This window comes from Enterococcus sp. 3H8_DIV0648, from assembly GCF_002140655.1.
Classification (GTDB): Bacteria; Bacillota; Bacilli; order Lactobacillales; family Enterococcaceae; genus Enterococcus_A; species Enterococcus_A hulanensis.
Genome location: NZ_NGLG01000001.1, coordinates 1,999,362 through 2,045,575 on the forward strand (window position 1 = coordinate 1,999,362; position 46,214 = coordinate 2,045,575).

Consider the following 46,214-nt stretch of genomic DNA (forward strand, 5'->3'; position numbering starts at 1 on the left):
TCTTAATAATTGGTTTTCCTGCTTTATCGCGAAAAACTCGCTGAGGAAACATTTCTTCTGGCGGTGCATAGTCATGCCCTGATTCCGTTTGCCAACAGGCAGAAACTGAAAGCATTTCTGCACCTGTATTAATCAAACGATGAGCCGCATTTCCAGGAATATAATGAACTGATCCAGGCACGACTTCTTCCAAAACGGTCTCGCCATTTTCTGTCATCATTAATAATCCTTGACCCTGCAAACCAAAATAATATTCGCCAGTATCTCGTTTTGCATGAAAATGTCCTTTTGTCAGATAATATTCTTCCCCGATAACGCCCGGATATAAGTGTGTAATCCCGAAATAAAGCCCCCCAGGTGTACCTTCTGCAAGTCCGTTATCTTGATACTCTACCTGATACATCACCGTTTCCGGATCTAGCATTTGATACGCAGATAAGTCTGAAAAGTAACCGGCTAAGTCTTTAGCTCTCGTTTCTTTTTTCTGAATACCGCTGCCTTCTAAATTGAAGGTCTTGCCATTATATGTGACATTACTTTGTTTAAACATTGCAGACTCCTTTCTTCATTTCGTATCACGGGACATAATTCAGCCATCTATCTTTATACAAATCTGGTCGAACAACAAAATCAAACTTAGTATGATCTTGTTCATACTGTTGATAAATTGGAAGTTTATCAACAATTTTAAACTCTGAATATTCACGAGGGAGCTTTTCGATCAGTTTCTCAGCTTGATAGCTTGAATTCCGTTCCCAAACTATCTTGTCTTGAGCATCAAATTTGGGATAAAAGGCTAAACCATTATGTTCTCTGACTTCCTCATAGTCAAAACCAAAATCTCGCACACACCACGCGCCAAAGAGCATTCGCTCAGTTTTTGACGCATTGATCGTACAATGTGCCCAGCCTGGCGGAACAATCACAACTTCTCCAGCCTTTGCTCGAACAGCGTAACACCGTCCTGGATTATCTGTTGCTCTTTCCTGCATATAAATGATTGCCTCGCCTGACCAAATCTCGTAGACCTCCGGTGTCGACATCTGACAGGTTTTCGATATTGCATGGATATGACCTTGGCTTTTGACAGGCTCTTTGCCGATTGAACCATCAGCATATGCGACGATCCCAAAAAGCAATTCACGCTCCAACAGATCGGCGCGATCCTTTTTTAGCCCAACATCCATTGCAATCGAGTAAACGATCTCAGGACCTTGCGCTTCATGATCCGCCATACTATGAAGAATATCCTTCAAATGGCGCTGCTCAGCATGCGTAGGACCAAAAACAGCAGACGGATAAATAAACTCGTGGGTGGGTTCATCGAAGCTTATACCTAACCCTGTTTCAATCATTTTCTTCCTCCTTAGATTACGATAAATCTCTAACAAAAGCCTGGATTACAGCAACTTCTTTATTCGGATCTCCTTGATTAACCAGTTTATATTCTTTGACAGCCTCTGGCACAATAAAGGTCTCGCCGTAATGGATCTCAAACGGCTCAAAGCTATTATCCAAGCTTTCCACCGTAATTTCTTCACCTTCTACCAAATTCAACATATTGACACTTTGTTGAACTTTCACCGTTACTTCCTTTTTGAACCAATGACGATGTGTCTCAATAAATTCTAGCTCATGCAGTCCGGTTTTTTCAACACGGCTTTCATTATCTTCATGAAGTGTTTCAAATGGATTGATCAAATTTTCTTGAACCCAAGTAGTGTCGTAATCAGTATTCACATTTTCTTCCCCATGTGCTAGATGAACCGGTCTGGGAACACCGTCTAAACCTAAACGTTCCCAATCCCACAACTTGAAGGTGAAGATATATGGCGTTTGACTAATCTCTAAGACTACGGTATCTGGACCTCCGCAATGAATCGTGCCAGCAGGAATTGAATAGTGATCATGTTTTTTCACAGGGAAACAATTGATATATTTCTCATCAGGAAAACGATAATCGCCTTTTTCTGCTTTGTGTAATTCGTTAAATAGTTCTGTTTTCTCGGTGCCTTCTTTTACGCCTAAATAAATGGTCGATTTTTCAGAAGCCTGCAAGATATAATAACTTTCATTTTGTGTATACGGCATCCCAAATTTCTCTTGGATATAATCAACCCGCGGATGAACCTGCAGGCTCAGATTACCACCGCCAACAGTATCCAGATAATCAAACCGAATCGGAAACTCGTTACCAAACCGTGCCTGAACCTTTTCCCCAAGCAGTGAAATTGGACGCTGATGTACCACATTGATAGCAGGTATTTCAATTTTTATTCCTGAGAAATCGAGACATAAACTGTTTTCTTCCGGTACACCATCAAAAGCCCAGCCATAGTTTTCTTGTTCGGAATTCAAATTGAACTCTTTTTTCATCCACTGACCGCCCCAAACACTGGCATCAAAATAAGGAACTAAACGAAATGGCTGGTTCACGATTTGATCCAATGCTGCTCGATAGCTCACCCCATCGACCATTTTTACTTGATTCGGGACATTCGTATCAATCAAATAATCAATACGATTCGTCAATTTCTGTTTTAGTCGATCAGCAACACGCCATTCAAAGAAGAATCCCCGCTTCACTTTCTTTAGATTGTCCTCATCTTCATTGGCCGCCTTCCAATTTGGCATGCCTGACCGATAGCGCTTTTGAATTTCCCAGCGTGTCAGATCGGCATAACATAAAACATCCGGGTCTGGCAGTAAGATTACCGCTCCCGTTCCATACACAACGACTTTCTTCGGTTCTTCTGCTAACTCTTTTTGGATTTGTTTCACTTCATATTCTGGATAAAACTCATCCAGAGTTGCATGAGACATGATTCCAAAGACCCGATCTTCTGTCAGGTTCGCAGCGATTTTATTGGTTAACGTTTCAGCGTCATAAGCATAATCATCGGCTTTCACTAATCGTACATCTGTTAATCTACTAAATAATTGTTGTTCCAACTCATGCAGATCCACACCTGGATAACATTCTAATGCAATAGTTTTCTTTCCGTCGTCAAATTGCTGGTTTAGTTCATCAGCAATTTGATCATAACTTGTCCATGTTTGTGCATCTTGTTTGATCTTGATTTCCGGTCGCAAATTATACGTCATTTCTACCCCTCTTTAATAATCATAATGATATGACATTAGAACTCCTCATTTTCATCTTCATCTGAAAAATCCATTCGATCAATACTTTCTTTGCCAGCCTTGATTCCATCGCTGATCAATTGTTGAAACTCCTTACCATCGCGCATCAAAATCATATCCAACAGCATAGCTAGATTCATCCCTGATAGCATTTCAACTTCAAGCTCCGTTTGTGCAAAGACATCATACGCATTCGTCCCGGGAGAACCCGCCGGAATGTCGCAAACTATCAGCATTTGTTTGATCTCTGTTAGCAGACTGCCGGCCAATTTTTCTAGTTCTGCTCGATAAGTCGCAACGCCTGCTTCTTCTAACCCAATTGAAAAGAGATGTTTCTGTTCACCAGCTACAAATTCTACCGCTGCTTTCATACCGTGAGCCAGTTTTGAATGACTCACTAATAAAACTCCGATCATAATCATTTCTCCTTGTCGATTTTTTTAGAACAACATTTGAATCAAATAAGCGATTCCAACACCGCCAAAGGCCGTCACAAAGTAAAGTCCGATCAATTTTAAAGCAGAGACGCCCTTTTTCGCCATCAAGTACCATGAAACAAGTACTAAGACTAGTGGTAATAGATTTGGAAATATCCCATCCAAAATTTGTTGAATATCGATTTTCGCACTGCTGAATTTCAAAACGATTGGCAAGCTCAAATTTACATAACTAGCTGCGACTCCACCGATAACGATCATTCCCAGAACAGAGAATGCCTGTGTGATCTGCTGCGCTTTTTCCCCAACAAATGTATCGACTGATTCCGCTCCAAGCTCATAGCCCTTAAAGAATAAGAAACGAGAGCCCAGCATAATAATCGTATTATAGGCAACGATATAGAAAATCGGCCCTAAAATACTTCCGTTTTCCGATAGACCCATCCCAATCGAAAGTAGGATTGGAATCAGCATTCCAGGTATCATGGAATCCCCAATCCCAGCTAAAGGACCCATCAAACCAACTTTCAATCCATTTACAAACTCGTCATCGATCTCTTCTTTGCCTAACGCTCGTTGTTCTTCCAATCCGACTACAACACCATTAATCAATGAGCCGATTTGCGGTTCGGTATTATAGAAGACCGAATGTCTCTTCAACATTGCTTTTTGCGCTTCAGGATCATCCTTATACAAACGTTTAGCAATTGGCTCCATTGACAAGGCAAAACCAAAGGCTTCCAAAAATTCAAAACTAGTTGCTACTAAGTTGTACATCATCCAACGAATATAGGATTTATTCAGTGTCTGTTTATCTAAGAGTTGGTAAGATTTCTTTTGTTCCATTAAAATTCCTCCTCATCATCGAAATCATCATACGTTCCATCCTCTGTCGCAACCTTTACCGCAGGTTTAGATTTTGCTTGGAAGTAAATATAAGCAATCACACCTGCCACCACCGCCAAAGCGATCATATTTAATTTCAAGAAGATGACACAGATAAAACCAAAAACAAAGAACAGCAACATGATGTCTTCCTTAACCACTGCCGTCAACAACATCACAATCCCGATTGCTGGAAGTGCCCCACCTAAAATTCCCATTACATCGATCAAATACTGCGGCATACTTTCCAGTAATTCTTTAGCAAAACTTGAACCAAAGTAAATCACTAAAAATGAAGGTATGAAGCGTAAAGCAAAACTCAACAGTTGCGGACCAACGATCGCATTAAAGTGAAAACCTTTTTCGTTCCCCTCTTCGATCGCCTTTTGTGCTCGGTGATTCCAGAAAGAATTGGCTACTTGGAAAAAGTTAAATACGATCGTACCGATAACTCCGATCGTCGTAGCTAAAGTCACTGCGACTTCTGTTGATGAATTTGATAAAATAGCTAAAGCAATTGCCGGATACGCTACAAAGTTCAAATCAGCGGGCATTTGTCCGCCTGGTGTCACCATTGCGATATACACTGCTTGAATAGCAACACCGATAATAATTCCCTGCGTTACATCGCCTAAAATAAGTCCAATCAAAAATCCTGATACTAGCGGGCGGCTGATCGTATACCAGCCACCAGTCAATCCCATCAGCCAAGGAGTGCCAAGGGCCCCCAGGTAACAAAGTAATGAGATTAATACAGCTTGGAAAAAGAGCATAATAAGTTCCTCCGTTCTTTATTTTTTGATATCTTTCCAAGTAAAGCCTTTTGAATCCGGTACTAATTTAAACTGAATATCCATTCCTAACGCATCCAATCGCTCGAAGGCAGCTCGTTCTCCCTCGGTGATCGCTACGTTTGGCCCGATTTTTTCCGCACCCTCTCTAGCACTCATTGGGCCAACATTTAAAATCGGATAGCAATCAATAAAATTTGCTCCAGCATCGTACAAGCGCACAAGTGTCTCAGGTGTCTTTGCAATTAGAAAATAATTTTTCTTGCTGCCAACGATCTCGTCCCACTTCAAAGCTGTTCGTTCCACTGTCATAACGAACCCCTTCAAAGGCTTTGGAACAGCCCCTTTAAGTACCTTCGATAGTGTGGGATTATTAGCGGAAGCATCATCTACTGCTACGACACCATCACAGTCTCTTTCACTCATCCAGCGTGTTACTACTTGTCCATGAATAATCCGATCGTCAATTCGAATAAAAGATATTGCCATTTTTAACACTCCTGTTCTCTTTTGTCATTTTGTTATAACAATAGCACAAATTGATTATATGTCATTTTAAATAAAAAGACAACGCTTTCTTTTTACTTTTTTAAAAAAAGTGCAAAATAAATTGGATTATCCTGCACTTTTGCTCGTATCTAAATTTCAACGTAATAGCGATATTGATCGCCAATATAGTAGCAATCACTAATCTCTTTATACTGTCCATCAGCTCTTGAGACCATCCGTACTCTTTTTAAAATCGGCGTATTTTCAGGAACGTCTAACACCGCTTGGATCTCTGGTGTTGCGATTAAGGCTTCCACATACTCTTTGCTCTCACTCATAACGATATCGAATTTTTTCAGATAATCGTATAATGAGCCATAATAGTCTTTGCTGTCTAATGAGAAATTTTCATTGTAAGGAATATGCGTGACAAAATAGGCAAACGCTTTGCCATCATCAACGCCTCTCGTTCTTCTAAGCTGAAGTACCTTTGAGCCTTTTTCAATGCCTAATTGCTGAGAAATGCGTTCAGACGCTTCAATCAAGCTAACTTGTGCATGCAATGTTCTGACAGTTTTTCCTAATTCTTCCATTTCTCGAGTAAAACTGCGAACCATTGTATAATGTTCCTTTTCATTCGAATGATCCATCGATAAAACGAACGTCCCTTTTGCTCGTTCACGATACAAGTGTCCTTCACGAACCAATTCATCGATCGCCTTTCTGATCGTAATTCGACTAACATTATAAATATCACAAAGATCTAGTTCCGGTGGAATTTTTTCACCATCTCCCCACTCTCCCGAAACAATTTTAAAGCGTAAATCATCTGCTATTTGACTATACAAAGGGCTGTCTCTTATACACATCTAGATGTGTATAAGAGACAGCTATTTGACTATACAAAGGGCTTGCGCCTTTTCCTTTAGCTAATTTTTCGTTCAAAATATCCCTCCTTAAAAGTTCTATTGTCATAACAATAATATATTTAGCTTAAAATTTCAAGTTTTGTTATGCGCTTTCTTTGCGCTATTGTTAATAGTTAAATTTTGTAAAGCGGTTTTCGACTTTTGTCCATTTCCCTTTTCTTCTGAATAATGCGTAGTATAATGAGAAGGAGAAAAACGACTACTTTTATTCAAGTAAAGGGGAACACTCATGAAGATCGCCATCATTCTTTCAACTATCTTGATTGCTTTAGCAAACTGCTATCTTTTTTGCGTTTATTTTAAAGAGAAAAAGATAGAGGATAATATGGAGAAGCTGGCGGTATTATTCGGTACCAATATGAGTGTGCTTTTCATCGACAGTCTGCTGCTCTTCTTCGCCGCTTTAGCTGAGGAAGGCTTATTCTTAATGACTATCTTTTCTGAGTTTTGATCCAATAAGCAAAAAAATCTGTGCCTTCAAAAAGGGCACAGATTTTTTTTAGTGTTCAACAAAACCATACTCAAGAATCTTTAGTTTGCGTTTCAAACGATCAATCACCGGCATTAAATCTTCGATTGATTTCCATTCAGGATGCTGGGACAGTTCTTGTTGAATTTTTGTTGTTTCACTATTTAAGATCGCGTAAATTGTTTCAAGGACATCGGTTTGCTGGACCCCATCACGCAAGGGCAGCTTACCAATTACCTCATCCGTCAAGGTCATGTTGCGATTAACATCAGTATTGAGTCGTTCCATCATTGCTTCTCGCAAAGGCTCAGGTAATAAAGGCATTTCAGCGTAGGCCTTCATCAAGAAATCAAATTCAACTGGATATTTTAATTGCAGCTCAATCTTATATTTGGTGGCATCCACCACCATTTCTAGTAAATCAGAAGCCTGCGTCCAGATCGAGTAATCGATTCGCTGGTAAAAAAATTCTGAAGTATAGACATAGGTCGCTTGGTATAAGCCGCTCTTATTACCATAATAATGAAACAATAACCCCTTAGACACGCCCGCTTCCTCCGCGATTTGATCCGTTTTCGTCTCACGATAGCCATGAACACCAAATAGTTTGGCACTAGTTTCTAAAATATTTTTCTCCTTCTGAGGATCTTTCACTACTTCCTTCATCCCAATCACTCCAAATCCCGCTTATTGTAGCCTACTATACCAAGTAGTGTCAAAACCAGAAAAGCCGAAACTAGGATAATCATTACCGTATTATCCACACTTTCAGTCGGTACTTTTCCGACCCAGCCTAAAGGTGAGATGTTGGCTACATCGTCAGAGAGGTTCAAGAGCGGACCAAACATTTTTACTAAAACACTGGCTGCTAAATAAATCCACAAAACATTCGTAAGCTTGGGAAATGCTCCTGTGAAAAAAATGCCGATCCCGACAAAGAACAAGGTCGCTGGTAAGAAACCAACCATTGCTTGCCAAAAGTACTTCATCGCAATTGGATCATCTAACATACTATTACCAATAAAGAAGGCCCCGGCTAACGTCCCCGCAAATACGAGCATGCTGACGATTGTCCCTACTCCAAAATAGCTGAGTGCTAACCGTGTTTTGGAAATACTTTTTGAATGCAGGATTTCTAAATACCCTTTTTTTTCATCCGACTTCAATCGAAAAATAATTAATATCCCGCTAATTGCCGCGATTGCTACGAAAAACAGAGCTAACATATTCAAATAATTCAAGATCAGCTCTCGATTAGCAGCATTGATTTGTGTCACACCGAGAATTTTCCGATAGGTCGGATTGCTTCCGATGATATCCCCGATCGTACTAAAGATCGAACCATAGGCTGCCCCTAGTATAATTCCGCCAAAAATCCATCCGATTATACTGTTGCGTTCTATCGATAAAACCAGACCCAGTGGTGATGACAATAATTTTCCCGCTTGGGCTTTTCCGTTTCGCGCCGCTAAAATACCGCTGCCGATATCACGGGTCGCTGCGATCTTAATTGCAATCAATAAACAGGTCATGCCTAATCCTAAAGTCATAATGACCGGCAGCCACTTATCATGAGTATAGATTGCGGTCTTTTGAATCCAGCCAACTGGTGATAACCAAGTCCATTCAGGATCAGTCACATCCGTCATCATTCGAACGATGTAAAAAAATCCATACAGTCCATAACTCATAAAATTCGCACTACGTGAATTATTAGCTAATTGCGCTATCAACAGACTGATAAATCCGAACATGATTCCAATGCTGGCGATGCTGACACCCATCAAGATGTCGCCTTGCATCGTGGCTCCCTTCAAGTCAGCAGCAAGCAGACTACCAACATACAATATCCCCATCAGCCCATTGACTAATAGTATTTCAATCACAGTCGCATAAGTCGGTGCCAAACGGCCGACTGTCCGTGAACGAACCATTTCCAATAGACCAGAATCCTCTTCTGCTCGCGTATTTGAGATTGCCAATGAGATATTCATAAAAACCATGAACATTCCCATAAATACCAGCATTTCAGAAGCGAAAACATTAGCTGTCGTATAAGGCTTCGTGGCCGAAAATTCACCAAAAAGCGAAACCATTGCCGGCGTTTTCAATGTTTCAACGATCGCATTGATATCTGTTTGAGTTCCGAACAGAACATTGAACTTCGTCGCAGCTGAAGCAAACAAACCGACTAGAATTGCGATCCAAACAAGGTGTTTGATGCGATTTTGCTTTAAATTCGCTCTTAACAGGTAGCCTGTTTTTGCTCCACTATGCTTCATGTGAATCAGCCCCTTGTTTTTCATAATAGCGCATGAACAAATCTTCTAAAGTTGGCGGTGTCGATATTAAGTTAATAATTTGTTTTTCTGCTAAAAAGTCCATGATTTGAGTCATTTGTTCACGATCCACAGAAAGCACGGCTCGCTGATGTGTATCGTCTGAAAAATCGACCTTATGCACTCCTGCTAATTGCTCTACATCGTCAAGTGAATTTCTGGTCTCAACCGTGAGCTCCATCCGAGTTAAATGGCGCATGGAAACTAAATCCCCGGTCTCAATGATTTCGCCTTCACGAATGATGGCGATTCGATCACACATTTTTTCAACCTCTGACAGAATATGGCTGGATAGTAAAATGCTTTTACCTGCTTCCTTTAATTTTAAAACTTCTTCTTGGAAAGATTTTTCGTTCAACGGATCTAATCCTGAAGTCGGCTCATCAAAAATATACAGCTCCGCTTCTTGTGATAACGCAGCTACTAATGCAATTTTTTGACGATTGCCTTTTGAATAGGTCCGAGCCTTTTTCTTTGGATCTAACTGAAACTTTTCTATCAACTCTTCAGTTCTATGGGTACGCTGCTGGCCATTCAATCGTAAAAGCAAGTCTATGATCTCGCCGCCAGTTAAATTCGGCCAAAGATACACATCTCCAGGAACGTATGAAATATTTTTATGAATCTCCGTGTCTTCCTTCCAGACATCTTTCCCAAAAATTGTCGCTTCGCCGCCGCTTTTTTTTAACATGCCTAGCAAAATGCGAATCGTTGTTGATTTTCCTGAACCGTTCGGTCCGATAAATCCTAAAACTTCACCTTTATTAACCGTGAAAGTAATGTCTTTCAGTGCTTGAAATTTACCAAATCGCTTCTCAACTTTATTTAATGATATGATTTGATTTTCCATCATTCCCGCTCCTTGCTTTTCGTGTCTCATTTCTTTCCTGACTATCTATACCGAGAGAGTACTCCTTTTTGACTAGCAAGTCAATGACTGACGAGTCAATTACAAATCATTTTTTTTCACCATAAAAAAGAACTTGAGAAAAGTTTGTCCTTCCTTTATTTCTCGAATTTTTACAGAAAATAAAGTATTATAAAGAAAACTTTCGTAAGGAGTTACTGATGTCCATTTTAAAGAAGCTCTCTCCGCTATTTCTGATTCTTGCAGTAGTCGGAGATTTTTCATTGCCTTATTATTTAGGTCGGTTCTATCCTGGTTTTGATCAAATGACCATGATCATCAGCCAGCTAGGCGAATCCACTAGTCCTGTGCAAACTTATTTCAATAATGGTTCCATAATTACCGGCTGCTTATTCGTCTTATCAAGCGTCGGCGTCTATACTTTTTTTCAATCAAAATCAAGACGTTTCGCTCAAATTTTAGCAGGTGCAATCGCGCTATATGGCTTTGGCGATTGTATTCTAACTGGAGTAGTAAAAATCAGCGATACCGCAAGCTTCTTTAGTCCCGCTTACTTTCTGCATGCGGCCTTCTCAGGAATCGCTATGGTAGCCATGATGTTTGTTCCATTACTATTAGCCTATCAAGCAAGTTTGAATCATCAAAAAGTTGTTTCGCTTTTTTATTCTATCTGCCTATTAGGTTCGATCACAGCATTGATTTTATTTGCGGCTTACTATTTACCAGTAGTCGGCAGCCTGCTTTCTTCTACTCGCGGCTTTTGGCAGCGACTCTCGCTATTTTTCTTATACTTGCCAGCATTTAGTATCGCTTTGAGACAGCTGATACGAAAATAAAAAAAGAATGCGGCTAACGTTGGCCGCATTCTTTTTGCTTAGCTTAATTTTTTTATCCCGATCTGTGCCGCCCCGATTGCTCCGGCGTATTGAGATAAATCATCTCTTTTGACTGGTGCTGCTACATATTGTTCTAAAACTTTGGCAAAGGTCGCACTTTTTGAAAGCCCGCCAGTAAATAGTACTTCCTCACCTCGAATTGGTCTTAATTTTGAATACTGGCTGCTGATCCGCTGTGCGATAGAATGAAGGACTCCTAGCGCAATATCTTCTCGATCTTCACCTTTTGAAATCAAACTGATTACTTCCGATTCCGCAAAGACCGTACACATACTGTTGATCGTAACTGGCTTCGCGTCCTGCACAAAATGATCCAAATCTGAAATATCTTCTCCTAAGGTTCGCATCATTACTTCCACGAAACGTCCAGTTCCGGCAGCACACCGATCGTTCATACTAAATTCTACGACATTGCCTTTTCCGTTCAGCTGAATCGTCTTACAATCTTGCCCACCGATATCGATGACTTGCTTCACTCCAGGACGTAAAAATTCAGCTCCTTTGCCATGACAAGTAATTTCAGTAACGGCCAAATCTGCTGGCAACAGCTTTCTTCCATAACCAGTGGTCACAAGCTTCAGCTCAGCCAACACATAACTTCGCTTAAAATAATCTACCACCTCCGACATTGCTCCTTTGGGATTTCCAGCAGTCGGAATCAAATATTTATCGATCAACTCCTCATTGGAAAAAAGCACGCCTTTTGTTGTGGTGGAACCAGAATCTAATCCTATTGTGTACATACAGCCTCTTCCTCTAACATTTCGATAAACGCCGTTACGCGTGTGTTGATTTGTTCAATATCTGACGTTGAATAATCCGTCTCCAAATACATATACGGCGTGTGTTTTTCTTCATTCAAGAAGCGTTTGATCTTCAACGATTCCACAGAGAATGGAATACAATTCTGCAAGACCATGTCGATCACACCATCTACTTGATAATCATCGATCATTTGACTCAATAATTCTTTCCGCGGCTGGTTATTAGACATACAAGCACAGCCGATATTAATATACTTATCCGTTAATGCTTGATACACATCCTCTTCTGTTTCATCGACTAACCGTTCCACAGCCTTCGCTACGGTACAATTTTCATAAGCAACTACCAAACCGCCGTTTTCTTCGATCGCGCGAATCACTTTTTCGGTAACGCCACCCATCGGTGAGCCGGTCACTAAAATTCGCGGTTTTTTATCCAAGCGCTTGCCAGCATCGTACTCTTCTTTAACTTTCGCCGTCGTTTCATCCAGCATTTGGATAACTTCTTCTTTATCAAATTTATACTGCGAGCCATACATTACTTGGAAAATCTCTTGTCCAGTGATTGCCGGCGGATTTAGTTGGCCTAAGCGATAGAAATTCTGTTTTGCTTGGCGTTCACGATTTTTCAACACGATCGCTTCTCTGATTTTTTCCTCTGTGATCTCAACATCCAAGAAATCTTCCAGTTTTTCTTTAAAGCGGACCAATTCGCTATACCATAATTTTTTACTTTCTTCGGTATCGCGCATATGCGGCAGCTGCATCAAATACGTATCTTTAAAATCTTCCATGTACTCATACATTTTTTTCTTGCCGTCACAGGTTGTTTCACCTACCACTAAATCAGAAAAATAGAAGTACGGACACTTATCTGTCTTCCCGAAACCATAACTTGATTTGATCAAGGGACACAAATTCCGCGGCAAATCCTCTTCCGCATCAGGAATCGTTTCATCAGAAGTCGAACACAAACTGATCTGGATCGCGCCTCCTGCCAGCACCAATTCTTCCGGCATGAAGGTACAATACACTCCCACAACCGGTTTGCCTTTTTCTTTGATCTCCTTAACCGTTAAAAAACCCTGTCTTCTCGCTTCGCCAAACTCATCAAAAATCTCTGGTAAACTTGTTCTTAATTCCACTTTATCCATTCCTTTCTTAATTGGGGTATGCATTTTTCCTCCAACAGAAAAAGAGCATGCCAAAAAAGGCTGCTCCTGGATAAAATTTTATTTTAGCTTATCCGAGGAGGAAAAATATTTAATTGACGCGCTTAGAACCTCTAAGTTTTGTGACGCTCAAAGTCATCGTTTAAACATTCTTTCCACCTCCAGTTGTGTTTCTCCAAATTTTCAATGGATGTTGTCTCACCGCATCCGTAAAGTTTGTGTAAACACTTACAATCACTCTCTCAGTATAACGAAGGGAATTTTCTCCCGCAAGGCTTCCAAAAGAGAATCGTTCTCACTCTAGCAAAAGCAATCCAAGAATTTTCCGTCCGTTTGTCGGCTGTTTCTTTGAAGCAAGACAGAAAAAGCCCAGCATCATGCGAATGCTGGACTTCATTATTTACGATCAGCTATTTTATTTTTACCGGCACCCAGATTTCCATATCTTCTCCTTGAGTATAAACCTCCAAATCTGGTCCGCCAGAACTCATCTCCCCTGTCATGTATCCTGAGTTTAATAATTCGTATTCTTCTGACTCTGGTCCCCATTTCGTAACGATCTCGATCTGGGTAGTCCCAGCTGTTTTTCCTGTACAAGGAAAGACTGCCCAAGTATTTGGAGGAACCTCTGCTTCCTCCATACCATCAGGTGTCGGCGCAGTCGTGGCTGCAGCGATATAGTAGTCAAATTTCTTACTGTCCTCTGAAACAACATTGTAAAAGCTCGCGCCGATCACGCCAAAGGGTTCCCGATTGATCAAAGGTGCCACTGCTTCATGTTTATTTCCCGAGATGAATTGATTCCAGAAGGCTTCACAATCCTTCATTCCCTGCTGATTGTCATTGGTTGAGCGCATCTTCATACCGGCTAACTTGAAACTTTCTAATTCTACAATTCGATATTCCATTTTTCATTCCTCCAATTATGTGTGTTGGTGTCTTGCTTTGCTACACTCATAATTTATCATCTTAGATGGGGAATTTTAGGAACCTGTCATGTTTGCTTAGGTTTTTCGTCATGTTTGTTCAAATAAATTAAAGGACACTTTAAAAGAATAATCATCAATCGCATAATTCAGACTGCCATGATAGGCTTCTACAATCTGGCGGATCGTTTTCATGCCAATGCCGTGACTGGTTTTATCCTGTTTCCGCGTGGTAAAAGACGTGACTTTGCCATCCGTACTATTTTCACAGGAAACGACTAATGAATGATTGAAATAGACTATTTTTAATTGAATATATTTCTGAGTATCGCAATGCTCGCAGGCTTCTCTGGCATTGTCTAAAATATTACCAATTAATGAAGAAAGATTCGCATCGGAAAAGCCCATTTTTTCTGGACATTTGATTTCAAACTCGCAGGTGATTCCCGCCTGTCTGATTTTCTGATAATGCAGCCGCAGTAAAGCATTTAAACCGCTGTGCGGGGTAAAGGAAGGAATTTCATTTGAATCCAGCTGCTGAATCAATTCATTGATTTGCTGATTTGCAGTTGCTTCTTTATTCATATCTAAATAGCCAACGATCGAATACAATTGATTCTTCATGTCATGCTTTATTTTCCGAACCTCTTTTTGGTGCTTCTCAATTTGCTGATAATATTCTTCCAGCAGCTCATGACGCTGTTCCTGCAATTGGTATTCCTGATTCTTTTTAGATAGATTATCAGACATTTCAAAGCTTAAATAAAACAGAAACAGCAGCACAATCAAGCTGCCCATTAACAGATAGTCTTTAATCACAAATTGGGTGGTGCTCATTACACTAATGACTAGAATCCCGATCGATAAACTACAAAGAGAGGCAATCAATAATTGAATGATGGAAAAATTCCGCTGAATCGAAATATCCCGTTTTTTTCTAGCGGACCAAAAAGAAAAAATCAGCAGAAAATTGATCAGCATCGCAATTCGATTTCCCACGCCGCCTCTGACAATAAACTCCAACAAATCATCACTAGATAAAATCAACCGAGTCAAAATAGCTAATATTCCTTCGCTGATCACAGTAAAAACAATAAACAAGATAGCGACTAATCCTTTTTGATACAGTCGGCCAACAAAGAAAAACTGAACACCTAGCAAAAAAAGCAGCGTGCCCAATAAATTATACAAAGGACGCAGTGGTCCGCCCGACTGATTGGAAAAAATATTGATGAAATAATAAGGAACCACTACTAAATAAATCATTAAAAAAATTCTGCGTTTCGGAATACTTGCCTTAACAGTAAAAAAGCTTAAAAACAATAAACCTGAACTGAGTGTCGTCAAAACTGTAACTGGGATAAAATTTTCTAAAAAGTCCATGCAGCCTCCTCCTTTACCGTGACAAAACAAATTGCTGGAATTGTTCATGGAAGGACGCGTGAAATTTTTTACTGATCGGCAATTTTTCATCCTCTTTCAAATAGACAAAATTACTCTCAACGGTACGCAGCTGTTCCAAATTGATAATGATGGAATTATGGATCTGAGCAAAGAATATTCCTTTTACTTGTTCTCGTGCATCCTTTAAGGTGCCATAATATTCATACGTTTCTCCTTCAGTAGTGTGAAGAAAAATTTTCCGGCCAGAGCTTTCAATAAAACTGATTTGCGACAAAAAGAAAGTATAGATTTTCTTCTGTGCCACAAATTGGAACACACCTTTACGCTTTTGCAAATAGCGAATCGCTGAAGACAAGATTCCTAACGCCTTTTCCTGATCAAAAGGCTTGACAATAAATTGAAAGGCCAAAACCTCAAAGGCCTCTGACATTAATTCTGCATGACTGGTCATAAAGATGATCACCGCATCTGAATCCGCTTTGCGAATCTGCGCGGCGGTTTCTAAACCATCTGTACCGGCCATTTCAATATCTAAAAGATAGATATGAAAGAAATTAGGCTGCTCTGTCAAAAAGGCCAACAACGCATCGCCTGAGAAGAAAACTTCCGTATTGTATTTGTTCGTTTCCCCATGGAAAACCTGATCAACTAATTTTTCAACTTGACCACTCATCAAGCGGTCATCATCACAGATTGCTATATTCATTTCCATCTCCTTATTGACAACGTTTTCTCTAGTATACCTGAGAAATCCATCTTGTAGTTTCTCAATTTAACAAAAAAACTACTGCAATTTATTTGCAGCAGTTCATCTACATATTAAGATTGTTTTCGATTAAAGAGGAAATACATTCCCACTAATAAAATACACGAAGCGATTGAAACGATATGCCCGTTACTCAATCCACGGATTAAATGGTGAATAAAATTATCTTCCACCAGCATTGATCCAGCAGTATAAGCAATCAACAAAGCACCGATCCAAATCAGCCAAGGGAAACGATCCATTAGCTTCAAAATGACTTGACTGCCGAAAATCACGATTGGAATACTGATAATCAGCCCTATAACAGCCAATAAAAAATGTCCGTCCGCAACACCTGCGATGGCCAATACATTATCCAGACTCATTACGAGATCGGCAATAATGATCGTCCGAACCGCAGATAAGAGGGTGGTTTCACTTTTAACCTCCGCCTCTTCTCCATTCGATTTCAATAAATCATAGGCAATGTAAAATAGTAAACCCGCTCCAATAATTTTTACGTATGGTACCGTTAATAGTTCAACCGCGATCAGCATCAAAAGAATTCTTAAGACGACTGCTCCCGCCGTCCCGATGACAATAGCTTTGTTCTGCGAATTTCTCGGCAATTTCCGAGTCGCCAACGCAATCACCACCGCGTTATCGCCGCTCAGAACTAAATTCAATACAATAATCGAAAGAACCTTCGATAGAATTTCAAGTCTCATGTAAAACGCCCCCTAAAAAATCATCTTGTCTAAAATACCACTTTTTGCTGAAAATTGCATGGAAAGGAACTAATGATTTTGTTGGGAGAAATAACTCAGCGCAGCAGCGGCAAACTGCCGGTCAGCTTATTGACCTGCTTCTTATTGCCAAAAAGCGTCAGTCCAAAATAATCGATGGCAGATTCAGGCACTTCCTTCATCTTTTCAATGTATTCACTATAGGTTTTACAGCCTTGGGCGATATCAAAAAAATCGACGACCGTTACTTTTTCATAATCTGGTTCATATAGCCGTGTCCGCATCATTCGCAGAAATTCACGATTGCCTTTTAAAATTGGAATCGGAAACTCAATGATCCCTTGATGAGAATAACCGCTTTGATCAGTGATACTTTGCCCCACGACTTCGGGAAAAAGCTTGCCGATCGTTACACCCATAACCGCCGTACTATTTGCAATAATTCCTAAGGGCATGGATTCATCCACTACCATCACACATTTTAACTCCTTAATTGACATCTTACTCCCCATTTCTTTTTTCAAAAATTGTTCGATATTGATTGGGCGTCAAACCGATGAAGCGGCTGAAATAATTCGTAAAATGACTCTGATCGTAAAAACCCGTCCGATCAGCAGTCTCAGTCAGACTATAGCCTTGCTCCAATAGTTCCTTCGCTTTAACGATTCGGAATGTTTCGAGATAACGATAAGGTGTGATGCCTTTTTCTCGCGTAAATTGGCGAACCAAAGAATGCTTGTTTAAATGAACCAGCGCGCAAAGCTGATCCAAGGTAATTTTTTGATCATAATGCGTTTCTAAATAGCTGCAAACTTTGGCGATCGTTTCTTGTTCGTTAATTATTGCCGTCTGTGTTGTTTGAGTATATTGCTGCAATAATTCTTCAATCAACAAAATAAACAACGTTTCTTTTTCTTCCGCTTCCCCTTCATTCATGATTATCTGATGCAGCGTGCGAAAATCTTCCGCATATTTCGTTTGTGACTGCATCGGCGCAAGGAATTTTGGCAGCTCAGCACCAGTGAATGGCTGAAAAATCTCTTTTTTTAGATTGATGCAAAGATAGGTTAGGCGATCCCCCTCAAGACCTTCGCAGCTATGATTGTCATAGGGATTAAACGTGATTAAATCACCCGGTTCCAGCATGTACTCTTGGTTATTGACTACCAAATTCCTTTTGCCCTCTTCAATCAACCCGACGACATAATAATCGTGAAAGTGATTGGGAAAATTTTGCGACACACCAGTGAAGGAGTAAGCCTCAATGCCCAAGTCTTCGTCGTAACAAATAATTTTCTGATTCAATGGCTCGCCTCCTTTCTTTTTTCCTATTGTACCAATCCTTTTGCTAAATCGCTTGGAAGATATTGACTGTTAAAAAATTCGTCTGTAATTATGGTATCATCGAAACAAAGAATATATTGGAGGCGGATACAGTTGAAACATAAAGACCACTATAATGATCCATACATTTTAGACCTAGCAAAAAAAATCACGGAAGTTCAACCTGACTTTGACAGTGAACATTTTTCTGCTGAGTTAGTCGGAAATCTGGAAGATAAAGAATTGTTTGCGCGCTTTGATTTTATCGTTGATGCGTTAGATAAAAACTTGAGCGGAGACTATATTGAAAATATCCACGCTTTCCATCAACTTCTCGGTCCTGAATTGGAGCAGTCAACAGGGATGTTTAGTTTCGGCTGGTGGCTATGGCCGATCGGCCGTTATGTTGAACGTCATGGCAATGAAGATTGGGAAGTATCACTAGCCTTTTTGAAGGAATTAACGAAGCGCTTCACTGGTGAATATGCGATTAGACCTTTATTGAAGGATCATCCGCAGGAAGTCATGGATGAATTGATTAAGTGGAGTAAAGATGAAAATGTTCATGTGCGCCGACTAGCTTGTGAAGGTGTACGAATTCGTTTGCCATGGTCGGAAAAAATTTATGCTGCTTTAGATGAATTCGATCGTTACGCAGAAATTTTAACGAATCTAAAGGACGATCCGGAAAAGTTCGTGCAAAAAAGTGTCGGTAATAATCTAAATGATCTCTACAAAGATGCGCCAGAAAAAGCCGATTATCTTATCAGCGAATGGCGCAAAACGCCTTCGTCCAAACCACAGGAATGGATCATCAAACACGGACGAAGAAATCAAAAATAGCCAAAAAAAGCTTCCCTCGACTTAATGAAGGAAGCTTTTAAACTTTAGTTTGCTTTTTTCATGCGTTTAAGAGCAAAAGCTAACAGAACCATGAATCCGCCAATTAATGTAACAAACAGGCTGGTTGATTCTTCACCTGTTTTCGGTAATTGCTTGCCGCTTTGAGTAGTTGCACGGGTAGGAACAGTCTGTTTATTTGCCGTATTAGTGGCTTTGTTTGTAGTGTCAGCTACCTTTTTTGTATCTTCATTTGGTTTCGTCGGCTCTCCATCTGCTCGGTTTTTTACGGTTAATGTAATTGTCTTAGTACTAGTTTCACCTTCTGGCGTAGATGCGTAGAACTCGATGCTGTGTTCGCCAGTCTCTACTAAAGTATTATCTACGACTTTTACTTTAATATCACCATTCGTCACTTTGAAGCCGTCAATCGTGTCTTCTGGGTTTTCTGTTTTCGCCCATGCCATGATCATGTCTTCATCTAACTTATCGCCAACATACATCACTTTGTTGTCTACTAAGATTTTTGGTGTACGCTTTTCAGCTTTTTCGGTTACTTTTACATCCATCGTTTTCGTAATCGTTGCACCGTTTGAAGCTAATGCAGTATAAGTTACTTTGTAATCGCCTGTTTTCGCAGTATTCACGTTAGATTCTGCCCAGATACCGACAGCACCAGCTGCACTTGCTTTTGCAAGCTTATCTTCTTTACCTGAAGCATTAATCACATAAGCTTGTGCAAAGCTGTATGGATCAAACGCTTGGCCAACTTCAAGGCTCATAGAAGATTGAACATCCATTCTGATTGTATCTTTTGTATCAAGAATAGTGATGTTTACAATTTCTTTCGTAATCGTTTTGTATTCAGAAAGAACCGCAACCTCAACAGCTAATGTACCTGGTTGGTCGGTTGAATGATTTCCAGCTACTATGATATCCGCCGCTGCAGTCGGAACAACCGTGCCATCTGGTTTTCTAATCACGATACGTTCACGAATTGCTTGAATATAGTCACTGCCTTTTGGCAAGCTGAAATCAGCAAGCACGATTTCATACATGCCAATGTCATCTTCAATAACACGAATGATCGCGCTTTGAGTTGCTAAGTTTCCTTGCGAGTTCGTTACTTTATAAGTTAGTAAATAATCGCCGGGCGTGTTGGTATCAACTGAACCAGTGTACGTCACTTTTGAAGTGATGTCCCCGTCTTTTTTATCCGTAGCACTAACGCCTTTCATCGGATCAAAGCTGCTGCCTTTGCGAATACTTTGAGTCGGCAAGATATTGATAGCCGGATGGGTATCCGTTGGTTTATTTGAAGGGAATTCCTCTACATCTAAAGGTTTCACTTCAACTTTATCTGTACTAGCCGCAGACGAAGAAGTTGTCTTTTCAGCCGTGCTGCTTGCAGGAACCTCTGTTTTTGGTTTGTCTGCAGGTTTTACTGTGCTGCTTTCTGTTGTTGGCTGAGTTGTCGTCTTATTACTTGATGTTTGTTGACTGCTTCCAGTCGTAGTGCTTGGCGCTTTAGGCGTTGTGCTTGGAACAGTTGTTTTATCTTTTGCTGGCGCCGGCACAGCAGGTTGAGCTTTTGCAGCTTCCTCAGTTTTTTTAACTGTTTCACTGGTTGCCGTTGCGGTCTGCGTTTCTGTTGCAAGTGCCGTCGGTGCAGCAAGCAATGCCGGTACCAACAAGCCCGCGAGTGCTGCACATGTTAAATGCTTTCTTTTCATCTTTTCTCCTTTTCTTTCTCTTTAATACGGAAAAAGTATATCTTTCCTAAAGCTGCTTTCTTTTTACGTTATATAATAATCGTTATTTAAAAAGCTGCCAAACTCCCTTTTTAAATTACTAATACGGTTCGACCCCACTATTTAAATAACTATAACTCAAAAAACAAAAGCAACTTATACTTTTGAAGATACCATAAAGAAAAGGCTTAATCAACGTAATTCTAAGCATTAAATAATACTATTAATTTTTTAGATACACATTTAAAACAACAAACACCAGACATCTTTTTAACGATTAGTTGTTTATTTTACGCAAGAATAAATAAAAATCTGAAATGGCACTTAATAATTGAGTTCCATTTATTTAAAAGTAAATCTCATTATAAATTATTTTGAAAAAAAGAAGACCACCTTATTCGGTCGTCTTCCGCTTTTTCAAAACGAACAGCAGCAATATCAAACAAATTCCTGAAAATATCAGGTACTGGCTTTGATAGTCGCCCGTCTTTGGATAACTTGCAGTCACCTGGACATTGGTAACTTGATTTTTAGTGCTCGTCAAATAATTAGAAGGGATTGTCGATTGTTCCTCTGCAAGCGAATCCGACGAACCTAAAATCCCTTCGATTTGAATCGTGCTCTTCACAGAATCGCCTCCTTAATTAAGGCGTTACAGGATTTCCATCTTTTCCTAAAGCTTCAAATGCCAAAGTCAGCGTATGCGCTGTTTGTTCAGCTTTTCCTTTGTAGTACTCATCTTTTGTCGTTCCAGAGTATTTATATGTCGTTGTATTCGCATGAGTACTTTGAGCATCAGTATCGACATTCATTTTTCCTTGGTTATTCGCAAGCGTTAAAAATTCCCCTTCAGCAAAAGTTTTCAAATCCACTGATTTTTCTGCTGCGCTATAATCCGCTCCGCTGATCTTTAACGCATCGACGTTATCGAGATTCCCAGAAGTCACGGTAAAGTCTTCTGCCGAAATTTTTACAGCACGACCACTGTTATTAGTAATGGTGTAATCAGGAGATGTGATCGTTTTGTGCTGAGAATCTTTTGTCGTGTAAAAGATATTGGCTGTATCTAGTGTTACATTGATCCAGTCATCTGATCCTTCATCGATATTCGGTGCATTTTCATCCTCATTGTCTTGTCCTAGTGAACCATTTACAGTGATCGAAGCTGAATTTGTTCCATTAACATTTTCCTCTGCCGCATGAATACTCGCAGCACCGCCGCCTAAAAATCCAATAATTAATAATCCGCTTAAAATTTTTTTCATTCTTGTTCTTCTCCTTTTATTAAATAGTATTGTTAGTTTTTGATATGAATCGTAATTTTTGCTGCGACCTCTCCTTTTTTCTCTTTTGTTTCATCATCATATAAAGAGAATTTCGCCGTTGCAGGATAATCCCCTTTTGATAATTTCTTTTCTAACTTGGCTTCTTTAATCTCTTCTCCTGGTTGTATCGCACCTGAGGTATAGATCAAGTCCCCATTGTCATTGCGAGTAATCTCGACATTGACGGGATAAGCGTTGTGAGCTGGATTTTGAATAGTCAGCTCACCAGCTTTATCGCTGGATTCAAAAGTCGCATCTGGGGCGATCACCATATTGAACTTGCTGCGATCGACTTTTTCTTGCGCCATTTTCTTTAAATCGGCATCACTGATTTTATTAGCATCTTTGCCTTCTGGTAAAAATTCTCCGCTGATCATCGAAACCGGTTTTGCCTCTTGTCTCGTGAAGAAATAAGCACCGATTCCACCTAAAGCCAATAATAATAGCAGTAAAATCAGCAGCCATTTCTTTTTATTCTTTTGTTTTTCTTCCATTAATGTTTAATCCTTTCTTTCCGCAGTCATGGTCAAACGGTATTGAATCTTTTGTGCTGTTTTTTCGTTACCGTAATAGATTCCGGAAAAGCCCAGCTTTGTAGAAGAATTGCCCGCTAAATCTTTAAAGCTCAAAGGAGCATCACTTAAATTTTTGCTCAACACACCGATTGGCTGACCTGCTTCAGTCAATTTCAGCAGTATATCCTTTTTATTGTTTTCATCTGCTGAAGGTAATAACTGGATTCCTCCAGGATTTGACAGCTCTTGAAAATCAGTCGCTTGAATAGCAACCGGAAAAGAGCTGTGATTGTCGATCGAATAATCTCCTGCCTCATGGACTTTTTGCTGATCATCCGATTTATCTGAATAGAAAGCGACCTCTACTGGAAAACTGACGTTAATCATTTCCTGCTCCGTCTTAAATGGTACTTCCAGCCACTCACTTGATTGGCTATCGGGATCACAGACGATACGGACATACAGAAAATATTCAGTTCTATCCTTCAGATTTGAAAATGTAACTTGTTGATCTAAATTGGACGTTTGCTGCTGTTCAATAAAACCATCACCCTCTGCTGAAGGATCATCGGTTTTCTTATCGTACAGCTTAAAATCTATACTTTTGATCAGATCATCGTTTCCATGCAGTTGATAGTCAGCCAATTGAAACGACGCATCATGGGTGTCTATTTCTTGATTAACCGCCAATAGCTCAACTGGTGGATTCAGACGATTTAGTGTAATGCTTTCTGCATTTTTCAGCGCCGTTTTCTCATCAGCTGTAAAATCAGGGGTATTTGGACCAGCAGAACGCGAAATCGTTGAGGTTGCAACACTCCATGTTCCAGCATCTAGCTGAGGTGTCAGTTTCAACGATGAAGCTGGTTCGTTGGTCACTACTTCATAGCCATTCGTATCTTCTCCAAAAGCAGAAAAGATAAACTTACTCGATGCATTCGTGAATCCGATCGGGTTATAAGCGGTTCCTGTTTTCGCTTTAAATCGAATGCGTTTTGCATTATCGATCTCAAAGGCAGAATTTGCACCAACAGCTCGATCAAAAACTGACTCATCTTGACTTACCTCAAAATCCCCAACAGAATCTGGCAGAAATTTAAGTGCGCTGCCTGCTGCTAATCGCATATAACGAGGATAATTGACTGAGAATTCCGCACCCTCTCCTACTGTAATAAAAGCTGGTTTATCGAAATAGTAAAAATACCCCTTCGCTGAGTTCGTTCCCATTACCGAAAATTTTGAATTCTTCGCTAAAGTAATCACACTATTGTTTGTTCCGTCAGCATAAATGAAATGATGATTTGAAGTGATATCGACCTCCGCGCCTTCACCAACAGTAATACTGCTAGAACTTCCCGGCATCCATAAACTTCCTAATGCATCATTCGTATTTTGGACGATGGTCGTGTGACTTCCTACTGCAAATTCATAGTTGTTGCATTCCGCAAACTCCTGTCCTGTCGCTGTCGAACCATCTCCATTTTGCTGCATGAATTGGTTGGTTCCATGAAAATAGATCTTGCTATTGATATTTCTAAGATAAAAGGGTTGTGCACTTTGATTCGAGTAATAATTCACGTTTTCAATATGTAATTGTGTTGCCGTTTCACTTTGCATAATTCCATAAAGGCCAACTGCCGGTACTGTATAATCCGCTGAGCCAAACGTCACATTTTGTAACTTAATCGTTAATCCCCCAGTTGTCGTATACAGCCCCTTATTTGAGTTTAAATTCCCACCATTATAAGAAATCTGGCGATTATTTCCATCAATGGTGACATTTCCTGTGATAGGAATGGCTGTATTTCCAAAGTCAAAGACTTCCGTAGAATCCGCTAGTTTTATGTACGGTTCTTTATTTTTTAACGCAGTCTGCAATTCACTAACAGAAGAAACGACCGCCCATGATTCCTCATACGACTGATTCTCAATAACCATCTCACTATTCTCAGTTGTACTTACTTGCTCTTCTGAACTTTGTTGTGTGTGTTCAGTCACTAAATCTTCAGTACTTAAGCTTTCAGCCTGAACAAGAGTTTTAGAAAGACAAATACTTAAAACAGTGAAGAACAAAATTAAAATAATGTTAGCCTTGTATTTATTCATTACTACCAACCCCAAAGGTTTATAAAATTCGCCAGTAATAGTAATATAAATAAAAAGTAACGACATAACAAATCCAAAAAAAGTAAAACTATACAATAACCAATGTTACTGAACTTTGTTACGTAATTCGTTAATTGTTTATAATAACTATCAATAAATAATAATAGAGATTAGATTCATTTCCCATCTCCTCCATTTTTTAAAGAAAACGGACTGATCATGCAGATTTTTTAGAAAATCCAACAGTTTTCCTCTATTTATTGCTATTGCTTTTTTATCATTTCGTTTTTTAAAAGAGCATTTTGAAGAATTTAGACCAAAATTTGATAGGTTAAAGTTTAAGTTTTCACAAAAAAACAGCCTAATTCATCATTAAGCTGTCTGACTTTATTGATTCAGTTAATAGCAGATAAGGGTAAAATCATTTTTTCTGTCGGATAGTTGACCTCAATAATTTCTTCACTAGGAACAAAGCCTAACTTCAACAAACGTTGCCGATGACCAATATCCAGTTTGTCTAACGACCGGAAAGTTGTCGTATAAAGAGCCGTCGGTCGTTTTTCGTAAACCAACTTCATGATTAATTTCTGCTCGACCTCGAGTTCCCAGCAAAAGGGGAGGACTGTGAGATTTTCGATTTTTTGTTTTCGAAAGTCATATAGGAGCAAGCCTATGATTCGCCCTTTTGCCCAAGCAAGATAGCAGTTTTTCTCTTTGATAAATTTTTTGAGTGAGTGCAGATACTCCTGCTTTTCCAAATAAGGCAAGGCTCCCCGCATCAATTGAGCAAAATACAGAATTTTCTCTTGATCTCTTAGTCTTCCCTGTTGAACAATTATATCTTCTTCTTCGGCCCATATTAAATAGTCCGAAATAGTATAGGGTTCTTCAATAAAGAATTCTTTGTTCTGTAATCGATAACGCTTAGGAGTGAGCTTGAAAAGTTCTTCGAAAGCCTTGGTGAACGCTTGTTGACTTTGATATCCCATCTGAAACGCTACCTCAATAATTCTTTGGTCCGAATAAAGCAGAGCTTTGGCCGCTTCGTTTAATCGCCTGCGCTTGACATAGTTATAAAGGGATTGTTGAGTGATAGCTTTGAATTCATGCAGTAAATAGAACTTTGAATAGTCAAGCTGCTTGGTTAAATCTTCAAGAGTCACTCGCTCTTGCAAATGTTCTTCAATGTATTCCGTAATCCCTGCGACCAACTGGGAATTATTCATGTTTCTCACTTCCTTTGAAGAAAATAGAGGGCATGCATGGCTCGTGTCGCTGCGATAAATAATTGCTGCTTTCCTAATAAACCAGGATAATTTTCCTCATCAGCGTCAACAATAATCACTGCATCAAACTCCAAACCCTTCGACTGAACCAGCGGGCAAATGGAAAGATGTTCCTGCAAGCTCGCTGATTCATCTGCAAGTATTCCGCAGTCAATTCCTCGCTCTTTCAGTAACTTCAGCCATTCATTTGCTCTTGATAAAGTTTTCGTTATCAACGCAATCGTGGTCAGCCCTTCGCCTCTTAACTGCTCTGTTATGTCTATTATACTTGAAACTTCTTCCGCTCGAGAATGAACGATTCGCTTTTGTGGTTCCCGACCATGGCGCAAGACTGGTTCAATTGTTTGATCATCGATGATTTTTTTAGCACAAGAAATAATTTCATAGGTTGATCGATAACTCTTCGTAAGAAAAATCGATTGCGCTTTAGGATAGCATGTCTGCAATTCACCTAAGTTCATTTCATTAATCGTTGTCAAAGATTGAGTAAAATCCCCAATCAATAAAACTGGACAGGAGAATAATTTCTTGAATACCTCATATTGGATCGGCGTATAATCCTGCATTTCATCAATAATCAAATAACGAATCTGCGAAAACTCGTCGATTCCTTCAATAAATAAACGAATATAAATGATGGGAAATAAATCAGAATAACTAACCAGCTTTTTAATTGAGAAATTCTGTTCTGCTAAAAAATAATGATACAGCTTCGTACTTGTCGTATAATTGAACATTTTCTTCAAACGGTTAAACAATTGCTTTTTCGTCGGCTTTCGCTTCGGCTGAAAAGGGCGGCTGCGCAGATTTTCTAATATATCTTCTGCAATAAGTCGGAAGCGTTCAAATATCGGTTTCTTCTGATATGCCTTATAGCGCTTCAGAATGTATTCCGCGTCATAATCATAATCGCCAATCGTAATCGTCTGCGGTGTAAACCTTTCAAGTTCTCTGAGATATTCTTTCAAATTTTCGACACATCGTTTAGTAGCAAGATAGCTGATTCGTTCACTTAATTGCAACTGGTCATCGAGGTATAAGGCTTCGATCTCTTGAAACCGCGAAGGCACCTTCATGATACCTGAAACTGTCTGACCAAATTCGTCGATGGTCCATTCAGTTACTGGGTCTTCTCCTAGTTCTGGCAATACTTGCGCAATAAACTGGCTAAACGTACGATTGGGTGAAAGGATCATCAACTGATCAGAAGTGATACGATCACGAAAATGATAGAGCAAAAAAGCGATGCGGTGTAAAGCAATCGAAGTTTTACCTGAACCAGCGACTCCTTGAATAATCATATCTTTTGAACGACTATCGCGAATTACTTGGTTTTGTTCCTTTTGGATCGTACTGATGATAGTAGACATTTGCCCGCCTTTTTGCTGCCGCAGTTCATTTTGCAAAACCTCGTCGAAAACAGTCGTGTCCGTTTCTACAACATAATCAAGTTCTCCATCTTTGAACTTGATCTGGCGCTTTCTTATTATCTCGCCTCCTACCGTGCCCACCGGTGTCTGGAAATGTGCTGCACCTAAGTCATAATCATAGAAAATACTTGCGACTGGAGCGCGCCAATCGTAGATCAACAAGCCTTGTTCATTCGTTGAAAAAGAAAAGGGTCCAACATAAATTTTTTCTGCTGCCTGCTCTCCCTCATAAACAAAATCAACGCGAGTAAAGTATGGATTCTGCTTTTGCTTTTCTAACCGAATCAGTTGTTTGCCACTGACCGATTCAGCTAATTGCTGCTGATCCAACAGCCGCGAATTGATAAACATTTCATGAGGATCGATCTCCCCCTTATAATCGACTAGGTACTGATGAAACTGCTGCGATTCCTTGGTAAAACGAATCACTTCTTGTTCAAGTCGACTTTCCTTTTTCTCGATTTCTTTGCGAATCATTCGCCACTCTTTTTGTTCTTCCGCTAAAATATTCATCATTGATCACCTCTCACAAACTTGCTCAAATAATCAGTATAAATGGGAAGTGAAAAAATTTTTTCATCAATGTTGCGGTTTTTTCAAAAAAACGCCAGAACATAGAGCCGTTTTAGCGTTTGATTCGTAGTTAAGCTTTTAACTGATAATGAAGCGCTGTAGCGCCAGCAATACTTAGAATGCCCAATGTAATCATCGCTTTGCTAGATAACAAGACGCCTCCAGCCACTAAACCTACACCCACTACGGTATTACTTTTTACACTTGCTTGAATACTTTTTTTTGATGGTCTAGGAATCTTTATCGATACGCCCATATCTTCTGATACTTTTTCAAAATACTTCGCTGAATGATCAAACATCTTTTTTCCTCCTTTTATTCTTCAGTAAATAATTGATCGCTGATTGTTTCCAACATAAAAGTAAATACTTCCATTTGGTCATAGACCGTATTCGTAAACGTTACTGTATAAAGCAAACTGCTGAGTACACCAAAAGCCTTTTTTTCAGAAATCGCTAATTTAAGATTCGTATAGGAAAGGATATCATCAAAAAATGACAAGGAGCTGCTGGTAAACTCTTCACGTTCATCCTCACTTAAACGATTCAGTAAAGCCAAAAAATCTGGATTTGAAAAATCATATAAAAACGGGGATGCTTGATATTCACGATACAGACCAATCATCGCTTTGATAAAACCTTCTTTATTTGGATATTTCTTCAGTATTTCCATCCAGTCACTTCTTAATCGCTCCTGTACCAAAATAAATGTAGAAATGAACAGCTCTTCCTTATTCTCAAATAAAAGATAGAAAGATCCCGTTGCAATACCTGTTTCTTTTGTAAGTTCACCTATCGTTGTTTTTCGATAACCTAATCTAGTCCAGCTTTTCTCACAAGCAGCACATAGTTTATTTCTTAAATTAATCTTATCTTCCTCGGAAAATCCTTTGCTTTTTTTCATTGTTTTCGCTCCTCAAAACATCATGAATATATATAATTATATATTCATGATACATTATGGTGATGTCAGATGCAACCTTGCACTAAAAAAACGTACAGAAAATGAAAATCTTTTCTGTACGTTTATCTTATTCTTCTACACGTTTATTGATGATCAATCAAGCGATATATATGATTCATCAAACAATTTTCTACATCATGCTTTGATACAAATTAATGACTTCTTCCAAGGTAGCTTGTCGAGGATTCCCTGGAGTACATACATCCTTCAATGCATCCTTTGCAATTTGTGGAATATCTTCCGCTTTTACTCCCAATTCTGAGATTGTTGTTGGAATCCCCACATCTGTACTCAACTTTTCAATAGCTTGACAGGCTGCATCACGTACTGCTTCAATACTAAGCGTATCTGCATCAGAAACCCCTAACGCTTTCGCAATGTCACGATATTTTTCTCCAGTAAAATCCTTATTGTATTTCATGATCGTAGGAAGTAGCGATGCACAAGCAACACCGTGGGGAATATTGTACCAAGCACTTAATGGATGGGCCATCCCATGCACTAGGCCTAAACCAACATTTGAAAATCCCATACCGGCAATATATTGGCCTAGTGCCATTTCTTCTCTGGCTTTTTGATTTTCATTCACAGAATCCCGTAAAGAACGTCCAATAATCTCAATTGCTTTTAGGTGCAGCATGTCAGTTAACTCCCAGGCGCCTTGTGTAATGTATCCTTCGATCGCATGGGTCATAGCATCCATCCCAGTGGCCGCTGCCAATGATTTTGGCATTCCCATCATCATATCACTGTCTACGAATGCAACCATTGGAATATCATGCGGGTCAACGCACACAAACTTACGATGAGTGCTCTCGTCAGTAATAACATAATTGATCGTTACTTCGGCAGCCGTTCCCGATGTCGTAGGTACTACTAAAATTGGCAGACATGGATTTTTAGTATTTGCATTACCTTCTAAACTGAGCACATCCGAAAACTCCGGATTCGTCGTGATAATGCCAATCGCCTTTGCCGTATCAATTGGTGAACCGCCGCCAATTGCAATGATGCAATCGGCCTTTGAAGCTTGAACCGCTGCTACGCCGTCCTTAACATTTTGAATCGTTGGATTCGGTACGATCCCATCATAGATAGTATAATCAATCTCTGCTTGCTCCAATAGCTCCGTTACTTTTTTTGCTACTTTGAATTGAAGCAGGTCTTTATCTGTGATTACAATTGCCTTTTTAAAGCCCCATCTCTTAAACTCCGTTGGAACTTCCGCAATCGCTCCTTTGCCAAAATACGATGTTTCATTTAATATCATTCGATTCATTACTGTTCTCCTTTAAACAAATTTTTCATTAAACTATCGTCGATTCGGTTTTTAGTCTGCTGATCTAATTCTTTAAACGGTTTTCTTGCAGCTCCAACTTTATTTCCCTGACAAGATAAAATATATTTTATAGAAGGAAACAATCCGCTTTCCCAAATAGTAGACATGATATTATTCGCTTTATTTTGTAATAATAGAGCGCTTTCGTTTTCTCCGGCTTCAAAAAGACGATCGATTTCTCGATAATGAGGCAGCATAAAATTAAATGTACTACCAATAAATGATTGGATTCCCATACCTTTGAACCCCAGCATATTTTGTTCCAGTCCACCATAAATTTGAATTGAACGATTTATTTCATGAATTCGTTCCGCAAGAAACAGGTTGTGCTCTGTGTGCTTAATTCCAGATAAAATCCCGGACTCTAAAAATGCTTGCCATTCCGGATTAGTCAAATCGATTTCGACGTGGGTATTCATCGGAATATTATAATAAATCACTGGGAGTTCGACTGCATTTGCAATTTCTTCAAAATATCCAAAAATTTCTGATGGACTATATCCGAAATAAATCGGTGGAACCGCAGAAATTTTCGTATATCCCAGCCTTTTTGCCTCCTGCGCATAAGCGATCGCAGCCTCTGTCCCTAAATCTCCAATATGCGCAATCAACTCAGTTCTCGGTGCATATTGTGAGGCAAGTTCGAGAGAAGCGATGCGTTCTTCAAATGATAATAGACTAAACTCCGCTGAACTCCCGCCAATAAAGAAGCCATCAGCTCCTTCTTGAATATTTCGTTCAAACAGTTTTTCTTGTTCAAGGGAATCTAATTGATTCCTTTCATTAAAAGCCGTTACTGAAGCTACATATATCTTTCCCAAGCTGGTCACTCCCAATTCGTTTTAAAGTATTTCTCTTTATAAGCATCTTCGAAAAGATGAAGTAAAAATCACTCTAGCTGATAAATCTTTTTGGCATTTTCGTAAAATATTTTCTGTTGGAGAGTTACATTTTTTCTGTCGAGAGAAGACTTGACTAGCTGAAGCCACTCACTGAGTCCTTGATTCAGCAAACATACTGGATAATTTCCGCCGAAAACAATTTTATCGTGAGAAAAATTATCCAGCAGTATATCTACCAGTTGATCGAGTGCAGCTGGATTCTCCACGTTTAAGCCAGATAATTTACATACTACATTCTCCAGTCGTCCTAGTTCTGACATCTGCTTCTGCCATTGCTTCACAAGCGCCTCTTCTTCAACAGTCACTTCATTATCCGCAAGCAAATTGCAATCAATATTTCCACAATGATTCAGCACGATCGTTGTCTCTGGACATTCTTTGGCTAAAACGACCAAATCAGCTAACTCATTCGTTCGCATACAAGCCTCAAATAGCAGATTATTTTCACCCAATTTATGCATATTTGCTTGAAACATCGGGTGCAGACACGTTCCTGGAGCTGAGTCGGATGTGTGCAATACATGCCGAACCCCCTTTGCCCCTTCTTTACTATACGCCTGAAGCTGGTCGTCAATATCAGCAGCTAGTAAGTCCATTTTTAAGATACTTCCAGTTACAATATTAGGTTCCGAAAGTAGAGTGTGAACCCATTTATTTTCCTTTTTTGTATCCTCTGGAGCGGCATCTACTTCGATGTACACTGCCTGTTCTATCTCAAATTCTTTCGAATCTATCTCAGCTAGATAGTCGGTCAAGTCAAAATTTCTTTTTAAAATAGCGAATTCTTCACTTAGCCAAGGTAATCTGCATTTTGACAAATCCCATAAGTGTAAATGGGTATCAATGATTTTCATGTTCTCTCTCCCTATTTCAAATAGTAAACTTGCTCCATTTCTGTCCATTTTCCTTTGTCATTAAAAGAGATTTGACATGGATCGGTTTCCTTCCACCACTTTTGAGTCATTTCATCTTCAGCCATCTTTTGCATGTCCGCTTCATATTCCTCACCTGTGTATTCAAAATAAGAAAACAGCAAATCGTTAAAAAGGAAGATCGAGTAATTTGAAATATTACAATCCTCAATCATTTGATTGACCTCTGGCCATGGATTAGCATGCAGCTGTTTATAATAGTCTATTTTTTCAGGAACCACTTTGGTGACACTGCCCATGATTTTTTTCATCGTTTTCCCTCCATTATTAATAGGCTACTGGAGTGACGCCAGATTCATTCGACTGGTAGCAAGCTTCCACGACACACATTGTTTCATAAGCGTCCTTTACATCGTTAACGTAGTTATACGCAGGATCATCAAGCTTTTTCATTAATCCGCCCATCGTTCCAATAAAGGATTCTGGAAACCAACTACCGGAAAGTTCTAATTCACGCCAGCCCAACCCGTCTTCCAATAAATTGTAGACGAATTTATCGGGTAGACCTGTTGGGTAGTCCAGATAGACACCCATCGTGATTTTAATTGCTCCTTTTGTCCCCTCTATTTTCAAGAAACACTCTTGTTCATCCAATCCAAACTCATGATTATGATTAGACAAAATTCCAGCGCGTTGATATTCGCCATAATCAAAGATGATATTAGATTTAACTTGAGCTAGTTCCTTTGCTTTCGGATGTTTCATCGTTTTACAATAAACTCCGCTGGGACTGCCTAAGAAATAACGAACGACATCGACAAAATGAATCGAGTGATAATTAATTTCCATTCGTTCCACCTTAAATAGAAAGTCCCATAAATTCCAAGGTGTATAGACCGTTTCACGAATTTCAAAATCACAAATTTCTCCCAGCTGTCCAGAATCAACCATTTGTTTGGCTGCAATAATATAGGGTGCTTGTCTCAACTGGAAATTGATCCCAGCGACAAACTTCTTTTCTTCACAGATTTCAACTATTTTTTTCGCCTGCTCGATACTTTCCCCCATAGGTTTTTGAATCAATACCGCCGCACCTTCAGGCAGCTTCTGTAAAACCTTAATAATCTCAGAAGCAGGAACCGCTAAATCGAAAATCGCCTGCTCCTTTTCTCCAATTTCAATTAACTCTGTCAATGAACGACAGACGGTAGGAACCTCATATGCTTCTGCTAACTGGCTAGCCTTCTCATAATCTAAGTCATAGACTGCTAATACTGGAAACCCAGCCAATTTGTAGGCGGGGTAATGACAATCCGATACAATGCCCCCTGCTCCAATTGAAACGATTGGCCGAGGTTTTTCAGGCATTTCTGGGACAAACTCTAATTCCTCAATTGTTTTAATCATTTTTTTATCTCCTTTTATAGACTTCCGTTGATGATTCCTAAAATGATCCACGAAGCAATCAAGATCCCATTAGCAATCAGCATAACCTTCTTAGGTTTAATATAGCCTTTCCATTCACCGTCCTTCAATCCCCAAACATTACTAATTACTAAAGCCAGTGCATTGAAGCCTATCCAGCCTACGACAGTGCCATATTCACCAAGTAAAAAGGTTGCTTTTCCGTATAGTCCTAATGCAGCAAACCACATCAATCCCGTGATCAGAACTTTAAAGTATCCAACAGAAGCCCCTTTGGCAGTATAGTTGGAAAAATTTCTATTTTTAATGAGTAAGATAAGCGCATAGCCGAAGTTCGCAATGAATCCTCCGCTGAATACAATCAACCAACCTAACAGGCTAGCACTTGTTCCGTTAACTCCATCCGCTACGGCTAACTGGCTGGTAAAACCTGCATAGGAAAAACCAATATTTTGAGCAGCAGAACCCAATCCAGAAATAAAGGCTAAAACCAACCCCACCATAAATTTATTATTCTTTTGACTATCCTGTAATTGGCTTTCCTTGTCTTTCATCATCCCAGCTTTGGTCAAGACAATGACACCTGCGATCATGATGGCCATACCAATAAACAAACCAATTAAAAAATTCGTTTCTGGCAATTCTTTTCCAGTAAATAATGGGAATAAGGAACCGACTGCCGCAGAAATTCCCATGGCAATTCCATAAGTCAGACTCATTCCGATCATATCAATCGCTTTACCAAATCCGATTGCTGTGACGCCCCAGAAAAATCCACAAATCGCTGCAGGAATAAAAATTGAACTAGGTGTAGCTGACAGATATGACCAAAAATTTGGAATTTCAATCGCTGTCCAAATAATTGGCGTTAAAATCATTGAAACAATCGAAAAAAGTGCCCAAAACGCTTCCCAAGAAAATGGCTTGTACTTCTTCATCCCGATACCGAAGCTACCTTGAAAGACACCAGCAAGTAATAGAACCAGTAACCCTTGAAACATAGAAAATTCCTCCGCTCTTTTTAGTTCTTATACAGGAACAAGTTTCTTTTGTGTGAACAACTTTAAAGTACACTATTCAGAAAGCGCTGTCAATAACTAGTTGACATTTTTTCTTCAGCAAGCTATTATACGTATGTGAACTAATTTCTTATACAGGAACAATAAAAGGAGATTAATGATGACCTCAGTTGTGATTAAAGAAATAGTTGTAGAAGATAAGCGTTTCCCTTTGGATTCCGGTGCAGGTTCAGATGCTGTTCATACGATTCCCCAGTATTCTTATGCCGTTTGCTATTTAAAAACAGATAGCCCTCTGACCGGAGTCGGCATTGCCTTTACTTTAGGTTCAGGCAATGATCTTGTTTGTAAAGCGATCGAATACCTATCAGAAAGTTTAGTCGGCAAAGAAATTAATGAGTTGATGGCAAATTTCGGCACGGTTTTCTCTCAATTGTCAGATTCTCCAACCTTCCGTTGGTTAGGCCCTCATAAAGGAATCATTCACCTAGCTCTTGCTAGCATCACGAATGCTTGCTTTGATTTGTGGGCGAAAACTAAGAAAGTTCCTTTATGGAAGCTTTTAGTCGATTTGTCTCCCGAAGAGGTCGTTAATTTATTAGATTTTAGATATGTAGAAGATTTGCTTACTAAAGAAGAAGCATTAGAAATTTTGCATCAAGGACAGGTAACTAAAAGCGAGCGTGAAAAAATCTTATCGACTGGCTATACAGGATATGATACCTCTGTAGGCTGGTTCAATTACCCTGATGATGTTGTCGTGGAAAATGCAAAACAAGCTGTAGCAAAAGGCTTTAAAGCGATGAAATTAAAAGTAGGATCCAAGGATTTTTCTAGAGATATTAATCGTGCGTTTCTTATTAGAGAAACGGTTGGCGATGATATCACGATCATGCTTGACGCTAACCAGCAATGGACGCTTAATCAATCGATTGAGATCATCCGCCAATTGAAGGATATGAATCCTTATTGGGTAGAGGAACCGACTGATCCAGACGATGTCTTAGCACATCAAACACTCGCACGAGCTGTTTCTCCAGTGAAAATTGCTTTAGGTGAACATGTGCCTAATAAGATCATGTTCAAGAATTTCTTACAAGCGAACGCGATGAGCTTCAACCAAGTCGATACCGTTCGTGTCGGTGGAATTTCTGAATTTATCTTGATTAGCTTGATGTCTAAAAAATGCAATGTCCCTGTTATTCCTCATGTGGGAGATATGGGACAAATCCATCAGCATCTGGTATTATTCAATCATATTAGTATTGGACTGCCAGACTTGTTCCTAGAGTATATTCCTCATTTAAGAAAATACTTCAAATTCCCTGTCACGATTTCAGACGGGCGCTATAAAGTACCAGAAAATTACGGAAGCAGTTGTGATTTCGTAGAATAGAAGGAGTAATTGTATGACCAACAAAGCAAAAGTAAAGTCCGCTCAAAGAACCTTACGTTTATTAGAATTATTAGCCAATAACCGTCGAGGATTAAGCTTCACCGAAATTCAAGAGCACCTTGAAATTCCTAAAAGTTCGACTCATAGTTTAATCCAAGAATTGATTGATAATAATTACCTGATTTTTAATAACCAAAGAAAAATCTATTACGCTGGTTTGGATTTGATCAAGCTTAGCACAAGCTGTATTCAAAACACCAACTTAATTGATGAACTGAGCTTACTGACGGATAATATCGGTGCTGAACTTGGTCATACCACTCACTCTGGTATTTTAGACGGTCATCATATTATGTATCTGACAAAACATGAGACCAATACCGGTCTTTCACTTATGAATAGTGTTGGGGTCAAAATTCCGGCTCATTGTACAGCATTAGGAAAAATTTTACTTAGTCAACTATCTGACGAGGTTCTTCATGATATGTATAAGGATTATCCATTTAGCAAGATCACTCGCCTTTCTATCGACAACTATCAAGATCTGCTGGAGGAAATTGAGAAGATTCGTAAAAATGGTTATAGTGAAGAAATTGGCGAAGCGAGTATCTATACTGCCTGTATCGCTCTGCCTATTCAAGTAAATAATAATGTAGTGGCAGCTGCCAGCACCACTTTACCGATTGATTTATACAACGATATTGATAAGCAAGGTATCCTGAAGATCATGAAAAAACACCTTTCAGTCACAGAACAACGTTTGTAAATAATTGAGATTCATTTCATACAAAAGACCAGTTCTCTCAGCAACGAGTGAGAGAACTGGTCTTTTGTATCTCTGAAAATGATAATAGGCGATTCTTCTCCGCTCGAATCATCCACGAAGACTTCTAATTAGCAAAGAAGATTCATTTCTAGTCTGTAGAAGTATTTTTTTATAGTTCCAATTCATTTATGAACCGCTCCGTAATTTCCTTTGGTCGGGTAATCGCACCGCCAACGACAATACCGCTAACGCCCATAGTCTGGATTTTTTTCGCTTGTTCGGGAGTATGGATTTGCCCTTCGGCGATAACAGGGAATCCTGCATCGACTAGTTTTTCTATCAATTCAAAATCTGGTCCCTGACCTTTGCGATTTGCTGTCTCTGCAGTATAACCGCTTAAAGTCGTACCGACAAAATCAATCCCTGCTTCGTAAGCATTTGCACCTTCTTCAAAAGTTGAGATATCAGCCATCAGCAGTTGCTTAGGGTATTTTTCTTTAATTTGCTGAATGAACTGGTTGATTGTCAGTCCGTCATGACGCTTGCGCAGTGTGCAATCCAACGCGATCACTTCCACGCCAGTTGCCGCCAGTTCATCTACTTCCTGCATACTTGCGGTAATAAACGGTTCTTCTGGCGGGTATTGTTTCTTGATCAAACCGATCATTGGCAAATCGACAACTGCTTTGATTTCCAGAATATCTCGCACAGAATTCGCTCGGATCGCTGCCGCACCACCTTCTTTTGCTGCTAATGCGATCAAAGGCATTATTCCGCCATCTTTCGTATATAAAGGTTCACCAGGCAAGGCCTGACAAGAAACGATCAAGCCGTCTTTTATCTTGGTTAGAAATTCTTCTTTCGTCATTTGATTTGCTCCATCCTGCTAACTAAATTTATATCAATGATAAAAGGTTACCATGATATAAAAAATCTGTATAGACAGCTAACCCTTGAAGAAAAACAAAAAAGCTTGCCCTAAATATATTAAGGCAAGAACGGATGACGATCATTTTAATTCTTTTCTAACGATGTGAAGCTTTGCTTTAAGCTTTTTAGTTTTTCTTCGTAAGAACCTGGTTTGTCATTGAAGAGTGCTGAGGTTCCAACAACATAAAGATTTGCACCAACCTCACTGATAGCAGCAGTTGTTTCGGAATTAATATTGCCATCGACTTCAATAAGGGGCGTCACTTTTTGCATTTTAAGCTGACGATTCAAACGTTCAAGCTTCTCTAAAACCGGCCATTGAAAGCTTTGTCCGGCAAAACCAGGATTGACCGTCATTATAAGAAGTAATTCTACAGATGCTAGATAAGGAAAGAGCTTTTCGACCGGCGTTTCAGGATTGATTGCCATCCCAGCTTTGATCCTCTTATCATGAATCATTTTTATTAATATCTCAGGTGCTTTTGTCGTTTCCAGATGGAAAGTCAGATAATCTGGTGCTAGCGGCGCAAACATCTCAATATATTTCTCTGGATTGACACAAGCCAAATGAATATCAGTAGTAAACTTTTTTGTCTGAATGATTGGTTCCAATACATATGGAGCCATCGCCAAATTATTTACATAGACACCATCCATTACATCACAGTGCAGCCAATCAATTCCCGCTGCATGCAATTCCTGTAATTCCTGTCCCAGCGCTAATTGATTTCCGCACATGATCGATGCTGCAATTTTTTCCATCTCTTTTCCTCCATTAAAGCTTAATGTCAAAAAATCAAGGGTTCATAAAAATTTCCATCGCTGCCTTCACATTGTTCTTCATCGCTTCTATTGCGCTCAATGAAAGCTCATCGAAGAAAACGGAATCTCCTGAAAAATTCTCCAGCTTTTCTTGAAGAACTTTACCAGCCGCTTTATTCATGTAGGTATAATAGTTGATCTTGCATATCCCATTTTTTATCGCTGTTCGATAATTCTCTTCCGATACACCCGAACCGCCATGCATCACAAAAGGCACATCGATTTTTTCTTTGATTTGAAGAATTCGATTTAGATCAAGCTTCGGTTCTTTCAAATAAATCCCATGGACAGTCCCGAAACCGATAGCCAGACAATCAACCCCAGTTTCTTCCACAAAAGCCTTCGCTAAATCTGGATCGGTATAAACATCTTCCAAATCTTCATAATCTTCGCTAGAGTCAGAACCTCTTCCTTCTCCGCCTCCCACTGCTGACGTAAAAATATGTCCTAACTCTGCTTCAACGCTAACACCGACAGCGTGAGCGATTTTTACGATCTCCTTGGATTCTGCCAAGTTGACCTCATATTCCTTGCTGGATGCATCATACATAACAGAAGTGAATCCTAGTCTAATCGCTTTAACACACATCTCAAAAGATGCCCCATGATCCAAATGCACTGCCACGGGAACTTTCGCTGCTTTGGCATATTGAAGCATGATTGGACCGATCTCGTCTAAAGAAATCAGATTTTCATGTACCTCTGCATGCTGCAAAATCACTGGTGAACCCAACTCTTCTGCTGCTTGAATGACTGCTCGGATCGCTTCTAAGTTGGGGACGTTAAACGCTCCAACGGCATACTTTTTTTCTTTTGCATCTTTCAAAAGCTCATTTAATGTTACTAACATGAATCTTCCTCCTCGTTTTATTTACTAAAACGATACTCAAGATTTGTTGAGAAAACATCTGTATAGACATATGAAAGCTCAATCGGTTTATCATCCCAATAGGCCATATTATTGACGACCATGACTACCGCGGGATTAGTAATATTCAAGTATTCAATTTCTGTGTAATTGGCCATGCGCGCATTCACTCGCTGGCTAACAATTTCTGGATAAATCCCAAATTGATTTAACACCTTCCAAAGAGACTTATCGGTCAAATCAAAAGAGCCGATTTCCGGACAACGACTGATTGGGATGAAGCTTTCCGATAGTGAATAAACGGTGCCATCCACGCTCCGCAAACGTAAAAGGTAGAAAACGTAATCATTTTCCGCTATTTTAAGCTCTTTACTCAATTTTTGGTCGGCCTGAATCACGTTCTTTTTCAAGACTTTGGAGCTGATTTTCTTTTTACGTGAAACAATATCCTCGTAAAAACCAGAAATATGCATACTTGAAACAATCTTTACATCTCGATCAGGAATAATAAATCCTTTGCCTTCAATATACGTAACAATGCCTTGCCTCTCCAATGATTCTAATGCACGTTTTATTGTCGTTCTGCTTACATCAAACGTTTCGGACAATTTGCGTTCACTGGGAAGCGGCTTTCCTTGACCACTCAACACTTTAGCTAAATTTTGAATATCATCACTGATTCTTTTGTACTTCGGAATAAACTCTTCCACTTATATACTCCCCCTTCACTCGTCTTGTCTTGGATAGGGAGATCGTAAAGATTTCTATCAAAACAGACAGGCAGCTGCATAATAAAGATTAAATCGAATGGATTTTCACTATTGATTATAACTGATTTTTTATACAACTACCTACCATACTAACGTTACCTATGTTACTTTTTTGCTTAATCGCTTAAAATCTTACTACTACACGATATTTATCTCCCTTGATCGCCGATTCAAATCCCGCTACAACATCCGCAAATGGAACGATTTCACTGATAAATGGCCGCATATCAATCACACGTTCACTGATCATTTTTGATGCCCGAACAAAATCACGGCTATTCGAATTAGCTGTACCTGCAATCGAGTATCCGCCCTTATGCAGTTTGTCTGGACTGAAGCTGACTGGTTCATCTGGGTAGAATGAAGAATAAAGGATTACCTTTCCGGTATTTGAAACCAGCTCGATCGACTCTTCTGCGACGCTGTGGATCGGTGTCGTATCAAAGACTACATTGGCGCCTAAATTATGGCTAATCTCTTTAACTTTAATTGAAAGCTCTTCTTTTGAAGAATCCACAATGTAATGAGCCCCAATTTTTTTCGCCAACTCCAACCGCTCCGAATTTAAATCACACGCGATAACTCTGGCACCGCTTTTCACTGCCAATGCCACATGAAGCAATCCCATGATGCCGCATCCAATGACTACAACTAAGTCGCCATACTGGATATCAGCCGTTTCACAACTATGGACGACACAGGACAACGGTTCAGTTAGTGCTGCTTCTTCAGGTGTAACACCGAAGTAATGGAATAAATGCTTTGACTCTACCAGCATATACTCTGACAAGCCTCCCATTCCTTTATGGGGAAGTCCCTCCAATTGTTTACTGTGATTGAAGTCTAAGCAATTCTGTTCCTCACCGCTTTTACAGAAGTCGCATTCACCACAGGCTAGATTGGTTCCAAATACGACCTTATCACCAACTTGCCACTTCGTTTTATCGATGTTGCTGCCCAAGGCAACAATTTCCGCTGCGATCTCATGACCGCCGATAAAAGGATATTCAACTTTTTTTACTCCCGTGTAGACTCTTTGTTCCCAAGTGCAAATCGCACAAGCTTCGATTTTTATCAAAATTTTATTCTCTGAAACTTCTGGCAAATCGCACTCTTCAATTTCCAAATCCTTAATTCCATAAAAGACTGCTGTCTTCATTTTCCGACTCCCTTCTCAACGATTGACTAAAATATTTTAAGCGCTCCAAAAATTACTCCGATAACAACCAAGATTAGCATCACCCGCGTTGATTTCATTTTTCTGTTTTTCAGCAGATATAAAGTCAGCAAGGTTATTCCCAGCGGCAGAATTCCCTTGAACAGCTTATCTAAGATATCCTCCTGCAGACCTAATTTCACTGCGCCAACCTTGATCACAAATGGAGAGGAAACAGAAACAAAGTTTGCGGTCAAAGCACCTAAAACAATCGCTCCCATAGCGGATGCACCTGTAATCAAATACTGTAGGATATTGCTGCCTAAAATCTTTTCAATTCCGGCTTTCCCCATTTTGTAGCCCTGCATCCAAACAAAGTAGGCCAGTGAGAACATGATGCCGAACATTAAGAGGCCATAGACAACTGGTCCCATCAGATTTCCTTCGGCACCAAGACTTACACCGAAAGCTAGCAATATTGGTGTCAGTGTCCCTTGCCAAAGAGTATCCCCGATTCCAGCAAAAGGTCCCATTAATCCTGTTTTTATTCCGTTGATCGCATCATCGGTAATCGGAGCACCATTCGCCCGATCCTCCTCCATAGCAATAACCATCCCACAAATGATCCCGCCGAAATGAGGCTCTGTGTTAAAGAAAGCCATATGTCGCTTTAATGCATTCTTATATTCTTCTGGATCATCTGCATAAAGCTTTTTGATGATCGGACTTAATGAATGAACCAGCCCAGTAGCTTCCAAGCGTTCATAATTGTAATTGGCGTGGCTGAAAAAGGTCCAGCGCCAGAAGGATTTCGTTACGTCTCTTTTAGTCAGTTCCTTTTTGGGTTTTTGAATGTCATTTTCTACTGATTGTTCCATCTTTTCTCCTCCTAACTTAAACTGCCGATTTCATTTCTAGGCGTAATCGTGTAGAGATAAGCAATGATCGCACCTAAAACGGCGATAACGATGACATCTAATCCCATGTAAATCGACATTACGAATCCTAAAATGAAAAATAGCATGGTGTTTGGTCGATTGATTGAACGTAAATTCATCGCGATCCCTAGCGCCGGCAATAAGCCTCCGATTACTTGAAGCACATGCAATGGGGTTCCATCTAAATATCCGAGAATAGTCGTAACAGCACCTGCGCCATAATAAGCTGCTAAAGTTACAGGGATCACACTCATTAAAAAGAGAATGATTTGCGGCGGAACTACATGTAAAAAATTAATCCGATCAAGATTTCCTTCGTCTGCTGCTTTATCCGCCATGTGTACAAAGAAAACATCGATCGTCATATGAGCGACCCATATCACTGTACCTAATAAACCAATCGGCATCGCCAAGGTAACAGCTGTTTGCGGGTCAGCTCCAGAAGCAATTGCTAGAGCCGTTCCTAATGTTCCTGCCAAACCAGGATCAACAGGTGCTGTTCCGCCAGCTGAAATAAATGCGATATAAGGAAGCTGAATTGCTGCCCCAATAATGACACCTTGAACCGGATCACCTAAAATAATTCCAACAACCGTTCCAGCGACTAATGGCTTTTGCATAAAGGAGATGCTTCCTAACAACGAAAGCCAAGGTGTCCCTGTTACGCCAAGATAGTACACAACCCCAATTAAAATTGCTTGAATAAAAGATATTTCCATTGATATCCCTCCCTAGGTCAATAATTTTGCCACATCAATTGCTTTATCCTCAGCGATAATCTGGATAGCCACAGCAGCTCCCGCATCAATTAGTTTTTTTAGACTTTCTTTTTCTTCCGAAGAAGCAGAAATATTTTTATAGAATTTCGTTCTGCCCTCTTTCGCACCCATTCCACCAATATTCACTTTTTCCAACGGAATCCCTTGACTCATTAATTCAACATAGACTCCCGGCGACTTGGCCAAAATAATTACTTTATCTGAGTCTGCTAATTGTTTAATCGCTTCTGCCCCTTCATTAATACCAAAAACCTCTGTTTTGATATTCGCAGGTGCAACGGATGTCACGATCATTTTTAAAAAGGTGTCGTTAGCGGTCTCATCATCTACAATAATAATTCGATTTGCTCCTGTATAATTGAGCCATGACGTCATGACCTGACCATGGATTAGACGGTCATCAATTCTTGCTAATACAATACTCATTATTATTCCCCTGCCTTTGCGATTAAATGGTTGTATACTTCGTTCAAATCTTGCAGACTTTCCTTACCACTTTGAAGAGCCGTTTTAGCCAATGCTTCTAAATCGTTTGAAAATTCGCGATTCACCACGATTTCCAGCAACATCGCCATATTCACTCCAGAAAGCACTTTCATCTCATTTGTCGTTAATAGCTTCATCACTTCATTCCCAGGTGTTCCCCCATAAAAATCAACTAAAACGATCACGCCTTCCCCAGTATCCAACGCTTCAACCTTTTCCTGAATCTCCTCCTTCAATTGAATCGGACTGTCTCCGTGGTACAAACCGACGGATGCCGAACATTTCACTTCTCCGGCAATAATAGCGATTGACTCCAAAAGCGACTTTCCTAAGTTTCCATGTGTGACTACCAGCAAACCGATCAAGAAAACCCTCCCCTTTCTAAAAAATCCTTTGGTTCTAAAAAAGATCCAATGGTTCTATTCACAAGTTAAATATATAACCATCCCTCTTCTTTGTCAACGACTTTTTGAAAACGCTTTACAATAATCCTTCATAACGTCTGATTTAACGGCTTGTTAAATCAGAATAATTTTCACGATAATATCTTTTGTTTTTATATTTAGTTTTATATGTAATCTAAATTTCACATTCTTTCCGTGACCAAATGACTAATTTCTTATCTTCATGTATTTTTTTCTACAAAAAAACGGCTCTGCTTTAGCTGACTAAAGCAAAACCGATTTTCTTTTCTAATTTATTAATACATTTTTGTCGCTGCCAACGTAAAATCGCCGATCGCTCCTCTGATTTCTTCAACGTTCTGATAATTCTGCGACAGCACCACGATCGCAAAAGGATTCTTTTCTGTTAGAACCAGACCGATATCATTTTCTATATTATCCAACTCGCCAGTTTTATTTGCTACAAGGATGTCTTCGGATAATTTACTAGGAATTTTCGTGCGAAGCGTCTGCCCCTCCATAATATTCAACATCGTTGAGTAAGGATAGGCCGCTTGCTGTTGATAGAGTTTCTTCAAAAAGAACATACAATCATTCAACGATGTATAATTTTCTTTTCCTTGATTACGTGCTTCATTGTCTAACATCAGCCGCTCCAAACGTGTATCCTGATAACCTTGTGTTTGGAAAGACTCATTCAATTGCTCCATACCGAAATGAGTGATCAGTACATTTGCGGCATCATTATCACTTTGCTGAATCATGGATATGATCCAATCATTGATTGTCTTTCCTTCGAGCATTTCAGTAAGATCTGCTTGGGTGAATGCATACTCCATAATAAACACCTTGATCACACTAGCTGAAATAGTCGGTGCTGAATTATTGCTGGAAATATCTTTGTCTTGGTTGAAATAATGGACGCCATAATACACTTGATCTGCGCTCGCTGTCAGTGCAGTTGCATCCAATTGTGGTTCGGATTCACTTGATTGCTGCGTATTGCTGGTACTTGCAGTCGTTGTTTCACTTGTTTCAAGCTTTGGCTTTGAACTTGTTTTTTTCGAAGTGCTTTTCTTAGCGGTCGACGGTGTACTTTCCTGCTGCTGGGCAAAAAAAGTGTTCACGACTAAATACGAAGAGCCCGCCAATATAAGAAAAAGCATTCCTATCAAAATATATTTAGCGTTCCCTGATTTTTCCGGACTGGAATGTCTTCCCAAAGGTTTCAACTTCTTTCGTATACAATTTTAAGAGATCCAAACCTCATTGACACCATCGTTTTTCGAAACTCCGTCGGTCAATGCTAGACGGGAAGAATAAGAAACATAACCATAATAGATTTGTGTGCCACCGCCATCCCAAGTCACCGTGATTTGGACATTCGGATTGATCAACTTGGTATCTGGCATCTCCGTTGGATACTGTTCATTCGTTTCATAACTTAAAACATCTCCGCTGGCACTGGTAATCGTCGCCTTACCAAAATATTGTGTCCCATTAACATTTTTTTGAGTCACGCTGCCGTTCGCACCGATTGTCAACGCCGTTTGCCTTTGACTAGATTGAGAGTAATAGAAATAATAGGTATTAGCCCATTTCGCGTAATCTCCGCTAAATCCGCTGCTGCTTCCTGAGGTTGTTACCGCTGGACGATCCTTTTCTTGCGCTTTTTGAGTCGCTTCTTTGTCCTCTTCCTGTTTCAAGCCTTCTTCGTTTTTATCAGTCAAATTATCGACTTCATCAGCAATCGCTGAAAATTCACTCTTACCTAAATCGCTCGCCGGAATACGACTCAACTTCAGATTTGATTTTTTATAATCGCCGTTGATCGTTAATTCTTTGGCCTCGGCGATAATCTCATCATATTTGCTAGTGTCGATCGAGTTCGATGTCGTGGTCGTAGTTGGAGGTTCTGCCTCATTATTCGAACGTCCAGCCACGGCAAAACCAACCCCTACAAAGACTGCTAACAACGCTACCCCGGCGATGATGAATGCCCACTTCGGAACACCAGATTTTTTAGGACTCGGCGAATAAGTTGAAGACTGTGTCGTTTCCTGCAAATTCGCTCCCTGACTTCTTTTAGGCGAAGCTTCGGACTTGGCAAATTCATAGCCGCAATGCTCACAAAAGAGTGATTGATCGCTATTTTCTTCCCCACATCTTGGACATACTTTCATTTTAAAATCGCTCCTTTTTCCCCATTATTTAATCCCGTAAAAT

The 46,214-nt window shown here is 39.7% G+C and carries 50 protein-coding genes; 5 read left to right on the top strand and 45 right to left on the bottom strand.

Annotated features, from left to right (window positions below; translation table 11 throughout):
• The 8 genes from A5875_RS09305 to A5875_RS09340 form a co-directional block, all read right to left on the bottom strand.
• On the bottom strand, window positions 1-550 hold a 550-nt coding region (locus A5875_RS09305), incomplete at its 3' end, for a glucose-6-phosphate isomerase family protein (RefSeq protein WP_088933335.1).
• Window positions 551-575: 25 nt separating this feature from the next.
• Window positions 576-1,355, bottom strand: a complete 780-nt coding sequence (locus tag A5875_RS09310; RefSeq protein ID WP_088933336.1) for a glucose-6-phosphate isomerase family protein — start codon at window positions 1,353-1,355, stop codon at window positions 576-578.
• Window positions 1,356-1,371: 16 nt separating this feature from the next.
• Window positions 1,372-3,105: a class I mannose-6-phosphate isomerase gene (locus A5875_RS09315; protein ID WP_088933337.1), complete on the bottom strand. Its 1,734-nt coding sequence runs from the start codon at window positions 3,103-3,105 to the stop codon at window positions 1,372-1,374.
• A gap of 35 nt (window positions 3,106-3,140) precedes the next feature.
• Window positions 3,141-3,560, bottom strand: a complete 420-nt coding sequence (locus A5875_RS09320) for a PTS sugar transporter subunit IIA (protein WP_088933338.1) — start codon at window positions 3,558-3,560, stop codon at window positions 3,141-3,143.
• Between the two features lie 24 nt (window positions 3,561-3,584).
• Window positions 3,585-4,427: a PTS system mannose/fructose/sorbose family transporter subunit IID gene (locus tag A5875_RS09325; RefSeq protein ID WP_088933339.1), complete on the bottom strand. Its 843-nt coding sequence runs from the start codon at window positions 4,425-4,427 to the stop codon at window positions 3,585-3,587.
• The gene (locus A5875_RS09330; RefSeq protein ID WP_088933340.1) at window positions 4,427-5,239 is read right to left on the bottom strand and encodes a PTS mannose/fructose/sorbose/N-acetylgalactosamine transporter subunit IIC; all 813 of its coding nucleotides are present in this window, start codon (window positions 5,237-5,239) and stop codon (window positions 4,427-4,429) included. Before A5875_RS09330 ends, A5875_RS09325 begins: the two co-directional genes overlap by 1 nt.
• A gap of 18 nt (window positions 5,240-5,257) precedes the next feature.
• The gene (locus A5875_RS09335) at window positions 5,258-5,746 is read right to left on the bottom strand and encodes a PTS system mannose/fructose/N-acetylgalactosamine-transporter subunit IIB (protein ID WP_088933341.1); all 489 of its coding nucleotides are present in this window, start codon (window positions 5,744-5,746) and stop codon (window positions 5,258-5,260) included.
• 149 nt (window positions 5,747-5,895) lie between these two features.
• The gene (locus tag A5875_RS09340) at window positions 5,896-6,594 is read right to left on the bottom strand and encodes a GntR family transcriptional regulator (RefSeq protein WP_254911864.1); all 699 of its coding nucleotides are present in this window, start codon (window positions 6,592-6,594) and stop codon (window positions 5,896-5,898) included.
• 310 nt (window positions 6,595-6,904) lie between these two features.
• Here A5875_RS09340 and A5875_RS09345 point away from each other — a divergent pair, with 310 nt between their 5' ends.
• Window positions 6,905-7,126 carry a hypothetical protein gene (locus A5875_RS09345; protein ID WP_088933343.1) on the top strand — a complete coding sequence of 74 codons (222 nt, stop codon included), beginning with the start codon at window positions 6,905-6,907 and terminating at the stop codon, window positions 7,124-7,126.
• A 48-nt stretch (window positions 7,127-7,174) separates the two neighbouring features.
• Here the strand turns inward: A5875_RS09345 and A5875_RS09350 are convergent, their stop codons facing one another.
• The 3 genes from A5875_RS09350 to A5875_RS09360 are packed head-to-tail and all read right to left on the bottom strand — an operon-like array spanning window position 7,175 to window position 10,333.
• A complete protein-coding gene (locus A5875_RS09350; RefSeq protein ID WP_088933344.1) occupies window positions 7,175-7,810 on the bottom strand; it encodes a TetR/AcrR family transcriptional regulator in 636 nt (211 codons plus the stop codon).
• A gap of 5 nt (window positions 7,811-7,815) precedes the next feature.
• Window positions 7,816-9,426, bottom strand: coding sequence for an ABC transporter permease (locus A5875_RS09355; protein WP_088933345.1), 1,611 nt, complete (start codon window positions 9,424-9,426; stop codon window positions 7,816-7,818).
• Window positions 9,416-10,333: an ABC transporter ATP-binding protein gene (locus A5875_RS09360; protein ID WP_088933346.1), complete on the bottom strand. Its 918-nt coding sequence runs from the start codon at window positions 10,331-10,333 to the stop codon at window positions 9,416-9,418. Before A5875_RS09360 ends, A5875_RS09355 begins: the two co-directional genes overlap by 11 nt.
• 218 nt (window positions 10,334-10,551) lie before the next feature.
• Between A5875_RS09360 and A5875_RS09365 the strand changes: the two genes are divergently transcribed.
• Window positions 10,552-11,187, top strand: coding sequence for a DUF998 domain-containing protein (locus A5875_RS09365; RefSeq protein ID WP_088933347.1), 636 nt, complete (start codon window positions 10,552-10,554; stop codon window positions 11,185-11,187).
• 38 nt (window positions 11,188-11,225) lie between these two features.
• On the opposite strand, the gene A5875_RS09370 is transcribed toward A5875_RS09365, so the two are convergent.
• From A5875_RS09370 to A5875_RS09405, 8 genes are all read right to left on the bottom strand, one after another.
• Window positions 11,226-11,990 carry an acyl-CoA dehydratase activase gene (locus A5875_RS09370; protein WP_088933348.1) on the bottom strand — a complete coding sequence of 255 codons (765 nt, stop codon included), beginning with the start codon at window positions 11,988-11,990 and terminating at the stop codon, window positions 11,226-11,228.
• Complete coding sequence (locus A5875_RS09375) at window positions 11,978-13,156, bottom strand: double-cubane-cluster-containing anaerobic reductase (RefSeq protein ID WP_088934665.1); 1,179 nt, start codon at window positions 13,154-13,156, stop codon at window positions 11,978-11,980. The genes A5875_RS09370 and A5875_RS09375 overlap by 13 nt, the downstream gene beginning before the upstream one ends.
• Before the next feature lie 437 nt (window positions 13,157-13,593).
• Complete coding sequence (locus A5875_RS09380) at window positions 13,594-14,091, bottom strand: GyrI-like domain-containing protein (RefSeq protein ID WP_088933349.1); 498 nt, start codon at window positions 14,089-14,091, stop codon at window positions 13,594-13,596.
• Window positions 14,092-14,199: 108 nt separating this feature from the next.
• The gene (locus A5875_RS09385; RefSeq protein WP_088933350.1) at window positions 14,200-15,492 is read right to left on the bottom strand and encodes a sensor histidine kinase; all 1,293 of its coding nucleotides are present in this window, start codon (window positions 15,490-15,492) and stop codon (window positions 14,200-14,202) included.
• 13 nt (window positions 15,493-15,505) lie between these two features.
• The gene (locus tag A5875_RS09390) at window positions 15,506-16,219 is read right to left on the bottom strand and encodes a LytR/AlgR family response regulator transcription factor (protein WP_088933351.1); all 714 of its coding nucleotides are present in this window, start codon (window positions 16,217-16,219) and stop codon (window positions 15,506-15,508) included.
• A gap of 113 nt (window positions 16,220-16,332) precedes the next feature.
• A complete protein-coding gene (locus A5875_RS09395) occupies window positions 16,333-16,986 on the bottom strand; it encodes a TerC family protein (RefSeq protein WP_088933352.1) in 654 nt (217 codons plus the stop codon).
• Between the two features lie 95 nt (window positions 16,987-17,081).
• The gene (locus A5875_RS09400) at window positions 17,082-17,477 is read right to left on the bottom strand and encodes a DUF2000 domain-containing protein (RefSeq protein WP_254911895.1); all 396 of its coding nucleotides are present in this window, start codon (window positions 17,475-17,477) and stop codon (window positions 17,082-17,084) included.
• Window positions 17,478-17,505: 28 nt separating this feature from the next.
• Window positions 17,506-18,309 (bottom strand): helix-turn-helix domain-containing protein, encoded by an 804-nt coding sequence (locus tag A5875_RS09405; RefSeq protein ID WP_088933354.1) that lies wholly within the window; start codon window positions 18,307-18,309, stop codon window positions 17,506-17,508.
• Window positions 18,310-18,441: 132 nt separating this feature from the next.
• Between A5875_RS09405 and A5875_RS09410 the strand changes: the two genes are divergently transcribed.
• A complete protein-coding gene (locus A5875_RS09410) occupies window positions 18,442-19,170 on the top strand; it encodes a DNA alkylation repair protein (RefSeq protein WP_088933355.1) in 729 nt (242 codons plus the stop codon).
• Between the two features lie 44 nt (window positions 19,171-19,214).
• On the opposite strand, the gene A5875_RS09415 is transcribed toward A5875_RS09410, so the two are convergent.
• From A5875_RS09415 to A5875_RS09485, 15 genes are all read right to left on the bottom strand, one after another.
• On the bottom strand, window positions 19,215-20,900 hold the full coding sequence (locus A5875_RS09415; protein ID WP_088933356.1) for an immunoglobulin-like domain-containing protein: 1,686 nt from the start codon (window positions 20,898-20,900) through the stop codon (window positions 19,215-19,217).
• Window positions 20,901-21,312: 412 nt separating this feature from the next.
• Entirely contained in the window at window positions 21,313-21,546 is a 234-nt protein-coding gene (locus A5875_RS09420) for an LPXTG cell wall anchor domain-containing protein (RefSeq protein WP_088933357.1), read from the bottom strand.
• Window positions 21,547-21,562: 16 nt separating this feature from the next.
• Complete coding sequence (locus A5875_RS09425; protein ID WP_088933358.1) at window positions 21,563-22,183, bottom strand: hypothetical protein; 621 nt, start codon at window positions 22,181-22,183, stop codon at window positions 21,563-21,565.
• A 32-nt stretch (window positions 22,184-22,215) separates the two neighbouring features.
• On the bottom strand, window positions 22,216-22,737 hold the full coding sequence (locus tag A5875_RS09430) for a hypothetical protein (RefSeq protein WP_088933359.1): 522 nt from the start codon (window positions 22,735-22,737) through the stop codon (window positions 22,216-22,218).
• Between the two features lie 6 nt (window positions 22,738-22,743).
• Window positions 22,744-24,864 (bottom strand): pectate lyase-like adhesive domain-containing protein, encoded by a 2,121-nt coding sequence (locus tag A5875_RS09435; protein WP_088933360.1) that lies wholly within the window; start codon window positions 24,862-24,864, stop codon window positions 22,744-22,746.
• 395 nt (window positions 24,865-25,259) lie between these two features.
• Window positions 25,260-26,090, bottom strand: coding sequence for a helix-turn-helix transcriptional regulator (locus A5875_RS09440; RefSeq protein WP_088933361.1), 831 nt, complete (start codon window positions 26,088-26,090; stop codon window positions 25,260-25,262).
• Between the two features lie 5 nt (window positions 26,091-26,095).
• On the bottom strand, window positions 26,096-28,096 hold the full coding sequence (locus tag A5875_RS09445; protein ID WP_242551216.1) for a HelD family protein: 2,001 nt from the start codon (window positions 28,094-28,096) through the stop codon (window positions 26,096-26,098).
• A gap of 127 nt (window positions 28,097-28,223) precedes the next feature.
• Complete coding sequence (locus A5875_RS09450; protein WP_088933362.1) at window positions 28,224-28,454, bottom strand: hypothetical protein; 231 nt, start codon at window positions 28,452-28,454, stop codon at window positions 28,224-28,226.
• Between the two features lie 14 nt (window positions 28,455-28,468).
• Window positions 28,469-29,056: a TetR/AcrR family transcriptional regulator gene (locus A5875_RS09455; protein ID WP_088933363.1), complete on the bottom strand. Its 588-nt coding sequence runs from the start codon at window positions 29,054-29,056 to the stop codon at window positions 28,469-28,471.
• A gap of 190 nt (window positions 29,057-29,246) precedes the next feature.
• Complete coding sequence (fucO, locus tag A5875_RS09460; protein WP_088934667.1) at window positions 29,247-30,386, bottom strand: lactaldehyde reductase; 1,140 nt, start codon at window positions 30,384-30,386, stop codon at window positions 29,247-29,249.
• Window positions 30,387-30,394: 8 nt separating this feature from the next.
• The gene (locus A5875_RS09465) at window positions 30,395-31,276 is read right to left on the bottom strand and encodes a dihydrodipicolinate synthase family protein (protein ID WP_088933364.1); all 882 of its coding nucleotides are present in this window, start codon (window positions 31,274-31,276) and stop codon (window positions 30,395-30,397) included.
• Between the two features lie 68 nt (window positions 31,277-31,344).
• Window positions 31,345-32,211 carry an amidohydrolase family protein gene (locus tag A5875_RS09470; protein ID WP_176244645.1) on the bottom strand — a complete coding sequence of 289 codons (867 nt, stop codon included), beginning with the start codon at window positions 32,209-32,211 and terminating at the stop codon, window positions 31,345-31,347.
• Window positions 32,212-32,222: 11 nt separating this feature from the next.
• Window positions 32,223-32,540 (bottom strand): L-rhamnose mutarotase, encoded by a 318-nt coding sequence (locus A5875_RS09475; protein WP_088933366.1) that lies wholly within the window; start codon window positions 32,538-32,540, stop codon window positions 32,223-32,225.
• Between the two features lie 16 nt (window positions 32,541-32,556).
• Window positions 32,557-33,636 (bottom strand): Gfo/Idh/MocA family protein, encoded by a 1,080-nt coding sequence (locus A5875_RS09480; protein ID WP_088933367.1) that lies wholly within the window; start codon window positions 33,634-33,636, stop codon window positions 32,557-32,559.
• Between the two features lie 14 nt (window positions 33,637-33,650).
• A complete protein-coding gene (locus A5875_RS09485) occupies window positions 33,651-34,655 on the bottom strand; it encodes an L-rhamnose/proton symporter RhaT (RefSeq protein WP_088933368.1) in 1,005 nt (334 codons plus the stop codon).
• A 178-nt stretch (window positions 34,656-34,833) separates the two neighbouring features.
• Between A5875_RS09485 and A5875_RS09490 the strand changes: the two genes are divergently transcribed.
• Both A5875_RS09490 and A5875_RS09495 read left to right on the top strand, forming a co-directional pair.
• Window positions 34,834-36,069, top strand: a complete 1,236-nt coding sequence (locus A5875_RS09490; protein ID WP_207114205.1) for an enolase C-terminal domain-like protein — start codon at window positions 34,834-34,836, stop codon at window positions 36,067-36,069.
• Between the two features lie 13 nt (window positions 36,070-36,082).
• The gene (locus A5875_RS09495; protein ID WP_088933370.1) at window positions 36,083-36,835 is read left to right on the top strand and encodes an IclR family transcriptional regulator; all 753 of its coding nucleotides are present in this window, start codon (window positions 36,083-36,085) and stop codon (window positions 36,833-36,835) included.
• Between the two features lie 169 nt (window positions 36,836-37,004).
• Here the strand turns inward: A5875_RS09495 and A5875_RS09500 are convergent, their stop codons facing one another.
• The 11 genes from A5875_RS09500 to A5875_RS09550 all read right to left on the bottom strand — a co-directional run bounded on the left by A5875_RS09500 (window position 37,005) and on the right by A5875_RS09550 (window position 46,171).
• Complete coding sequence (locus A5875_RS09500) at window positions 37,005-37,703, bottom strand: N-acetylmannosamine-6-phosphate 2-epimerase (RefSeq protein WP_088933371.1); 699 nt, start codon at window positions 37,701-37,703, stop codon at window positions 37,005-37,007.
• Between the two features lie 146 nt (window positions 37,704-37,849).
• Entirely contained in the window at window positions 37,850-38,527 is a 678-nt protein-coding gene (locus tag A5875_RS09505) for a ribulose-phosphate 3-epimerase (RefSeq protein WP_088933372.1), read from the bottom strand.
• A 34-nt stretch (window positions 38,528-38,561) separates the two neighbouring features.
• Window positions 38,562-39,437 carry a class II fructose-bisphosphate aldolase gene (locus A5875_RS09510; RefSeq protein WP_088933373.1) on the bottom strand — a complete coding sequence of 292 codons (876 nt, stop codon included), beginning with the start codon at window positions 39,435-39,437 and terminating at the stop codon, window positions 38,562-38,564.
• A 17-nt stretch (window positions 39,438-39,454) separates the two neighbouring features.
• On the bottom strand, window positions 39,455-40,165 hold the full coding sequence (locus A5875_RS09515; RefSeq protein WP_088933374.1) for a GntR family transcriptional regulator: 711 nt from the start codon (window positions 40,163-40,165) through the stop codon (window positions 39,455-39,457).
• Between the two features lie 184 nt (window positions 40,166-40,349).
• Window positions 40,350-41,384: a zinc-dependent alcohol dehydrogenase gene (locus tag A5875_RS09520; RefSeq protein WP_088933375.1), complete on the bottom strand. Its 1,035-nt coding sequence runs from the start codon at window positions 41,382-41,384 to the stop codon at window positions 40,350-40,352.
• Between the two features lie 26 nt (window positions 41,385-41,410).
• Complete coding sequence (locus A5875_RS09525) at window positions 41,411-42,259, bottom strand: PTS system mannose/fructose/sorbose family transporter subunit IID (RefSeq protein ID WP_088933376.1); 849 nt, start codon at window positions 42,257-42,259, stop codon at window positions 41,411-41,413.
• Between the two features lie 11 nt (window positions 42,260-42,270).
• Window positions 42,271-43,038, bottom strand: coding sequence for a PTS mannose/fructose/sorbose/N-acetylgalactosamine transporter subunit IIC (locus A5875_RS09530; RefSeq protein ID WP_088933377.1), 768 nt, complete (start codon window positions 43,036-43,038; stop codon window positions 42,271-42,273).
• A 12-nt stretch (window positions 43,039-43,050) separates the two neighbouring features.
• On the bottom strand, window positions 43,051-43,524 hold the full coding sequence (locus tag A5875_RS09535) for a PTS system mannose/fructose/N-acetylgalactosamine-transporter subunit IIB (RefSeq protein ID WP_088933378.1): 474 nt from the start codon (window positions 43,522-43,524) through the stop codon (window positions 43,051-43,053).
• Window positions 43,525-43,526: 2 nt separating this feature from the next.
• On the bottom strand, window positions 43,527-43,949 hold the full coding sequence (locus A5875_RS09540) for a PTS sugar transporter subunit IIA (RefSeq protein WP_088933379.1): 423 nt from the start codon (window positions 43,947-43,949) through the stop codon (window positions 43,527-43,529).
• Between the two features lie 335 nt (window positions 43,950-44,284).
• The gene (locus tag A5875_RS09545; protein WP_088933380.1) at window positions 44,285-45,211 is read right to left on the bottom strand and encodes a serine hydrolase; all 927 of its coding nucleotides are present in this window, start codon (window positions 45,209-45,211) and stop codon (window positions 44,285-44,287) included.
• 27 nt (window positions 45,212-45,238) lie between these two features.
• Window positions 45,239-46,171, bottom strand: a complete 933-nt coding sequence (locus A5875_RS09550) for a zinc-ribbon domain-containing protein (RefSeq protein WP_088933381.1) — start codon at window positions 46,169-46,171, stop codon at window positions 45,239-45,241.
• Window positions 46,172-46,214 lie beyond the last annotated feature (43 nt).

What these genes read in the sequence shown, in the direction of transcription:
- A5875_RS09395 (WP_088933352.1), bottom strand. Translation starts at nt 16,986, where the DNA reads ATGAGACTTGAAATTCTATCGAAGGTTCTTTCGATTATTGTATTGAAT.
- A5875_RS09335 (WP_088933341.1), bottom strand. Translation starts at nt 5,746, where the DNA reads ATGGCAATATCTTTTATTCGAATTGACGATCGGATTATTCATGGACAA.
- A5875_RS09425 (WP_088933358.1), bottom strand. Translation starts at nt 22,183, where the DNA reads ATGAAAAAAATTTTAAGCGGATTATTAATTATTGGATTTTTAGGCGGC.
- A5875_RS09525 (WP_088933376.1), bottom strand. Translation starts at nt 42,259, where the DNA reads ATGGAACAATCAGTAGAAAATGACATTCAAAAACCCAAAAAGGAACTG.
- A5875_RS09500 (WP_088933371.1), bottom strand. Translation starts at nt 37,703, where the DNA reads ATGACGAAAGAAGAATTTCTAACCAAGATAAAAGACGGCTTGATCGTT.
- A5875_RS09495 (WP_088933370.1), top strand. Translation starts at nt 36,083, where the DNA reads ATGACCAACAAAGCAAAAGTAAAGTCCGCTCAAAGAACCTTACGTTTA.
- A5875_RS09310 (WP_088933336.1), bottom strand. Translation starts at nt 1,355, where the DNA reads ATGATTGAAACAGGGTTAGGTATAAGCTTCGATGAACCCACCCACGAG.
- A5875_RS09475 (WP_088933366.1), bottom strand. Translation starts at nt 32,540, where the DNA reads ATGAAAAAAATCATGGGCAGTGTCACCAAAGTGGTTCCTGAAAAAATA.
- A5875_RS09320 (WP_088933338.1), bottom strand. Translation starts at nt 3,560, where the DNA reads ATGATCGGAGTTTTATTAGTGAGTCATTCAAAACTGGCTCACGGTATG.
- A5875_RS09365 (WP_088933347.1), top strand. Translation starts at nt 10,552, where the DNA reads ATGTCCATTTTAAAGAAGCTCTCTCCGCTATTTCTGATTCTTGCAGTA.
- A5875_RS09490 (WP_207114205.1), top strand. Translation starts at nt 34,834, where the DNA reads ATGACCTCAGTTGTGATTAAAGAAATAGTTGTAGAAGATAAGCGTTTC.
- A5875_RS09530 (WP_088933377.1), bottom strand. Translation starts at nt 43,038, where the DNA reads ATGGAAATATCTTTTATTCAAGCAATTTTAATTGGGGTTGTGTACTAT.
- A5875_RS09430 (WP_088933359.1), bottom strand. Translation starts at nt 22,737, where the DNA reads ATGGAAGAAAAACAAAAGAATAAAAAGAAATGGCTGCTGATTTTACTG.
- A5875_RS09370 (WP_088933348.1), bottom strand. Translation starts at nt 11,990, where the DNA reads ATGTACACAATAGGATTAGATTCTGGTTCCACCACAACAAAAGGCGTG.
- A5875_RS09380 (WP_088933349.1), bottom strand. Translation starts at nt 14,091, where the DNA reads ATGGAATATCGAATTGTAGAATTAGAAAGTTTCAAGTTAGCCGGTATG.
- A5875_RS09535 (WP_088933378.1), bottom strand. Translation starts at nt 43,524, where the DNA reads ATGAGTATTGTATTAGCAAGAATTGATGACCGTCTAATCCATGGTCAG.
- A5875_RS09480 (WP_088933367.1), bottom strand. Translation starts at nt 33,636, where the DNA reads ATGATTAAAACAATTGAGGAATTAGAGTTTGTCCCAGAAATGCCTGAA.
- A5875_RS09400 (WP_254911895.1), bottom strand. Translation starts at nt 17,477, where the DNA reads ATGGTAGTGGATGAATCCATGCCCTTAGGAATTATTGCAAATAGTACG.
- A5875_RS09355 (WP_088933345.1), bottom strand. Translation starts at nt 9,426, where the DNA reads ATGAAGCATAGTGGAGCAAAAACAGGCTACCTGTTAAGAGCGAATTTA.
- A5875_RS09385 (WP_088933350.1), bottom strand. Translation starts at nt 15,492, where the DNA reads ATGGACTTTTTAGAAAATTTTATCCCAGTTACAGTTTTGACGACACTC.
- A5875_RS09360 (WP_088933346.1), bottom strand. Translation starts at nt 10,333, where the DNA reads ATGGAAAATCAAATCATATCATTAAATAAAGTTGAGAAGCGATTTGGT.
- A5875_RS09315 (WP_088933337.1), bottom strand. Translation starts at nt 3,105, where the DNA reads ATGACGTATAATTTGCGACCGGAAATCAAGATCAAACAAGATGCACAA.
- A5875_RS09325 (WP_088933339.1), bottom strand. Translation starts at nt 4,427, where the DNA reads ATGGAACAAAAGAAATCTTACCAACTCTTAGATAAACAGACACTGAAT.
- A5875_RS09445 (WP_242551216.1), bottom strand. Translation starts at nt 28,096, where the DNA reads ATGATGAATATTTTAGCGGAAGAACAAAAAGAGTGGCGAATGATTCGC.
- A5875_RS09450 (WP_088933362.1), bottom strand. Translation starts at nt 28,454, where the DNA reads ATGTTTGATCATTCAGCGAAGTATTTTGAAAAAGTATCAGAAGATATG.
- A5875_RS09550 (WP_088933381.1), bottom strand. Translation starts at nt 46,171, where the DNA reads ATGAAAGTATGTCCAAGATGTGGGGAAGAAAATAGCGATCAATCACTC.
- A5875_RS09415 (WP_088933356.1), bottom strand. Translation starts at nt 20,900, where the DNA reads ATGAAAAGAAAGCATTTAACATGTGCAGCACTCGCGGGCTTGTTGGTA.
- A5875_RS09470 (WP_176244645.1), bottom strand. Translation starts at nt 32,211, where the DNA reads ATGAAAATCATTGATACCCATTTACACTTATGGGATTTGTCAAAATGC.
- fucO (WP_088934667.1), bottom strand. Translation starts at nt 30,386, where the DNA reads ATGATATTAAATGAAACATCGTATTTTGGCAAAGGAGCGATTGCGGAA.
- A5875_RS09330 (WP_088933340.1), bottom strand. Translation starts at nt 5,239, where the DNA reads ATGCTCTTTTTCCAAGCTGTATTAATCTCATTACTTTGTTACCTGGGG.
- A5875_RS09485 (WP_088933368.1), bottom strand. Translation starts at nt 34,655, where the DNA reads ATGTTTCAAGGGTTACTGGTTCTATTACTTGCTGGTGTCTTTCAAGGT.
- A5875_RS09455 (WP_088933363.1), bottom strand. Translation starts at nt 29,056, where the DNA reads ATGAAAAAAAGCAAAGGATTTTCCGAGGAAGATAAGATTAATTTAAGA.
- A5875_RS09390 (WP_088933351.1), bottom strand. Translation starts at nt 16,219, where the DNA reads ATGAATATAGCAATCTGTGATGATGACCGCTTGATGAGTGGTCAAGTT.
- A5875_RS09350 (WP_088933344.1), bottom strand. Translation starts at nt 7,810, where the DNA reads ATGAAGGAAGTAGTGAAAGATCCTCAGAAGGAGAAAAATATTTTAGAA.
- A5875_RS09435 (WP_088933360.1), bottom strand. Translation starts at nt 24,864, where the DNA reads ATGAATAAATACAAGGCTAACATTATTTTAATTTTGTTCTTCACTGTT.
- A5875_RS09510 (WP_088933373.1), bottom strand. Translation starts at nt 39,437, where the DNA reads ATGTTAGTAACATTAAATGAGCTTTTGAAAGATGCAAAAGAAAAAAAG.
- A5875_RS09440 (WP_088933361.1), bottom strand. Translation starts at nt 26,090, where the DNA reads ATGAATAATTCCCAGTTGGTCGCAGGGATTACGGAATACATTGAAGAA.
- A5875_RS09345 (WP_088933343.1), top strand. Translation starts at nt 6,905, where the DNA reads ATGAAGATCGCCATCATTCTTTCAACTATCTTGATTGCTTTAGCAAAC.
- A5875_RS09520 (WP_088933375.1), bottom strand. Translation starts at nt 41,384, where the DNA reads ATGAAGACAGCAGTCTTTTATGGAATTAAGGATTTGGAAATTGAAGAG.
- A5875_RS09505 (WP_088933372.1), bottom strand. Translation starts at nt 38,527, where the DNA reads ATGGAAAAAATTGCAGCATCGATCATGTGCGGAAATCAATTAGCGCTG.